Source organism: Burkholderia territorii, assembly GCF_902833055.1.
Lineage (GTDB): Bacteria > Pseudomonadota > Gammaproteobacteria > Burkholderiales > Burkholderiaceae > Burkholderia > Burkholderia territorii.
On record NZ_CADFEJ010000001.1, the window covers coordinates 283,872 to 340,314 of the forward strand.

Genomic DNA, 56,443 nt, shown 5'->3' on the forward strand with positions numbered 1-56,443 from the left:
TCCAGCGGAAGGTTCGCCATCTGAACGACCGCATTCGCGACATGCGCGACATCCATCCGCGCCTCGGGCGCCATGCGTCCGTCGGCCTGCGGCACGCCTTCCGACATGCGCTCCGTCAACGACGTCGCCGCATTGCCGATGTCGATCTGGCCGCACGCGATGTTGTACGCGCGGCCGTCGAGCGCGAGCGACTTGGTGATGCCGGCCACCGCGTGCTTGGTGGCCGTGTACGCGATCGTGTTCGGGCGCGGCGTGTAGGCGGAGATCGAGCCGTTGTTGATGATCCGGCCGCCCTGCGGCGTTTGCGCCTTCATCATGCGCCACGCGGCGCGCGCGCACAGAAAGACGCCCGTCAGGTTCGTCGCGACGACGTCGTTCCATACGTCGATCTCGTATTCGTCGAGCGGAACGGCCGGTGCATTGCGGCCGGCATTGTTGAAGAGGACGTCGAGCCGCCCGAACGCCCGCGCGATCCGCGCGAATGCGTGTTCGACCGATGCTTCGTCGGTGACGTCGGCCGGGAACACGTGCGCGTCGCCGCGGGCGGCGACGATCGCCGCCTTCGTGTCACCCAGCGATGCTGCGTTGCGTCCGATCAGCGCGACGGTATATCCGGCGTGCGCGAGTGCGATGGCCGCGGCACGGCCGATGCCGGATCCGGCGCCCGTGACGGCCGCGAACTTCTTCGAGACGGACATGGCTTGATCCCCTGCGGGTTGGATGAGGAAAGCGGCGGCGGCGCGCGATGCATTCGCCGTGTACAGGTCGACGCGTCGTCCGGCCTCGTTACTTCACGCACTCCAGCGCGTACTTCAGCCCTTGTCCGAGCAGCCCGCGCCACACGTCCCACGTGTGTCCGCCGTCGACGATGCGCAATTCCGCCGGATTCTGCGCGCGACGCAGCTGCGTGTACAGCACGCTCGATTCGGCCTGGATCGTCAGGTCGTCGTCGCCCGCCGCGATGAACATCGGCACGCGCCAGTTGCGCGCGAAATAGCCGCGCATCAGCGCCGGGTAGTTCAGCTCGTGCCACACGCGCGGATCGAACTGCCGCTCGCCGAACACGCCGACATAACGCGCGGCGGAATTGAGCGGCGGCTCGTTCGCGTAGATCGCGGGGCTCAGCAGCATCGCGCCGCAGAACAGGCCCGGCTCGAGCAGCGAGAAGCGCAGCGCGCCGAAGCCGCCCATCGACACGCCGCCGATCGCGCGGCCCGCGCGCTGGTTCGACACCGCGAAGTGCGCTTCGACCTCGGGCAGCAGATCGTTGAGGAACGCGCTCTGCATCTTCTCCTTGCGATCGACGTACCAGTCGGTGCCGCCTTGCGGCATCACGATCACGACGGGCGGGATCTCGCGGCGCTCGATCAGCGTGTCGGCGGTGGCCTGCAGCCGGCCCTGGGTGATCCAGTCGTTCGCATTGCCGGCGTTGCCGTGCAGCAGATACAGCACCGGATAGCGCGCGCCTTCCGCGTTGTAGCCGGGCGGCAGGTAGACCGTGTAAGACCAGTCGCGCTTCAGCGACGCCGAACGGAACGCGCGCAGCACGATGCTGCTGCCCGGATTGACGGCGGGCTCCTGGGCGGCCGGCGCGATCGTTGCGGGCGGGACGGTCGCGGCCGCGGGCGCGGACGACGCCGGCGAAACCGCCGGCCCGCCCGGCGTGGCGTGGGCGGTGGCGATGGCGCCGGCAATCAGCGCGGCGGCGAACGGAAGGGCGAGTCGGCGCATGGCGAATCGTTTCAGGAGAGGCGCCCGCTATCGTAGCAGCGGCGCGTGACGGCGCGGCGCATCATCGCCGCGAACGGAACGGGAACGGCAGCCGCGACACCAGCGGCGCATAGAGCTTCGCGACGAGATACAGCAGGCCAATCGCGACGACGTCGGCGGTCAGGCCGAGCGGCACGTCCAGATAGCCTTCGGTCGCCTGGTAAAGCAGCGAGTCGACCGCGAGCGAGATGCCGGTGCCGGCGACGAAACACAGCAGCCCCTGGCGCCCGATCGTGCCGATCCACGGCATCGCGTGCGCGACCTTCTTCATCCATCCGAGGTGCACGAGCTTGGCCGCGAGCCACGCGATCGCGAGGAAGTTCGCGAGCCGCAGCGCGCCGAGATTCTGCTTGATCGACGGATCGGTCGGGAACGGCTCGATGCGAAGGCGGTAGTACGCGCCGGCCGCGACGATCGCGAGCGACACGGCCGTCAGCAGCCAGCCCTGCGGTTTCGGCGCGAGCGTCTGGTAGACGGGCTGGCAGCGCGCGATCACGCCGAGCACGAACAGAAACTGCCACGCGAACGGATTGAAGTCCCACGGTGCGCCTTCGACGGTCGGCAGGAAGCGCGCGATGTGCGGCGCCGCGTACCAGAGCGAGCCGCTGAACGCGAGCATCAGCCACGGCTGCGTGCGCGCGAGCGGCAGCGCGAGCGGCACGAGCAGCGCGAAGAACGCATACATCGGCAGCACCGACGCGAGGTACGGCTGGCGCCGGAACAGCAGGATGTCGCGCAGCGCGGCGAGCGGCTTGTGGAGCAGGCCGTCGAGATCGTTGGTCGGCATGTTGGGGCCGTCGATCGAGAATGCGTTCAGCACGGCGGTGATGAGTAGCATCAGTCCGGCCGTCACGAGGAACGCACGGTAGATCTCGAAGGCGCGGCGGATGAAACGCTGGCGCGCGGCGGCCTCGTCGTGGCGCTCGGCGAGCGAGTTGTACGCGATGGCGGTCGCGAAACCGCCGAGGAACACGAACACCTCGGCCGCATCGCACAGCGCGTACGCATGCAGCGTCACGCGCGACAGGATGCTGCCGCCGATATGGTCGACGACGATCACCAGCAGCACGAGACCGCGGAAGAAATCGAGCTCGGCGTAGCGGCCGGCCCGGGCGGGGGCGGTCATCGGGCCGCCTCCCGGCGCGCGCCGCGTGCGCGGCCGGCACCCGCCGCGCATGAATCGGGGTGAAGCATGACTTCGTGAAGAAATGACGAACGGATGCGCATTGTGCCACCGATGTGACGACGTCCGGGTTTACGCGGATGGAACGCCGGCCAGCCGCTGCCGACAAGCCTGATCGGGACGTGGTGAGAACCGGCAAGTTGGACGAGCGCAACGCTTTGCGTGCCGGGCCCACGCCCCGATGGACGGGCGGTTTCCGACGTGACACCATTTTGTCCTCGCGGCCGCACACCGCGAAGTCCGCCCTGCGGGCCACCTTTATAAAACAGACCAACAATCGCCGGGCGCATGGCCTGCCCGGCACCCCGGCTCCGGAGATTCGTCATGAAGAAGCACGTCATTTTTGCCGCCGCGCTGGCCGCTTTGGCCGCGCCGGCCTTCGCGCAGGACAGCGTGACGCTGTACGGCCTGATCGACGAGGGCTTCAACTACACGAACAACGTCAACGTAAACGGGGTCGGAAAAACGAATTACCAGCTCGCGAGCGGCTATGCGCAAGGCAGCCGCTGGGGCCTGAAGGGTAGCGAGGACCTGGGCGGCGGGCTGAAGGCGATCTTCACGCTGGAAAACGGCTTCGACGTGAACAACGGCCGGTTCAACCAGGGCGGCCGGATGTTCGGTCGCCAGGCGTTCGTCGGGCTGAGCGCGTCGCGCTTCGGCACGCTGACTTTCGGCCGCCAGTACGATTCCGTCGTCGACTATCTCGCGCCGCTGACCGCGAACGGCAACTGGGGCGGCACGCTGTTCTCGCACCCGTTCGACAACGACAACACGGACAACTCGTTCCGCGTGAACAACACGGTCAAGTACGCGAGCCCGGACTGGAACGGGCTGTCGGTCGGCGGCACCTACAGCTTCAGCAACAGCACGGGCTTCTCGACCAATCGCCAGTACAGCATCGGTGCGCAGTATTCGCTGGCCGGGCTGCAGGTCGCGGCCGCTTATCTGCAGGCGAACAGCCCGGGTGTCGGCAGCGCGGGCGCGATCGCGGCCGACGATGCGAATTTCGTCGCCGATCGCCTGCGCATCTTCGGCGGCGGCATCAACTATTCGTTCGGCCCGGCGACGGTCGGCTTCGTCTATACGAAGACCGACGTGAAGAATCCGGTGTCGACCGTCTACCTGCCGGCGTCGACGTTCTCCGGCCTCGGGCTGACCGCGACCAAGTTCCAGAACTTCGAGATCAACGGCAAGTACCAGCTCACGTCCGACTTCTATCTCGGCGCGCAGTACGTGTACACGGACGGCAAGTTCGACGCGGCGGCCGGTTCGTTCAAGCCGAAATACCACACCGTCGGGCTGATGGCCGACTACAGCCTGTCCAAGCGGACCGACGTCTACCTGCAGGGCGCATGGCAGAAAGTCGCCGGCGACAAGACCGGCACCGCGGCCGATGGCGGCTACGTGGTCGGGACCGATGGCCCGTCGTCGTCGGCGAACCAGTTCGCGGTGCGCGCCGCGATTCGCCACAAGTTCTGAGGTCGACCTGCCGGCGCGCGGGGCGGGTTGCCCCGGCGCCGGCTTTCGTCATGCTGCGCGATGCGCGTCGTCGAGCGTTTGCGCGAGCCAGTCGACGAAGATCCGCACGCGCGGCGCCAGATGCCGGCCACTCGGAAACACGACCGACACCGGCAGCGGCGCCGCATGCCACTCCGGCAGCACCTCGACGAGCGAGCCGTCCTCGAGCAGCGGCGCGAGTCCGTCGCGCGGCGCCTGGATCAGCCCGAGGCCCGCGATGCAGCACGCGAGATACGCCTGCGAGCTGTTTACCGCGACCACGCTGCGCATCTTCACGGTCTGCAGCGCGCCCGAATCCATGTCCGCATATTCCCAGTCCAGCTCGCGCCCCGTGCGGCTCGAGAAATAGCCGACCGCGACGTGGTCGGGCAGATCGTCCGGCGAGCGCGGCATGCCGTATCGCGCGAGATACGCGGGCGACGCGCAGTTGATCTGCGCCAGCTCGCCGACGCGGCGCGCGACCAGCGACGTGTCGGACAGCGCGCCGACCCGCACCGCGCAGTCGATGCCGTCGGCGACGAGGTCGACGAAGCGGTCCGTCGTGCTGAGTACGACGCGCAGGTCGGGATAGCGCGCGTGGAAATCCGGCAGCGCCGGAATCACCCTGTTCAACGCGAAGCGCTCGGGCAGGTCGACGCGGATCACGCCGCGCGGCGCGGCGCCGGCGTCGTCGAACAGTGTCTCGGCGTCGTCCAGGTCGGCCAGCAGCCGCGTGCAGCGCTCGTAGTAGGTGGCGCCCTCGGCGGTGAGCGCGACACGCCGGGTGGTTCGCTGCAACAGGCGCACCCTCAGGTGTTTTTCCAGATACTGGACGGCGTTGCTGACCGTCGGGCGCGGCAATTGCAACTGCTCGGCCGCTTTCGTGAAGCTGCCGAGGTGAGCGACGCGCACAAAGATGCGCATTGCATGCAGATGGTCCATGCGGAGCGAAAGCGTGGCGGGTTGGGACAGGCTCCATTGTTAATCAGCGTCGAATGATTTGGTTGGGCGTTTCGCGTTTATCGCGCGCCGCAATGCGTCCAGAATCCGTTGCATTCACTCACCAACCGCGAGGAAACGGACATGGACAAGCGTCAACTGGGCCGCACGGGCCCGCAGGTATCGGCGATCGGGCTCGGCTGCATGGGGATGTCGGATCTCTACGGGCCCGCCGATCGCGACGAAAGCATCGCCACGCTGCACGCGGCGCTCGACAGCGGGATCACGCTGCTCGACACGGGCGACTTCTACGGGATGGGCGACAACGAGATGCTGATCCGCGACGCACTTCGCGGCCGCACGCGCGACCAGGTGCTGATCAGCGTGAAATTCGGCGCGCTGCGCGATCCGGCCGGCGCATTCGTCGGCTACGACGCGCGGCCGCAGGCGATCCGCAATTTCGTCGCGTATTCGCTGAAGCGGCTCGGCACCGACCACATCGACATCTACCGGCCGGCGCGCGTCGATCCGGCGGTGCCGATCGAGGAGACGGTCGGCGCGATCGCCGATCTCGTGAAGGCCGGCCATGTGCGCCATATCGGCCTGTCGGAGGTGGGTGCCGACACGATCCGCCGCGCGGCGGCAGTTGCGCCGATCGCCGACCTGCAGATCGAATACTCGCTGCTGTCGCGCGGGATCGAGGCCGACATCCTGCCCGCGTGCCGCGAACTCGGGATCGGCGTGACGGCCTACGGCGTGCTGTCGCGCGGGCTTCTCAGCGGCGGCTGGAGCGCGGCGCGGCAGGGCGAACGCGACTTCCGGGCGGCCAGCCCGCGCTTCCAGGGCGAGAACCTCGCGCACAATCTCGCGCTCGTCGACGCGCTGCGCGCGATTGCCGACGAGAAGGGCAGCAACCCGGCGCAGATCGCGATCGCGTGGGCGCTGTCGCGCGGCGCCGACATCGTGCCGCTGATCGGCGCGCGCAAGCGCACGCAACTCCAGGACGCGTTGCAGGCGGTCAAGTTGCAACTAACGGTCGATGATCTCGCTCGCATCGAAGCGGCGATTCCCGCCGGGGCGGCTGCCGGCGAGCGTTATCCGGCGTCCCAGATGGCGCACCTCGACAGCGAGCAGGGCCGGGGGGCGGCGCACGAAGCCTGAACGGCGGGCATCGCGGATTGACGAGGCGACGAGGCCCGCCGGGCGGGCCCGAGCCAGCGTCAGGCAAAGCCAGATGGCCGGCGGTGTGACGGTGGTTCATCATCGGCGCCGTGTTCGACCGGACGGAATGCCTTCATGCAAATCCATACGCTGACGATCGTCGTGCTGGTCTTTCTGCTGGCCGGCGCGGTCAAGGGCATGATCGGCCTCGGGCTGCCGACGATCGCGATGGGCCTGTTGACGCTCGCGATGCCGCCGTCAGCCGCCGCGAGCCTGCTGCTCGTGCCGTCGTTCATCACCAATGTGTGGCAGCTGTGGCTCGGCCCGTCGTTCGGCCCGTTGCTGCGGCGGCTGTGGCCGCTGCTCGCCGGGCTGACGATCGGCACGTTGACGGGCACGCTGACGGGCGGGCTGCCCGCGCTCGCGGCCGGCAGCGCGTGGACCCACGCGGCACTCGGCGTCGTGCTGGTCGCATATGGGTGCTGGGGGCTCGCCGCCGCGCGACTGCCCGCGCCGGGCCGACACGAAAAGTGGCTGTCGGCCGTGGCCGGCTATCTGACGGGCGTCGTGACGGCGGCGACCGGCGTGTTCGTCGTGCCCGCGGTGCCGTACCTGCAAGCGTTGCGTCTGCCGAAGGACGACCTGATCCAGGCGCTCGGGTTGTCGTTTACCGCGTCGACGGTCGCGCTTGCGCTGCAGCTGCGCGTGACGGGTGCGCTGCAGACGGTCGATCTCGGCGTATCGGTGCTGGCGCTCGTGCCGGCAATCGCGGGGATGATGGGCGGGCAATATGCACGACGCGTGATGAGCGAGAACGCGTTCAAGCGCTGCTTCTTCGTCGGGATGATCGCGCTGGGCGCCTACATGGCGGCATCGGCGCGGCTGTGAGCGCGCGTCGCCGACACGCGCGCCGCGCGCCCGGCGTGCATGCGCCGAAGCCGGCTTCGACGGCCGGCTTCGGGTACGCTCACGGAGCGGCGGTCACGCCGCTCAGGCCGGATCGGCGTACTTCAACGTCCATCCGAACGTGCGGGTCGCGCCCGCACCGAGTGCGAACGGACCGGTCTTGCACACGAAGTTCGAATGCAACTGGCCGATCGGCGTCGTCGACAACGGGTTCGTCGCGCCGCTGACCGTGTCGAAGGCGGACAGCGCGCAGGTGTCGAACCCGGTCGTCGCATAGCCGGTCGCGGTGCTGTTCGCGTAGATCACCGACGTGCCGTCGCCGTTTGCCTGCGTGGATGCGAGGTCCGCGAACGACGCGAAGTCGGTCTCGACCGCCAGGTTGCCGGCGAGCGTACCCGAGGCAATCGTGTCGCTGCGCGAGATCGTGCCGTGCGCGAACGTCAGCACGGTATGCACCTGCAGGTCGAGATCCGTCGTGTACGCCGCGTTCTTCGACGCGAGACGGAACTTCGTCGTGTCGAACGACACGACCACCTGCCCGTTGGCCTGCTGCACGTCGAGGTTCTTATAGTACGTGACCGGGACGTAGGTTTTCCCGTTGTACGACACCTGCGGCACCAGCAGTGCATAGCCCAGATCGGTCGTGCCGTAGATCAGCTTGTCGGAGAACGGCACCGGGTAGTACGGCGTGAACGAGTTGTAGTCGGGCGCCTGGCTGAGATTCAGGTTGATCACGCGGCGGCCGTCGCGCACGGTGAGCAGCGCCGCGTTGTACGGATGCGCGGTATCGCCGGGCTGGTTGTACCAGGTGAGCGTGTAGCGCGGCAACGCGTCGAGCCACTGGTTGTAGCTCGCGTCGTCCATCGGCGCCTTGCCGCCGAAGCCGAGCTTGTTCCACCACGCGTTCACGTACAGATACTGATGCAGCAGGCTGAAGTTCTCGCCCATCACGCGCGGCTTGCCGCGATACGCATCCGTGCCGCGACCCTTGACCCACATGTTCACCGACGGCGTCGGCAGCGACGGATCGTACCAGTACGTGTCGAAGCGACGCGCGGCCCGGTAGATGAACGCGTACGCGACCTGCTTTTCCTGATCGGTCAGCACGCCCGCATTGGCCGCCGCCGTCAGGATTTCCATGAACGCGGAATCGCCGTACGGGCCGATCGAGCGGCCGTAGTTGAAGCCTTGGCCGTCGGCGTTCAGCTGCGGCAGAATCAGATCGACCGACTTGCGCAGATAACCCTTCAGTTCCGGCGTGAGGTTGGCCTCGTTGCCCATCTCGAACGTACGCTCGATCACTTCGCCGATCAGCAGCGTGCTGTAGCGGTCGTAGCGCGCCTGGTCGTAATAGGTCGTGTGCGTGTTCGACGCTTCGTCGGAGAACCCGCCCGACGAATCCTTGCGGATGTGGTTCGTCAACGTATAGAGCAGCGCATCGCGCGCGCCCATCGTCGCGACGGCCGGATCGGTCGCCGACGAGAACGACGGATTGCTCCAGCCGAGTTTCTGCCGCAGGCCGGCGATTCCATAGGACACCGCATAATAATTCTGAGCGGTGTTGAGCGACGCAATGTCGATCGGCGTGCCGGCGGCCGGGCAGGTGCTGGTCTTGCCGCTTGCATCGGGGCCGAACATGTCGCAGAAGGTGAGCCGTTGCTGCAGCGTCGCGAGCATCGCGTCGCTGAAGACCTCGTTGAGCATGCCGTGCGCCTTCAGGTTGTTCAGCGCGACGAGATAGTAGTACTCGCCCCAGGACGTGTTTGCATACGCATAGTTGCTGCCCGACTGCGCCATCATCGCGGTCGTGATCGTCTGATACGTCGCGAGGTAGCTCGCGTATTGCGGGTCGCCCTTCGACTTCATGTCGATCAGGATGTACGACAGGCCGAGCGCGAGCTTGCCGGGCAGGAATTTGTCGCCGGTGTTCGTATCGAGCACGTGAACCGGCGAACCGTCGCCGAGATCCATGACGACCTGCGTGAAGTCGGGCGACTTCCGGATCAGGTCGAACAATGCACGCATCTGGCCCATCATCGTGACCGGAATGTTCGCGCCCGCCGGCACGCTGGTGTCCGGTGCGCCGTAGACGAGTGCCTGCAGCGAATTCGGGGCGAGCGCCGGAGTCGACGGCGGCGGCGACGAGGGCGGCTGGGCGGTCACGTCGTTGCCGCCGCATGCGCTGACGAACAGCACGGAAAGGGCGCTGAACGCGGCGCCGAGCGCGAATCTGCTGCGCGTATGCATTGTGTCTCCAGTTTCGAATAGTGATGAAGGACGGGCGGGTGCAACCGTCGGTGCGCTCGACTCGGGCCTCCGCGTCGAACCCTGATCCCTGTGGGCGGACGGCTTGAGTCACATCTCGAGCAGGCACGCGTTCTCCTTGGCGCAGCCGATGGTGGTCGTTGCGTCGATGTGAAGGAAAACGTTTTCCAAATTTAAGCATCGATTGCTTCGGTGTCAATGTGCTTTCACGCCGGATGGGCCGGTGAAAACCCGGATGTTCGAAGCGAGGGAGGAGAGGGAGATAGAACGATGACGCGGAAATTTCCGGAATTTATTGCTGTTTTCGCTGCGATGCAGCGATGCCGTGTCGGCGACGGCTACGCCAGGTGAAAGGTGATCATGCCGCGCCTGACCGGTGGATTCAGCGAGAAAACGTTACCCTTAAGAAGCGAATTCACGCGCGGCGCATATCGGCTCTTGATTCCGTCTGCCGCCGTCCGCCGCGATGCTAAAGCTGCGCTTCGATCGCGGCCTTGTCGATCACCGACCAGACCTGCCGGATCTTGCCGTCGTGAAATTCGTAGAACACGTTTTCGGCGAACGTGATGCGCTTGCCGTCGACGGCGAGCCCCAAGAATCTTCCGCGCGGCGCACACGCGAAGCGAAGCCGGCACGCAATGCGCGGCGGTTCGCACACCAGCAGCCGGATCTCGAAATGGAGATCCGGAATGTCGCGGAAATCCTGCTCCAGCATCGCGCGGTAGCCGGCCAGGCCGAGCGGCCGGTCGTTGTGAATCACGTTGTCCGCGACGTATTGGCCGAGTGCCGGCCAGTCCTGGCGGTTCAGGCAGTCGATGTAGGCGCGGTAGTGCATGGCGAGATCGGGTTTCGTCATGGCGGCGGTACCTCCTCGTATGTCGCCGGCTGGGGCGGATGACGCGCGGCGTTCAGCGCGCTGGCGTGTCGCCCGACAGATACGACACGAACGCCTGCGTATATTTGGGCAGCGCATCGAACGATCGCGCGCAGAGCGTCAGCTTGCGGTGGCTCCATGCGTCGGACAGCTCGACGAGCCGCACGTCCATCGTCTGCATCGCGCGCTCGGCTGCATGGCGTGACACGATGCCGATCCCCACGCCGCTTTCGATCACGCGGCAGATCGCATCGAAACTCTTCAGCTGCACACGGTAGCGGATCCGCTTGCCGAGCGCACGCGCCTGGTCGCCGAGATGGACCTGGAGTGCGCTGCCGTCGGTCAGCCCGATGAAGTCGGCGTCGGCGATCTCGTCGAACGCGACCTTGCCGCGCGCGGCGAGCGGATGCCCGGCCGGCACGACCGCGATCAGCCAGTCCTCGCGGAACGGCTTCTGTTCGAGCCCGGCGAGCCCGACCGAATCGGCGACGATGCCGACCTCGGCGGTCTTGTTGCGGATCGCGTGCACGATTTCCTGGCTCGAGCGCTCCTCGACGCTGATCGACAGTTTCGGATGATGCGGCAAATACGCGGCCAGTGCGTCGGGCAGGTATTCGCTCAGCGACGCCGTATTGCACAGCAGCCGGATATGCCCGCGCAATCCCTGGCCGTATTGCTGCAGCTCTCCGCGCATCTGGTCGATCTGCTGCAGCACCGTGCGCGCGTGGTGTTCGAGCGCGCGGCCGGCGTCGGTCACCTGCGCGCCCGACTTGGTCCGGTGCAGCAGCGGCACGCCGAGCTCGTCCTCCATCCCGCGAATGCGCTCGCTTGCGGCCTGCAGCGTGATGTGCGTGCGTTCGGCGCCGCCCGTGATCGTGCCGGCCTCGCAGATGTTCAGGAAGAGCCGCAGGTCGGTCAGGTCGAAGCGCATGGCGGGGTGGACGCGTGAGGATTGGGATGGCCGTTAAGTTAGCAGGAACCGCCGCGTCGGTCTCAGGCTGCGCCTGAGACGCCGTTCGCCGGTTCCGCATTTTCGGGGGCGGGATCGATGCCGGATCATGGCCGCATATCAACCGGGGGAGACTGTCATGCGGATCGATTCGTCGTGGGGCGTGTCGTTCAAGATTGCATTGCACGTGCTGTTCCTGTGCATCGGCATCGCGTGGGCCTGCGCGGAGCTGGTCGACTGGCTGCGTTGAGCGGGCGGCCGTCGCCGGCCGGATCGACGATCCGACGCGGCCATGTGCCATTGAAAGCCATTCGAAATATCGGTGTATTGCGAAATTTCTTCCGCATCGCACGCCGAAAACCATCAAGTTTTTCCGAAATCGACCGTACTACCGGTAACGCATGTCCGCCGGTGGACGGCTCGTGATCGTTTGTCATCATTGTTTGCATCCGGTTACACGTCGGCCGTTCCGTTTTTGAGATGCTTGAAAGATTGTCAAACCGGAGTCGATCGTCCATGAAACAGCGCGAGATTTGCCGCAACTCGGCGTGGTTGTCCAGCCTGGCCGCGGTGCTCGTCATGGCCGGTTGTGCCAGCACGCAGTCAGTCCCGCCGAGCGACACGCTCGCGGGTTCGCCGTCGGGCCAGCCCGCCGCCGCCCAGCCGGCCACGCCGGCGCCGCCGCCCGCGCCCATTCTCGTCGCGCAGAAGTACGTGGTGAAGCGCGGCGACACGTTGTCGGGCATTGCGTCCGCGAACGACTGCAGCGTCGCCGACCTGCGCACCTGGAACAAACTCGACGGACGCGGCAGGCTGCGCATGGGGCAGGTGCTGCGCATCGTCCGCCCGCAGCCGTTGCAGGCATCCGGCGCGAACGGCGGCGCACCGGCCGCGACGCCGGCCGCCGCGAGCAATGCGGCGGACGCCGCGCAGGCGAGCGTGTCGACGGCGAGCGACCGGCAGGTCGTGAAGGAAATCAGGCGGCATGCGGGCGCGGTGGCGCTCATGTGGCCGGCGCGCGGCAAGATCGTCGACACGTTCCGGCCCGGGCAGAACCGCGGCATCCAGATCGCCGGCCGGCCTGGCGACCCGGTGCGGGCGGCGGCCGACGGCCGTGTGATGTACGCGGGTAGCGGCCTGAACGATTACGGCACGCTGATCATCGTCCAGCACAACGCGGATTTCCTCACGGCCTATGCGCACAATCGCAAGGTGCTCGTGAAGACCGGCGACATCGTGCGCCGCGGCGACGAGATCGCCGAGATGGGCGACCTCGACAACTCGCGCGTCGCGCTGCTGTTCGAAGTGCGGCGCGACGGCAAGCCCGTCAATCCGATGCCCTATCTGCCTTCGTCGCAAGGCTGACGCCGGCCGCGCTCGCTGCTACGCTAGGTCACTGCGTCCCGCCGCATGCGGGGCCGACGGACGTCTTCGGGGATGCGCGGCGCAAGCCGTCGCGAGCCGGCCGTCGGCATGAGTGCGCGTGCATCGCCGATGCGCACGCGCGTTGCTCCGTGCCACCGTTTCCGATCGAATAACCTTCATCCATGGAACACTCTCCCGCCCGTCGCTCGCTGTTGCTCGCCGCCGTCGCCGCGCCGTTCGTCGCCGCGTGCTCGTCGGCACCCGTCGCCGACCAGGGGCGCGCCCATGCCGCCCAGGCCGAACTCGCCGCGCTCGAAAAAGCGTCGAACGGCCGGCTCGGTGTCGCCGCACTCGATACGTCGAACGGCACGCGCGTCGCGCATCACGCGCGCGAGCGCTTCCCGCTGTGCGGCACCTATGCGGTCGTCGCCGCCGCCGCGATACTCGCGCGCGGCTCGCTCGACGCGTCGCTGCTGCCGCGTCGCATCCTGTATCGACGCTATGAGGTCGTGGCCGGCTCGCCGGTGACGGAAAGCCACGTCGACACGGGGATGACGATCGCACAGCTCTGCACGGCGATGCTGCAGTCGGGCGACAAGGGCGCCGGTAACCTGCTGATGGGCGTTCTCGGCGGCCCGCAGGCCGTCACGGCGTTCGCGCACGAAAGCGGCGACACCGTGTTCCGGCTCGACCGCTGGGAACCCGAGCTGAACGAGGCAGCGCCCCGCGACGAGCGCGATACGTCCACGCCGGTCGCGATGGTCGACATGCTGCAGCGATTGCTGCTCGGCGATACGCTGCGCGAGCCGCAGCGTGCGCAGCTCACGGAATGGATGACCGGCGGCGCGCGGAATGCGAGCGGGATCGCGGCCGGCGTGCCGCCCGGCTGGCGCATCGCCGACAAGACCGGCACCGGCGGTTACGGCACGACGACCGACGTCGCGGTGCTGTGGCCGCCGTCGCGCGCGCCGATCGTGCTGGCCGTGTCGTTCACGCAGCCGCGTGCCGACGCGGCGGCACGCGCGGACGTCGTCGCATCGGCGGCGCGCATCGCGACGGGCGCGTTCGCCGCCACGGCCTGATTGCTCGACGCACCTCGCGTAAAGCCGGCGTTTGGCTTATCGTGTCGATCAGCGCGCGCCGGTGTCGGTGCGCGGCCTTGCCGCGCCGGCGACCGGCGCGGTCGATCCGTCTACCCGTTCGTCATGCGCCGACTTCCGCCCCTGCACGCGCTGCAGATCTTCTCGACGGTGGCCCGCCACCGCAGCTTCACGCGCGCGGCCGAGCAGCTGTGCCTCACGCAGGGCGCGGTCAGCCGGCAGATCCAGACGCTCGAGGCGCATTACGGTTTTCCATTGTTCAAGCGGCACGCGAAGGGCCTCACGCTGACGGCGGAGGGCGAGCAATTGCTGCCGGTGGTCAACGAGAGCTTCGCACGGATCGAGGACATCTCGATGAAGCTCACGCGGCAGCGCACCGATCTCGCGCTGAAGGTGCCGACTTGCGTGATGCGCTGGATGCTGCCGCGCATCATGCGCTTCCAGGGCGAGCATCCCGATCTCCACGTGCAGATCACGACGGCGTGGCAGCACGTCGTCGATTTCTCGACCGAGCCGTTCGACGCGGCGATCGTCTACGGGACGTCGCCCGGCGCCGGCGTGTTCGCGCTGCCGCTGTTCGACGAGCGGTTGACGCCCGTGTGCGCGCCCGAGCTGCGGCAGGCCGCGCCGCTCGATGCGGTCGGCGATCTCGCGCGCCACACGCTGCTGCATCCGACGCGCGACCATCGCGACTGGCGCGCGTGGCTCGATCACGCGGGCGAGCGCGCCGTCGACGCGGAGCGCGGGCCGACCTTCGACACGCTCGATCTCGCGACGAACGCGGCGATGCAGGGCTTCGGCGTCGCGATCGGCGACGTGACGCTCGTCGACGACGACGTCAGCGCGCGCCGGCTCGAACGGCCGTTCGACATCGTGCTGGAGACCGGCGCTCGCTACTTCTTCGTCTATCCGGAAAGCATCGGCAGCCAGCAGAAGATCCGCGCGTTCAGCGACTGGATCGCCGCCCATCGCGACTGACGCGCGACGTCTGCTGCAGCGGGCGCTACTGATACGTGACGATGGCGATCATCGGCGCGTGCGCGTTGCCCGCACGGTCAGGTAAAACGATTGCGCGCGAGGCTTGCGTAAAGGTCGTGGTCTTGATCGTGCGCAGGCTGGCCGCATCGACGAACGCGACTTGCCCGTTCGCCGGGCGCGGACAGTCGGGACGCACGCGCGCGTGCGCGGCGTCGGTCGTGTCGAGCGCGAACGAGCAAGGCGGCTCGACGATCATGCCGGTGAAGTGGATGACGCCGGACACGCCGGCGGCAAAAGACGAGGACGAGGCCAGAAGCGAGGCAGCCAGGGCGAACGAGGCGGCAAACAGGCGATGCTTCATGACAGGCTCCAGAGAGGAAGCGCGTCGCAGCGCGGCCGCTCGAATGGCAGTCCGTCAACGCTGCGATGCTGTATGCGTAAACGGCAATTCCATCGGACCTCTTGAATGAAAAACGAGAAATAACGGCAATAAGCAAATGACGCCGTATTCCTCCAATCAATCTATCTCAAATTTGTGCGCCCGCAAGTCAGGGTATTGCCGATGGCGTAGGCTCGCGGCTATCCCGCCAATGCACGCGGGCTTTGCAGGTGAATCGTTGAGGACTCAACGATTCGACGGGCGTGCGCATGGCGGCGCGCAGAAAGAAAAACGGCCGCTCGTGTGACGAGCGGCCATTCCGTATCGACGCGCAGATGCGGCGGTCAGCTCGCGCGCTTGCGTACCGCGCCGACGATCACGAGCAGCACGATCGCACCGATGATCGACGCGATCCAGCCGGCGCCCTGGCCCGGCGCATACCAGCCGGCAGCACGGCCGACGTAGCCGGCGATGAGCGAGCCGACGACGCCGAGCACGACGGTCATCAGGATGCCCATCTTGTCGTCGCCGGGCTTGAGCGCGCGGGCGAGGAGGCCGACGATGAGCCCGACCACCAGGGTTTCGATGAATTGCAGCATGAACGCCTCCCTATAGCTGTTGGCTGTTGACGAAAGGAAATGGACCCGCGCGGCGCGCGAGGGTTCCGTTCGACCGCGCGCCGGTGCTCTGGCATACCGACGCACGGGGTGCCGAGTATCGCACGCCCGCGCGTCGCACACATGTCAGGCGACCGGATCGAGGCGGCGGTAACCTTCGGTCGCGCGCAGCAGCGTGCGCGTGTAGTCGCGTGCGACCTGCCCGGCACGCACGTCCTCGATCCGCAGCTGTTCGACGATCTCGCCATGCTGCATCACCGCGACGCGCTGGCACAGGAAGCCGATCACCGCGAGGTTGTGGCTCACGAGGATCATCGTCAGGTTGCGTTCGCGATGCAGGCGACGCAGCAGGTTCAGGATCTCGGCCTGCACCGACACGTCGAGCGCGGAGGTCGGCTCGTCGAGCAGCAGCACGCGCGGCTCGACGATCAGCGCGCGCGCGATCGCGACACGCTGACGCTGGCCGCCCGACAACTGGTGCGGATAGCGGAAGCGGAACGCCGGGCCGAGCCCGACTTCGGACAGCGCACGGGCGATGCGCGCGTCGGCGTCGTCGATCCGATGGATCGACAGCGGCTCGCGCAGTGTCTGGTCGACCGTGAAGCGCGGATGCAGCGACGCGTACGGATCCTGGAACACCATCTGCACGTGGCGCCGGAATGCGCGGTCGTGCGTGTCGCCCACGGGCCGGCCATCGATCGACAGGGTGCCGCCGGCGAGCGGCACGAGGCCGGTCAGCGCACGCAGCAGCGTCGACTTGCCGGAGCCCGATTCGCCGACGAGCCCGAAGATTTCACCGTCGCGCACCGCGAAGCTCGCGTCGCGCACGGCGTCGACATGACCCGTTCGGGTCGGAAAACGGATCGAGACGTGATCGATGTCGATCATCGTGCGGTCTCCTGAGGTGCGATCGACGACGGCGCGGGCGACGCGGCGTCGAGCCACGCCGGATCGCGCCGCAGCACGGGAAGTTCGTCGGGCGGGTTCGCGAGCGGCGGATTCGCCGCGAGCAGCCCGCGCGTGTACGGATGCGTCGCGTTGCGCAGGTCGCGCGCGGCGCAGGTTTCGACCACGCGCCCCGCATACATCACCGCGACGCGATCGCAGAACGACATCACGAGCGGCAGGTCGTGGCTGATGAACATCAGGCCCGTGTCGTGCTTCGCGATCATCGTGTCGAGCACGGCGAGCACCTGCATCGATACCGCGACGTCGAGCGCGGACGTCGGTTCATCCGCGATCAGCAGGCGCGGGCCGGTCGACACCATCATCGCGATCATCACGCGCTGACCCATGCCGCCCGACAGCTCGTGCGGATACGCATCGGCGACGCGCGCCGGGTCGCGGATCTGCACGGCCGCGAGGGCATCGACGATCCGCTCGCGCAACGCACGGCCGCGCAAGCCCGGCTCGTGCCGCCGGAATGCCTCGCCCATCTGCTTCGCGACGGTCATCACCGGGTTCAGCGAATATTTCGGATCCTGAAGGATCATGCCCATCTGGCTGCCGCACAGCCGGCGGCGCTCGCTTGCGGACATCGCGAGCAGGTCGCGGCCTGCGAAGCGCATCGTGCGGGCCGAGCAGCGTGCCGCTTCGGGCAGCAGGCCGAGCAGCGCGCGGCCCGTCAGCGATTTGCCGGAACCGGATTCGCCGACGATGCCGAGCCGTTCGCCGGGCGCGAGTGTCAACGACAGGTCGCGCACGGCGTCGGACACGACGCCGTCGTGCCCGCGAAACCCGATCTTCAGGCCGTCGATTTCGCAGAGCGGCGCGGGCGTATTGACGGAATTCAAAGGCATGTCACGCTCCATGACGCGGATCGAAGACGTCTCGCAGCCCGTCGCCGAGCAGGTTGAACGCGAGGCTGACGAGCAGGATCGCCGCACCGGGCAGCGTCGCGACCCACCACGCGTCGAGCAGCACGTTGCGGCCGGACGCGACCATGAAGCCCCATTCCGGGCTCGGCGGCTGCGCGCCGAGGCCGAGGAAGCCGAGGCCGGCGACGGTCAGGATGATGCCGGCCATGTCGAGCGTCGCGCGCACGATCACCGACGACATGCACAGCGGCACAATGTAGCGCAGCAGGATCCGCGGGCCCGATGCGCCTTGCAGGCGCGCCGCGTGGATGTAATCGGCCTGCGCGATGCGGATCGTCTCCGCGCGTGCGAGCCGCGCGTACGCGGGCCACGCTGTGATCGAGATCGCGACGACCGCGTTGATCACGCCCGGCCCGAGCGCGGCCGCGAATGCGAGCGCGAGCACGATCTTCGGGAACGCGAGCGCGATGTCGGTGATGCGCATCAGCACGCTGTCGACGAAGCCGCCGCAATAGCCGGCCGTCGTGCCGATCAGCAGCCCGATCGGCACGACGATCACGACGACGAGCAGCGCGATGCCGAGCGTGAGGCGCGAGCCTTCGATCAGCCGCGAGAGGATGTCGCGGCCGAGCTGGTCGGTGCCGAGCCAGTGCGACGGCGAGCCGGGCGGCAGCAGTCGGTCGGACAGCACCTGGCGCAGCGGATCGTGCGGCATGATCAGCGGGCCGACGATGGCGACGACGATCAGCGCGACCAGGATCGCGAGCCCGAACAGGTTGAGCGGATTGGCGGCGAAGCGGCGCCACCGGCGATATGCGAGGCCGAACGCGGCCTGCGAGCGCGACGCGGGTGCATCGGAAAGCAGCCACGCGCGCAGCGTTAGACGCTCGGCATTCATGATCGGATGACCTTCGGCATGGACGGAGAAAGAAGCAGGGTGGAGGCGGTCATGTCGGAGCGGCCCTCAGCGCGCACGCGGATCGAACACGCGGTACAGCGCATCGGTCAGCAGGTTGACGGTGATGAACATCACGCCGATCACGAGCGTCGCGCCGAGCACCGCGTTCATGTCGGCGTTCAGCAGTGCGCCCGTCAGGTAAGAGCCGAGCCCCGGCCACGCGAACACGATCTCGGTCAGCACCGAGCCCTCGAGCAGGTTGCTGTACGTGAGCGCGATCACGGTCAAGAGCGGCACCGCGATGTTGCCGAACGCATGCCGCCAGATGACGCGCCGCTCGGACAATCCCTTCGCGCGCGCGGTGACGATGTATTCCTGGCTCAGCTGGTCGAGCATGAACGAGCGCGTCATCCGGCTCAGGTACGCGACCGAGTAGTAGCCGAGGATCGCAGCCGGCAGCGCGATGTGCGACACCGCGTTGCGGAACACGTCCCACTCGCCCGCGAGCGCCGAGTCGATCAGCAGGCTGCCCGTGCGCGGGTCGACCATGCCGTCGTACACCGGATCGAGCCGGCCGGGGCCGGCGACCCAGTGCAGCCGCGCGTAGAACAGCAGCAGGCCCATCAGCCCGAGCCAGAACACCGGCACCGAATTGCCGACCAGGCCGACGAAGCGCGCGATGTGGTCGATCGGCCGGTTGTGCTTCACCGCGGCCGCGACACCGAGCGGCACGCCGATCGCGATGCCGATCAGCGTCGCGATCGTCGCGAGTTCGAGCGTCGCGGGGAACACGCGCCTGATGTCGTCGAGCACCGGGTTCGACGTCAGCAGCGACATGCCGAGATTGCCGTGCAGCACGTCGCGCGCGTAGATCATGAATTGCGTGACCAGCGGCTTGTCGAGACCGAGTGCGATGCGTTCGGCCGCGTACGCCTCGGCTGACGCGCGATCGCCGAGGATCGCCAGCACGGGATCGATCGGCACCTTGCGGCCGATCACGAACGTCAGCGCGAGTAGCCCGGCGAACGTGACGGCGAGCGTGAGCGCCCAGCGCAGCACGCGAAGCGCCCAGCGTATGGCCGGGCGCCGCGCGGGCAGCGTGCGCAGCGCTTCGAGGGAGGAGGCGGAAGTCGACATGCGGCGGATCTTATTGCTTCTTCAGGTTACGGTACGACACGAGATCGTTGATCGGCCCGACTTCGAGCCCGCTCACGCCGGGACGCGTCGCGACCTGCGCCACTTTCTCGAACATGATGACGAACGGCGAACGGGCGAGCATGTCCTTCTGCATCGCCTGATACCGTTTCGCGCGTTGCGCGGCGGTCGGCTCGGCGAGCGCGGCGTCGGTCTCCTTCGTCAGTTGCGGAATGTCCCAGCTGTTGCGCCAGGCCAGCATTTTATAGCTCGACTTGTCGGAGTTGTCCGGGTTCCATGCAAAGCCCTGCGCGTTGCTGTGCGGGTCGATGTAGTCGGCCGACCATTCGCCGATGTAGATGTCGTGCTGGCGTGCGCGGTATTTCGCGAGCGTTTGCTTGTTGTCGCCGGGGATCAACTGCACCTTGACGCCGGCTTGCGCGAAGTTCGCCTGCACGGCCTGCGCGATTTCCGTGTACGGATAGTCGTTGCGCACGTCCATCGTCACCGTGAAGCCGTTCGGCACGCCGGCTTTCGCGAGCAGCGCCTTCGCCTTCGCGACGTCGAGCTTGTACGGATTCGAATTCAGCGTGCCGAGGAAGCCTTCGGGCAGGAAGGTCTGGTGCACCTTGTAGGTCGTTTTCACGACATTGGTCTGGATTCCGGAATAGTCGACCAGCCACTTCAGCGCTTCCTGCACGTCGGGTTTCGCGAGCGTCGGGTTCTTCGTGTTCAGGCCGAGATACAGCAGCGTCGCCTGCGGCGATGCGGCGACCTTCGCCTTGCCCGATTTCACGACCGACGCGAGATCGTCGGGGCTCAGGTCGCGCGCCGCGTCGACGTCGCCGTTTTCCAGCAGCAGGCGCTGGCTCGCCGCTTCGGGCACGTGGCGCAGCACGATGCGCTTCATCGCGAGCGGCAGCCGGTAGCCGTCGAAGCGCTGCAGCACGATGCTGTCGCTGGGCGACCACTTGACGAGCTTGTACGCGCCGGAGCCGGCTTCGTTGGTCTTCAGCCATGCGTTGCCGAAGTCGTTGCCCTGCTGATGCGACAGCAGCAATTTCTTGTCGACCACCGACGCGGGCCACGAGCCGAGCACGTTCAGCACGAAGGTCGGTGCGTATTTGTGGTCGGTCGTGATCGACACAGTCTGGTCGTCGAGCTTCTTCACGTTCGCGACGACGTTCGCCTTCGTGAGGCCGATGCCGGTCAGCACGGCGGCCGGGCCCTTGTCGAGCAGCACCGCGCGCTGGATCGACCACGCGACGTCGTCGGCCGTCAGCGGGTTGCCCGAGTGGAACTTGAGGCCCGGGCGCAGTTTGAACGTATAGGTCAGCCCGTCGGCGCTCACCGTCCACGACTGCGCAACGTCGCCGTTGAATTTCGACGGATCGCGCAGGTCGACGCGCACGAGGCGGTCGTACGTGTTCGCGACGTATTCTTCCGGCACCAGCTCATAGATCTCGCCCGGGTCGAGCGTCGTGAATTCGTCGAGCAGCGTGGCCATCACGAACATGTCCTTCGGCGTTTCCGCGCGGGCGGCGGAAAGCGGAACGGCGGTGAGCACGGATGCGGCGGCCAGCGCCGCGATGAGCCGGGAGGTCGGGAATTTCATGGGCGCTTCTCCATCTGTCGTTTGAGTCGTTGAACGTGAACGTGCATGAAAAAGGTTGGGCGACGTCGTTACATGAGGCGCCACGGGCCGCTCGCCGCATTGTCGATCGGCGGCAGCGCGCGCGAACCGGGAAGTTCGTAGTGCCACCACTCGCTGTCGATATGCGCGAAGCCGGCCGCATGCATCACGCCGAGCAGCAGCAGCCGGTTGCGTTGCACCTGCTCGGGCAAGCCCGCGTGAAAGTGGCCCGACGCCGCGATCATCTCGTCGAAGCCGGTGCCCATGTCGAGCGGCTCGCCGTTCGCGCCGACGAGCGTCAGGTCGAGCGCGGTGCCGCGGCTGTGGTTCGAGCCGCGGCCGAGATCGGCGACGAAGTTCGGATCGGGCAGGAAATCCCACAGCACCTGCTGCGCCTGCGGCGGCCGGTACGCGTCGTAGATGCGCAGCGTGAAGCCGGCCTGCGCGGCGACGTCGACCGCGCGGCGCAACGCGGCTTCGGCCGGCTCCAGCAGCAGACAGTGCGCGTTGCGGTAGATCGGCTTGCCGGTCAGGTTGCGCTCGGTCGCGTAGACGAGATCGATCTCGACGCGATGCGTGGCGGGCGTGATTTCGACGAGGCGGTGATGGGTCATCGGCGGTCCGGTTTGCTCAGGATTCGAATTGGTCGAACGTGCGTTGCAGTTCGCGGTTGCGTGCGACGCGCCGGTCGATCGCGGGACCGAGGCGGTCGACCACGGCGGTGATCAGCAGGTTGAACAGGCAGGTGAGCGGCGCGAGCGAATCCCAGAACTGGCCGACGTCGGTCTTCACCTGCAGCAGGTCGGCCGGCCATTCGCGCGCCCACGGGCAATACAGATCGGTGACGAGCGCGAACGGCTGGCCGCGTTCGGCAGCGGCCTGGCAATAGCGGCGTGCGCTGCGCGAGTAGGCGCGCGTGTCGGTGACGATGCAGTACGGTCGCTCGAACTCGGAATTCAGCGAATCGACGTACGAGCCCGACTGGCCGTCGGAATAGAACACGCGCGGGCGCAGGTATTCGAGATAGCTGCTGAATGCATTGCTGATGCCGCGGGTCGACTGGATGCCGAGGATGAAGACGGCGTCGGCATGCGCGATCCGGTCCGCGACTTGCGCGAACACGGGTTCTTCGGCGAGCCGGTACACGTGGCGGATCGCGTCGAGCTCGCGGTCGAGCGACGATGCGAGCGCGCTGTTGCCGCGATCGCTGTCGCGCTCGCCGGCGGTCGTTTGCGTGGCGGCGCGGCGGTATTCGTCGAGGCGGTCGGTGATCATCCACGGGCGATCGCTGCCGCCGCGCAACTCGCGTTTCAGGTCGTCGAGATTGCGGTAACCGACGCTTCGCAGAAATCGTCCGACCGAAATGCCGCTGGTGCCGGTCTGCTGCGCGATCTGGTCGGCGGTTTCGAGGCCGAGCCGATCGAGGTTCGCGAGCATGTAGCTTGCGATGCGCTTCGCGGTCGGCGTCAACTCGGCAAAGCGGGATTCGACGGTGTGGGCGAATGCGCAGGTCATTGCGGTGTTAGATCGTTGTCATTCGGTGGTTCATTGTCATCCATCTAACAAAGCCAAAATCTTGGGCGCCAGCGAATAAAAACTATTGCGTATCGAAGGGTGATAGATGTGGGGGGCGTTTCGACGACAGTCCGGGCGAACAGCGCGGGAATGTATTTCTGTCAGAGATATTCTGCATTTATGCCTGTCAGGGATAATTTGCGTTTATGCCTGACAGAAATAGGCTGCGCTCATTGCCCCACTGGATTCCCCGCCGCGAACTTCATTGTCAATACCCCTGCGTAACTCGGTCAGATCCTGCCGTCCGCCTGACGCCGGGCGCGCAAGCGTTCGACGCGCTGCCCACCGACTACTGCTGCATGTCCGACGTCTCGCGCAGCCGCCAGATCGCATTGCACTGCTGGCCGCCGAGGCTCGTCGAGCGCAGCGTGACGACGGTGCCGGCCGCGATCCGATACCAGAAGTGCGCCATCAGTTCGGTGCCCTTGCGCTGCGCCTGTCCGTCGATCATCACCTCGCATCGCAGCGGCGACGGCGAGCCGGACGGATGCGTGATGTACACGTTCAGTCGCGCGATGTCGCGGGTCGCGGTCAACACGATCTCGTGGTTGCCGCTGCCGACGACCATCGTGCCGCCCGGTTCGTCGATCGCCTGCAGATACGCGCCCGCGCTGCGCTCGACCGCGGCGGAAGTCACGGTCAGCCCGGATGAACGCATGAACGCGGTCGCGGCGATGCGCGCGGCGGCCGTGTCGCACGGCGACGGCGTGCCGTCCGACAGCGCGAACGGCACGCCGTCGCGCAACGCGGCGTCGACGTGGTTCGCGTAGTAGCGCCAGCGGTCGAGGAAGCGGATGTCACCGGTCATGTGCAGCGCGCGGATCGGTTCACCCTGGTAACGCAGTGTCGTGGTGCCGTTGCCCGAGTCGAACGATTCGTGAATGCCGTACTTGCTGACGAAGTTCTGAACCGGGTCGAGCAATGCGGTTTCGCCGCGTGCGCTCCACAGATGCAGGAACGTCGTGTCGATGCCGAAGCATTCCTGGAAGTCGGTGCCGATGCGGGCGACGCAGTCGCGCAGATGCGTCGCGAAGCGCGCCCATGCGCTGGCCGTGCCGGCGACGAGGCCCGCCTGCAGCGCACCGCCGTGACGTGCCTGCACCTCGTCGACGACGAGGCGCCAATGCTCGTCGCGCCGCTCGCCGATCAGCGGCGTGACCACGAACGTGCAGAACAGCGGGTCGGGGCAGGCATACAGGCGATCGTCGGCGATCCGGGAGAACAGGTCGAACGACGGCGCGCAGAACCAGATGTCCGCGTCGTACAGCGCGAGTTTCGTGATGTGCGGATTGCGCGCGCAATAGTCGGCGGCCTCGATGAAGCGGCCGACCGGCAGCGCATGCGCGCTCGATGCTTCGATGACCTCGACCGACTGGCTTTCCAGGATGCGCCGCTTGTGCCCGGACAGCCCGTAACCGATGACGGCCACCTGCCCGTCGTAACCCGTGTGCCGCAGCGACAGCAGGAACGGCACGAGCATCTCGTACCACGCGCGATTGTTGTCGTTGATCGCCACGCAGACCGCGTGCCCGTTCGAATGCATGGTGCCTCCCGTAGCGCGTGCGCGGCTCAATAACCGACGTGACGCTCGCAGACGACCGCGCCGCAGCCGCGACTGTCGTGATACGTGATGTGAAACTGCTTGTTGTCCCACAGCCATTGGAATACGGCCTGGTAGACGCCCGACGTGTTCATGTCGTGCAGCACGATCTTCTTGCGCGCGAGCGGGCCGAACCGGTTCAGTTCGGCGAGCGTTTGCTCGTACGTGTGCGTGGTGTCGATGAACAGCAGGTCGGACGCAAGCGGCTCCATCGCGAGATCGTCGGCGATCCTGAATTCGAAGTCGACCGCCAGTGCCTTCGCCGCGTGCTTCAGCTCGTCCTGGATGTGGAAATACTGATCGGTGATGTCGACCGATACGAGCCGTTTCGGCTGCGCGAGCATGAAGGCCGTGGTAGTCAGGCCGGTGAATACGCCCAGCTCGACGATGCTGTCGCAACCTTGCGCGGTGCGGGTGTAGAAGTCGAAGCGCGACGGGCTGTCGCCGAGCCAGCCGATCGGTTCGATCTTGTACTGGAGAAATTCCAGGCGCAGTTCCTGTAATGAGCGCATTGCGTAGTCCCCGAGCGAAGCGTGTTGGATGATGACCGCGCCCGCGCGCCGGCATCGCCGGCCGCGCGGGCAGCGTCGCGACTTACTTTTTCAGCGTACGGTACGACACGAGATCGTTGATCGGCCCGATTTCCGGCCCGGTCGTGCCGGGGCGCGTCGCGACCTGCACGACCTTCTCGAACATGATGACGAACGGCGAGTTCGCGAGCACGGCCTTCTGCAGTGCCTCGTAACGCTGCGCGCGCTTCGCGGGCGACGGCTCGACGAGCGCGGCCTCGGTGTCCTTCGTCAGTTGCGGGATGTCCCAGCTGTTGCGCCACGCGAGCATCTTCGTCTTCGACTGGTCGGAATTGTCGGGATTCCACGCGAAGCCGCGCGCGTTGCTGTTCGGGTCCATGTAGTCGGGCGACCATTCGCCGATGAAGATGTCGTGCTGGCGCGCGCGGTATTTGCCGATCGCCTGCTTCGCATCGCCGGGAATCAGCTTCACGCGAATGCCGCCCTGCGCGAAGTTCGCCTGCAGTGCCTGCGCGATCTCGAGGTACGGGTAATCGTTCGGCATGTCCATCGTCACGTCGAAGCCGTTCGGCAAGCCGGCCTTCGCGAGCAGCGCCTTCGCCTTCGCGACGTCGAGCTTGTACGGGTTCGCGTTCAGCGTGCCGAGGAAGCCTTCGGGCAGGAAGGTCTCGTGCACTTTGTACGTCGTGCTGACGATGTTGCGCTGGATGCCGTCGTAGTCGACCAGCCACTTCATCGCCTGTTGTACCTCGGGCTTCGCGAGATTCGGATTCTTCGTGTTCAGGCTCAGGTACAGCAGCGCGGACACCGGCCACGACGCGACCTTGATCTTGCCCGCCTTGGTCAGCGCGGCCAGGCTGTCGGGGCTCAGGTTGCGCGCCGCGTCGACGTCGCCGTTCTCGAGCAGCAGCCGCTGCGCGGAGGCCTCGGGCACGTGGCGCAGCACGACGCGCTTCATCGGGTACGGCGCGCGGTACTGGTCGAAACGCTGCAGCACGATGCTTTCGTTCGGCGTCCACTTGACGAGCTGGTACGGGCCCGAGCCCGCATCGTTGGTCCTCAGCCACGCGCTGCCGAAATCGTTGCCTTGCTGGTGCGACATCAGCAGCTTCTTGTCGAGCACCGACGCCGGACACGCGCTCAGCACGTTGAGCACGAAGCTCGGCGCGTACTTGCGGTCGGTTTCGAGCACGAAGGTTTGCGCGTCGATCGCACGCACCTTCTGCATCACGTTCGCCTTCGTGAGGCCGAGATCGGCGAGCACGCCGGCCGGGCCCTTGTCGAGCAGGATGGTGCGCTGCAGCGACCACGCGACGTCGTCGGCGGTGACCGGGTTGCCCGAGTGGAACGTGACGCCGGGGCGCAGCTTGAACGTGTAGGTGACGCCGTCGGCGCCGACCGACCATGATTGTGCGATCTGCCCGTCGAAGCGCGTCGGATCCTTCAGGTCGACCCGCACGAGCCGTTCGTAGGTGTTCGCGACGTACTCGGACGGCACGAGCTCGTAGATTTCACTCGGATCGAGGGTCGTGAATTCGCCGAGCTGGGTGGCGACGACGAAGATGCCGGGCGGCGTCGCGGCCTGCGCCGGCAGCGCCGGAACGAGTGCGACGAGCGCGGCGCTGACGAACAGCCGGGACAGCAGATGCTTCATGCGGGCTCCGTTGAAAGGGAATCGTGGTGCGATTCTCTCATCGACGGCAGCCCGGATGAAAAAATTCGACGAGCGCGCAGGTCGGCGCCCGGATGATGCGGGGTGCGGGCCGGGCGGGGCGCCCGGCACCGGCGGCGGTCAGATCACGCAGCGCGCGATCGCGAAGCGCATCGCTTCCTCGGCCGGCTCGTTGCCCGAGCCGCGCACGACCTTGACGACCGAACCGTTGCCCGACGGCGTGAGCGTGACGAAATACGAGCGCGACCCGACGGTGATGTCGGTCACGCCGTTGTGCTGCGACTGCTCGGTGCCGGACAGGCGGCTGTAGAGGCAGTTTGCGATCGCGTAGGCCGGGCGCGCGGACGACACGTAGATCATCGGTGCCGAACCGGACGCGGCCGAATCGGACGAGGGCGCCGAGCCGCAGGCGGCGAGCAGGGCGGCGGGAAGGAGCAGCAGGAATCGTTTCATCATCGGGATCGTCGTGTGTCTCGTGTCGAGGCTGGGGCGCGGGGTACGCGAAACGCGGAGCTTCGCGACGAAACCGCCGGAATCGTGCCGTTCCTGACGGTCGATTCGGGTGGCGGCTGACGTCGGAGTATACCCGCGGCATTCCACGCGATCTGCCTGCTGAAACGATTCGATACAACAAGCACCCGCTGCCGCATGGCGGCAGCGGGCGTTTCAAGCGATGGCGAATCGACGCTTGCCGGCGTTACTGGCCGATCTTGTGGCTGACCGCATTTTCCTGCTGGTTCAGCACGTGCTTTTCGCTCTGCGTAATGTGGCCGTGATCCTGCGCGGCCATGTCCCGCTCTTCCTGGCGGATCCTGCGGTCGTCACGATGCAGGCGCGCGGCCCGGGCGTGCGACATCTCGCCTTCCTTCACTTCGTGACGGATCCGGCGATTCTGGTTGGCGAGGCGCTGGTTGACCTCTTCGCGGCGCGGATGCGCTTGCTGCCACGGCGTTTCGGCGAACGCGGTGCCGGTCAGTACCGACATCAGGGTGGCGGCGATCGCGAGATGGCGGGTAAGGGCTCGCATGACGTTTTCTCCTGTCGTTGCGCGTCACGAAACGTGCGCGCTTGTCGAAAAAACGCTGCGAGGGCCGCGACTGTTGACGTTTCCGGCTGTATCGATTGCAAGTCTTCATTACAGCGGCCTGGCGGGCGGAGCGTGGGTGGCGCGTCGGCCGTCGAGCCCGTCAGGTGAGCCGATACGCGGGGCCCGGTGTCAGTTCCGCCGGCAACGGTTCGCGGTTCAGTTCGAGCAGCGTGCGCTCGATCGTCCGCGTCATCGCGTCGAGGGCGAGGTGGTTGGGTCCGTCCCCGAACGGCTCGGCGATCGCATGCGCGATCGCATCGAGCGCGATCAGCGTATAGGCCACGAACACGGTCACGAACGGCGTCGCGGCGCCGATCGAGTCGACGAGGCCGAACGGCAGCAGCACGCAGTACGCGTAGATGGTCCGGTGCAGCAGCACGTCGTACGAGAACGGGATCGGCGTCGACGCGATGCGCTCGCAGCCGCTCACCATCGACACGAGATCGTCGAGGCGCGCGTCGAGCATCCACAGCCGGGTATCGGCGAGATGGCCGGCGTCGGCGCGCGCGGCGAACGCTTCGCGCAGCTCATGGACGATCGTGACCGGTGCGAACCGGGCGGCCGCGATGCGTGCACAGGTCGCGTCGTCGAGCAGCGTGCGCAGGTCCGCCGCGGGATCGGTGCCGCGCAGCTGATGCTTCAACGCATGCACGAACGCGACGACCTTGCGGACGAACGCCTGACGTGCGTGGGCGTCGCCGTCGATCGCGCCGTAGCAGAGCGCCTGCGACACCAGCGTGCGCGTGGCGGTTAGCACGCCGCCCCACAGCTGCCGTCCTTCGCGATAGCGTTCGTAGCTCGCGTTGTTGCGAAACCCCGCGAAGATCGCGAGCGTGAGGCCGATCAGCGTGAACGGCGTCGGGTTCAACGGCACCTTCTCGCCGAGCACGCGGCCGCCGCCCCAAACCGCGACCAGGCTGATCGCGAGCGTCAGCACGAGTTGCGGCAGGATGGTCGGCAGCACCGATCCGTTCCAGACAAGCAGCATGCGAAGCCAGTGCTCGCGCGGCCGAACGATCATCGCGGCGCTCCGTCAGGCGGCGGCCGATGCCGGCGCGGCCGCGCGATGCAGCAGCACGGGCACCGATTTCGACGTCGGCGTGTTGCATACGTCGCCGACGCTGTCGAGCGGAACCAGCGGGTTCGTTTCCGGGTAGTACGCGCCGATGCAGCCGCGCGGAATGTCGTATTCGACGAGCAGGAAACCGTCCGCGCGCCGCTCGATGCCGTCGTGCCACACCGTTTCCATGTCCACCCATTCGCCGGCCTTCAGGCCGAGCATCGCGAGATCGTCGCGATTGATGAAGACCACGCGGCGTTGGCCGTACACGCCGCGATAGCGATCGTCGAGCCCGTAGACGGTCGTGTTGTACTGGTCGTGCGAGCGCGTCGTCATCAGCGTCATCAGGCGCTCGCCGTGCAGCGCGCGGGCGCGCTGGATCGGCGTGTCGGTCGGCAGCGCATGCGCGATGAAGTTCGCCTTGCCCGTCGGCGTCAGCCATTCGCGCTCGCGCGACGCGACGCGCAGGTGGAAGCCGCCCGGCCGCGCAATACGCGTGTTGTAGTCGTGGAAGCCGTCGACGGTCGCCTCGATCGCGTCGCGGATTTTCGCGTAGTCGTCCTTGTATGCGAGCCAGTCGATCTTGCCGCTGCCGAACAGCGCGTGGCCGATGTGCGCGACGATCGCGGGCTCCGACATCAGGTTCGGCGACGCCGGCTTGTTCATCCCGTACGACACGTGGACCATGCTCATCGAATCCTCGACCGTCACGCCCTGCGCGACGTTGTCCTGCAGGTCGATCTCGGTGCGGCCGAGCGTCGGCAGGATCAGCGCATCGCGGCCGTGGATCAGGTGACTGCGGTTCAGCTTCGTCGTGATGTGCACGGACAGATCGCAGCGGCGCATGCCTTCCCATGTGCGCGGCGTGTCGGGCGTCGCCATCGCGAAGTTGCCGCCGAGACCGATCAGCACCTTCACGCGGCCTTCGAGCATGCCTTCGATGGTTTCGACGACGTCGTAGCCGTGGTGGCGCGGCGGCGTGAAGTCGAACACGTTGCCGAGCCGGTCGAGGAACGCCTGCGACGGCTTTTCCTCGATGCCGACCGTGCGGTTGCCCTGCACGTTCGAGTGGCCGCGCACCGGGCACAGGCCCGCGCCGGGGCGGCCGATGTTGCCGCGCATCAGCATCAGGTTCGTCAGCATCTGCACGGTTGCGACCGAATGCTTGTGCTGCGTGATGCCCATCCCCCAGGTCGCGATCACGCGCTGGCTGCGCGCATAGAGCTGCGCGAGGCCGTCGATCTGCTCGTACGGCACGCCGCTTTCGGCCGTCAGCGCGGACCAGCTTTCGTTGCGCAGATCGTCGGCGAACGCATCGAAGCCGGCCGTGTGCGCGTCGATGAACGCGGTGTCGACGACACGCGGCGCACTGGCGGCGCGCGCGGCATCGTCGAGTTCGAGCACGCGCTTCGCCATGCCCTTGATCAGCGCGAAATCGCCGCCGATCGTCGGCTGGATGAAGGTCGACGCGATGTTGGTACCCGACATCGTCAGCATCTCGAGCGGGCTTTGCGGATCGGCGAAGCGCTCGAGTCCGCGTTCCTTCAACGGATTGATCGACACGATCGTCGCGCCGCGCTTCGCGCATTCGCGCAGCTCGCCCATCATCCGCGGATGGTTGGTTGCCGGGTTCTGGCCGAAGATCAGCAGCGTGTCCGCGTGCTCGAAATCGTCGAGCGTGACGGTGCCCTTGCCGACGCCGACCGACGCCGGCAGCCCGCGGCTCGTCGCCTCGTGGCACATGTTCGAGCAGTCGGGGAAGTTGTTCGTGCCGTACATCCGCACGAGCAGCTGGTACAGGAACGCCGCCTCGTTGCTCGCGCGGCCGGACGTGTAGAACGCCGCCTGGTTCGGGTCGGGCAGCGCGCGCAGGTGGCGCGCGATCAGCTTGAATGCGTCGTCCCACGCGATCGGCACGTAGCGGTCGGTCCGCGCGTCGTACACCATCGGGTCGGTCAGGCGGCCGTGCTGTTCGAGTTCGAAATCCGTCTGTTCGAGCAGCTCGGTGACGGTGTGCGCGGCGAAGAATTCAGGCGTCACGCGCTTGCTCGTCGCCTCGGCGGCCACGGCCTTCACGCCGTTTTCGCAGAATTCGAACGTCGATGCATGCTGGCGGTCGGGCCACGCGCAGCCCGGGCAGTCGAAGCCGTCCGGCTGGTTCTGGCGCAGCAGCGTGCGGTAGTTGCCGCCCGCGACCTTTTCCTTGATCAGGTTGATCGTGACGGCTTTCAGCGCGCCCCAGCCGGCGGCCGGGTGGGTGTAGGGTTCGATGCGCGCGGCGGCGGATTTCTTTTTCATGATGCGTGTGTCGGGATCGATGCACGGAGCGTACGCGCGGTGCGCGCGCCGCTGTGTGTACACCTTTCATCTTCAAAAAAGAGTACAGTTGCGGCCAGTCAGGCAATGCGGGCCGCAACTGTGTTGTTGAAGGGAAGTTGAAAGGGAGGCGCGTGAAGCGTTACGAACAACTGGCCGACGATCTGCAGGCGCAGATCGAGCGCGGCGTGTACCGGCCCGGCGAGCGGATTCCGTCGGTGCGTCAGGCGAGCCGGCAGCAGCAGCTCAGCGTGACGACCGTGCTGCGCGCGTATCTCGTGCTCGAGAGCCGCGGACTGATCGAGAGCCGGCCGCAGTCGGGTTACTTCGTGCGGGCGCGGGCCGCGGTGCCCGCGGCGGCCGAGCTGCACGTGTCGGCACCGGCCGCCGAGCCGTCGGCGGTGGACGTGAGCCGGCTCGTGCTGTCGACGCTGCGCTCGATCGCGCGCGACGACGCGGTGCCGCTCGGTTCGCCGTATCCCGATGCGTCGCAGTTCCCGGTGCAGCGCCTTGCGCGCTACGCGCAGGCAATCGGCCGGCGCCGCACGCGCTGGGGCGTGATCGACGATCTGCCGCCCGGCAACCAGGAACTGATCCGCCAGATCGCGCGGCGCTACGCGGAGCGAGGCATCCAGGTCGAACCGGGCGAGATCGTGATGACGATCGGCGCGACGGAAGCGATCAACCTGTGCCTGCAGGCCGTCGCCAAGCCCGGCGACACGATCGCGGTGGAGTCGCCGACGTTCTACGCGATGCTGCACGCGATCGAGCGGATGGGCATGCGTGCGCTCGAAGTGGCGACGCATCCGGGCGACGGCATCGATCTCGACGCGCTCGAACGGATCCTCGCGCGTGAGCGCATCGCCGCCTGCATGGTGATGCCGAACTTCCACAACCCGCTCGGCTTCCAGATGCCCGATGCGCGCAAGCGTGCGCTCGTGGAGCTGCTCGCGAAGCACGACGTACCGGCGATCGAGAGCGACGTCTATCACGAGCTGCATTACGGCGACACGACGCCGAGTGCGCTGAAGTCGTACGACCGCCACGGCCTCGTGCTGCACTGCGCGTCGTTCACGAAGAGCCTGTCGCCGCGCTACCGGATCGGCTGGGCGATGCCCGGCCGCTACCGCGACCAGGTCGAGAAGCTGAAATTCCTGAACACGCTCGCGACGCCCGCGATCGAGCAGCTCGCGATCGCCGAATACCTGAAGTACGACGGCTACGATTTCCACCTGCGGCGCATGCGCAAGCAGTATGCGCAGCAGGCGAGCCTGATGAGCGCGCTGGTGCGGCGCTTCTTCCCGGAAGGCACGCGATTGTCGCAGCCGCAAGGCGGGTATGTGCTGTGGGTCGAGTTGCCGCCGCCGGTCGATGCGATGAAGCTGTATGCGCTCGCGCTCGCACAGGGCATCACGATCGGGCCTGGCCACATGTTCTCGGCGAGCGCCGATTACCGGCACTTCATCCGTCTCAACTACAGTTATCCGTGGTCGCGGCAGATCGAGGATGCGCTGAAGGTGGTGGGACGGCTCGCGTCCGAATGCGCCGCGCGGTGAGCGGCGCCATGCGCGCCGCGATGCCGCGCTGCCGGCGGCGACCCGTTGCGGGCCGCCGCAGCGAGCATTACAGTGCGTGCGGCGCGGGCTGGTCGGCTTGCACCGCGCCGGCCATCCGGCGCATGTCGAAGCCGGATGGATGCTGGTACACGCGCAGCCCGAACTCCGGCAGCACCGCGATCAGATGATCGAACAGGTCGGACTGGATCGCCTCGTAGTCGACCCAGGTCGTCGTGTCGGTGAAGCAGTACAGTTCGAGCGGAATGCCCTCGGCCGTCAGCGGCAACTGGCGTGCCATGCATGTCATGTCGCGGCGGATTCGCGGATGGCCCTTCAGGTAGTTCGCGACGTACGCGCGGAACGTGCCGAGGTTCGTCAGCTGACGGCGGTTCGCCGGGCATTCGCCGGCCGCGCCGAGCGTGCCGTTCCATTGCGAGATCGCATCGATCTTGTCTTCGAGGTAGTCCTTCAGAAGCGTCAGGCGTTCGAGCCGTTCGATCTCGTCGTTGCCGAGAAAGCGCACGCTGGTCGCGTCGATGAACAGCGCGCGCTTGATGCGGCGTCCGCCGGCCTCCGTCATCCCGCGCCAGTTCTGGTAGCTCTCGGTGATCAGCTTCCATGTAGGCACCGTGATGATCGTGTGATCGAAGTTCGCGACCTTGACCGTGTTCAGCGTGATGTCGATCACCGTGCCGTCCGCGCCGGCCGACGGCATCGTGATCCAGTCGCCGATCCGCAGCATGTCGTTCGACGACAGCTGCACGCCGGCAACGAGACCAAGCAGCGTGTCCTTGAAGATCAGCATCAGCACCGCCGACATCGCGCCGATGCCCGACAGCAGCAGGCCGATCTGCTTGCCGGTCGCGTCGCCGATCACGACGAGCGCGGCCGTGATGAACATCACGAGCTTGACGAGCTGCATCGCGCCTTTCAGCGACAGGCGCGGCTGGTCGCGCCGGCTCGTGCGATGCGTGTGCTCGAGCGCGGACAGCGTCGTGCTGATCGTCATCGACACCAGGAACACGATCAGCGCGAACAGCACCTTGTCGGCGGCCTGCGCGGCCACGGCAGGGATGCCGGGCACCGCGCCGAGCCCGAGCTTGATCACGACGAACGGCACGATGCGGTTCAGCCATTTGAACGCGCCGAACTCGAACAGCGCGTCGTCGATGCGGGTGGCCGACAGCCGCGCAAGACGCGCGACGACGCGGAACAGCAGGAAATGGACGGCGGCCGCGATCGCGCCGGCGGCCGCGAGCAGGATGAGGACGCCGACGAGCGGCGCAAACCAGGATTCGTTCAGGGTCATGGGGGCAGGAAGGGTATTGCTCGTGGGTTGAATCTGCGCCGCGATGCGGCGCGCACCCGGTGAAGGGTGTATGAAAGGGACCGTGATTGTGCCATCGGGTTCCGGCCGCATGTCGCGAATGCATGACGCAGGGCGCCGGAACAATGCCGAGGTTGCGTGGCACCGCCCGATTTTCATGCTTCGCAACACACTGCGCGCGTTGCGGCAATGCCCGCTCGGAGCCCGTGTCGCATAGCGGCAAGCGGGGAAGAAGGTGCCCGGCTCGCTGCATCTGTCGTGGCTCTCCACGCGCATTGCGCGCGGCGGCAAGCGCGGCATCGACAAGGCCTGGCATTGGCCGCAAGGGTTCGTCAGCAGTGTCTGGCTGCTGCGGCACAACCCGAACGGTTTGGCGATGACGTTCGACGCGGCGCCGGCATTCAGCGCGAACCGGAACGCGCGTCCGTCGCTGGCCTCCCGCCCGCGCCGCTCGACCATCGCGGCAGCCGCAGCGTCGTCGCGAAACTCGCCGCATGCAGTGCGCAAAGCAGCCCGAACGCCCACGCATACGCGGCCCCGTGCGTGCCGCCCGTCGCCGATTCGGCTTCGGCATGCAGCCGCCATGCGAGAAACAGCGTGCACATCGTCGTGAACGTCGGGCCGCCGAGGCGCTGGACGATATTGAGCGACGTCGTCGCCATCGGCAGGTTGCGCCGTTCGACCGACGCATACGCGGCGGAAATCGACGGTGCGCCGATCGCGCTCTGGCCCATGCCGCGCAAAAACAGCGCAGGCACCAGCACGTATGGATCGTAGCCGGCGAGCGCGAGATACACGAACGGCAGCGTCGCGGCCAGCGCGAGCAGCGCACCGGCGGCGGCGAGCCGGCGCACGCCGAAGCGGCCGGTCAACGCGCCCATCGACGGATAGGTGACGAGCATGCCGAGCCCGAGCGGCGCCAGCAGCCAGCCCATCTCGCCGGGCGAGCGGCCGCACGCCTGGATCAGGAATACCGGAATCAGCATCTGGCCCGCGTAGATCGCGCCGTTCGACAGGAATTGCGTGGCAGCGGCCGCGCCGAACACGCGCGAGCGAAACAGCGCGAGGTCGATCAGCGCATGCGCGCCCTTGCGCCGCTCGATGCGCAGGAACGCGGCGAGCAGCAGCACCGACGCCGTGACCGCGGTGAGACCGGACACCGCGCCGATGCGCTCGGCGCCATACAGGAACAGCACGAGCGCCGGCGACAGCAGCGCGAGGCCGATCCAGTCGAGCTCGCGCCGCTGCGCTTCCACGCGGTCGCCCGGCAGGAACCATACGGCCAGCGCAAGTGCCAGTGCACCGACCGGCAGATTCACGAGAAACAGCCAGCGCCACGATGCGTGCTGCAGGATCGCGCCGGCAACGACCGGCCCGAGGATCGGCGCGATCAGCACGGGCACCGCGGCATAACCGATCACGCGCGCCATCTGCTGGCCGGCCACGCGCGCGATCATCATCTGCGCCATCGGCGCGAGCAGCCCGCCGCTCACGCCCTGCAACACGCGGAATGCGATCAGCGACGGCGCGGACCACGCGAGCCCGCACAGCGCCGACGTCAGCGTGAACGCGGAGAAACACCACAGGTAGAGCGCCTTCGCGCCGATGCGGTCGACCAGCCAGCCGTTCAGCGGCAACACCAGCGTGAGCGCGAGCAGGTAGCCGCTCGTCACCCACTGGATCGTCGACAGGCTCGCGTGCAGGTCGGTCGCGAGGCTCGCCAGCGAGACGTTGACGATCGTCGCGTCGAGTTGCGACAGCAGCGAGCCGAGCGTCGCCACCGCGCTGACTTTCCAGATCGACGGATCGAGCCGGCCGGCCGCATGGTCCGGCGCCGGCCGGGCGCGTTGGTCGTTCACGCGCCGCGCCGGTCGAGCAGCGCGATGATTTCCTGCGTCGAACCCGTCTCGCCCAGGCGCGGAAACAGCCGCTCGACGCTGTTCGCATGCGCGTCGGCGTTGAGGTCGGTCATTGCGTCGATCGCGAGCGTCACGTTGTAGCCGAGCTCGTGCGCCTGCCGGGCCGTCGATTCGACGCCGATGCTCGTCGCGATGCCGGCCAGCACGATCTGCGTGACGCCGGCCGCTTTCAGGTGCGCGTCGAGACCGGTGCCGGTAAATGCGCCCCAGGTCTTCTTCGTCACGACATGGTCGCTTGGCTGGCGGTTCAGTTCGGGCAGGAGATCCGTCCAGTCGGCGGGAAGGGCATCCAGACGCACCTGCTGCTGCGTGCGGCCCGGCGCACCGCCGGCGACGTTCACGAGCACGACCGGCAGGCCGCGGCTACGGAAGGCGTCAAGCAGCTCGCGCGTATGCTCGATCACCGGTGCGACCGGATGGGCGGCGGGCAGCGCGACGATGCCCTTCTGCAGGTCGATGACGACGAGTGCCGTTTGCGTGTCGAGACGGGTTGTGCTCATGGCGTGAAGGCTCCGTGAATGGGCGAGGGAAAGCGCGCGCGCGATGCCGCGCGGCGCGCATGCGGGGTCATTGCTCGCCGATGCGCCGGATCAGCGGAATAGCGGCGGCGAGCGCGCGGATGTCCTCGGGGCCGAGCTTGTCGATCGCGGCGCCGAGCCACTTGTGCTTCGCGGTATCGCGCTTGCGTCGTGCCGCGAGGCCGGCCTCGGTCAGCAGGAACAGGATCTGGCGGCCGTCGGTCGGATGAGGCTCGCGTTCGACGAGCCCGTCTTCCTCGAGGCTCGCGAGAATGGCCTTCATCGACTGCGGCTTCATCGCCTCGGCGCGGGCGAGCTCGGCGGTCGTCATCGGGCCCTGTCGTTCGAGCCGCGCGAGTGCGCTCGTCTGCGACATGCCGAGCCCTTCGGACTCGATCTCGGAGCGCAGCCGGCGGATCAACTGGCCGACCGCGAGGATCAGTTCGGCGGCGACGGTATCGGCGGAAACGCCGGGTGTACGTGGCGGTGTCATGCGACGGATCATAGAACACGACAGTTTGACTTGCAAGTTTAACTGTCGAATTTGGGGCGTTCGAGATGCGCGGTGCGGTCGGAGTGGAGGGAGTGGCCGAAGTGGACGGAGTGGACGGAGCGGTGGAAGTGGTCGAAGTGGTTGAAGTGGCGAGAGCGCCGAGAGCGCCGAGTGGCGGCGCGGCAACCGCCGATGGGCGGAATGCCGGCGACGCGCGGCGGCGCTTTATGTTTGGCGCGACGACGGAACCGGCACGACGTCGTTGTACTTCGGCGACGCATGCTCGTGCAGCAGGTCGCCGAGATATTGCGCGAGTTCGTCAGCGGCGAGTGCGGACGGAATCTGCAGGTTGGCCGGCCGTCGCTTGCCTTCGGCGCCGAGATCGAACACGTGCCAGCGGCCGTTCGAACGCACGACGGCGAGCAGGCGGCCAAACGCGTTGAAACGGTATTCGTCCTGCATCGCATCGCTCCTTCGTGGGCGAACTTGCCGGCCGCGCGCGTCTTGCTTACTGGATCGAGCAGGCCAGCCAGCGATGGATCTTCATCGCATCGCTCGACACGCCCGCGCGCGTCGGCGCGCCCAGCAGCACGACCGTTTCGCGGCGACCCTTCACGTGCATGCGCATCACGACACCATGCCCCGATTCGTTGATGAAGCCGGTCTTCTGCAGCCGGATCGGCAGGCGGCCGTACCGGACGAGCGGATCGGAGTTCACGTACAGCAGCTCGCCGTCGCCAGCCTGCACGGTGGCCGACGTGTCCGTCGAGAAATAGCGGATCAGCGGATCCTGCGCGGCCGCGCCGACGAGCCGCGCGAGATCCTCGGCGGTCGACACGTTGTGCGGCGACAGGCCGGTCGGTTCGCGGAAATGCGTATGGCGCATCCCGAGCCGGCGCGCCTTGCGGTTCATCGCCTTCACGAACGCGGCGCGGCCGCCCGGATAGTCGCGGCTCAGCGCGGCGGCCGCGCGGTTTTCCGACGACATCAGCGCGATATGGAACATCTGGCGGCGTGACAGTTCGGTGCCGATCGGCAGCCGCGAACCGGTGAACTTGATCGTGTCGCGATCGCGCGCGGTGACGCGCAGCACGCCGTTCAGCGGCCGGTCCGCGTCGCGTGCGACGACGGCAGTCATCAGCTTCGAGATCGACGCGATCGGTCGCACCGTACGTGCGTTGCGGGCCAGCAGCGGCGTGCCGGAGTCGACGTCGAGCACATAGGCCGCGCGCGAATGCAGCGAGCGAACCGCGCGCGGGCTGTAGCCGCAGCTTGCGAGCAGGCGCGGTTTCGCGGCGGGGCTTGAGCGGGCCGCATTCGTGCGTTTCGCGCGCCGTTGCGGCGCGGGCGCCGCGTGACGCTTGACCGCATGATGCTTCACGCGCGGGCGGCGGTGCTTGACGGCCTTGTGTTTGCGGGACGCGGGCTTCTTCTTGACGACTTTCGCATGCACATGCGGCGCCGCGGTGCGATGCGGCTGCGCGGACGCGTTCGTCGCGAACGCGAGTGTCAGGAACGACAGGGCGATGATCAGGGTGGTCCGGGCGCGAGGCAGGCGCGCGATGAGGCCGGTCAAGCGAAAGTCTCCTTTTCACGCGCGTTGCGGCGGCGCGAAATGCGTGGGCGGTCAGCGGGTGCGGGAAATTATAAGGTCGATTGCGTCACGATGACGATGGATGCGTGCAAATTGATGCGTGATGCGCGCGAATTCCTGCCGTTTTTTGCGGAAGATCGAACGCGTGCGTTCATTGGCGGGGGGCAGGCGTGCCGATTCAACGCGGCCAGTTCCGCCGCGACACGACCGCGAAGCTGATCGCGATCGAACCGGTGCCGCCCCGCGACGGCACGTCGTCCAGCGCATCGCCGAAGCGGAAGCGGCGGCTGCGGCTGTCGGCGCGTGCGGCGCGACGCCCGGGCGCCGGCGCGTCGTGCGCGACATCGCCTGTGTCGGCGACGACCGTGTCGCACGATACGTCGGTCGGGCACTCGGCCGCATGATCGAAAGGCATGATGGTCAATTCCAGGAAGGGTGCGTGCCCATATTGAACGCCACGACGATCGATCAGTAAAATGAATGTTTCAATCGATACGATTCCTTTCAAGAATGGAATTGAAACTGCTGCGCACTTTCCTGACGGTCACCGAGCTCAGCCATTTCAGCCGCGCGGCCGACACGCTGCACATGAGCCAGCCGGCGCTGAGCAAGCAGATCGGCGCACTCGAGGCGAGCCTTGGCGGCAAGCTGTTCGAGCGCGGGCGGCACGGCGCGGAACTGACGCCGTTCGGTGAACGCTTCCTGCCCGACGCGCAGGCGCTTGTGCGCGATGCCGACGAGGTTCTCGCGCGTGCGCGGGAGGCGACCAGCGGGCAACGCGGGCATTTGCGGCTCGGCATCTGCCTGTCCGTGCTGACGCTCGTCCCGAAACTCGTCGCGGAATTCCGGCGCCGCAATCCGGGCATCGCGGTCACGCTGAGCGACCTGTCGTCGTCCGAGCAAACGCGGCGGCTGCGCGCGGGCAAACTCGACGCGGGGTTCCTGCGATTGCCGTCGGACGAAGGCTTGTCGTCGTTCAAGGTGATCGACGAGGGGCTCGCGCTCGCGGTGCCGCCGCACCTCGGCTTCAAGCGCGTACCGGCGGATCTCGACGTGCTCAACGAGATCGGCTTCATCGCGCTGCAGCGCGCACGCGGCCCCGGGCTCGCCGCGCAGATCGACCGGTGGTGCGTCGAGCGGCGCTTCGTGCCGCAGGTGATGCAACAGGCGGAGGACGTGCAATCGGTGCTCACGTCGGTCGCGGCCGGCGTCGGCGTCGCGTTCATTCCGTCGCGGGCGCAGTACCTGCTGCGCGATGCGACGGTATTGCCGCTCGCCGGCAGGGACGCGAAATGGCGCGTCGGGCTGGCGTGGCTGTCCGGCCACGACGATCCCGTGACCACGCGTTTCGTGTCGTTCATGCGCGCGGCGATCAAGGGTGCGTGACCGGGCGTATAGTGTCCGCGATTGCCGCTTTCCTGAATGCCGGCCCCGTGCCGGCGCATGAACCCGAACCGATGACTTCCGAATCCGACGCCGCCCCGCTCGATCCCGCACTCGTTGCGACGCTCGCGACGCTGCACGAAGCTGCAAGCGATCCGTCCGGCAAGACGTGGTCGCTGCCGAAGATCGCGAAGCGCGCGCAATTGCCGATGAGCACGCTGCGCCGTGCGTTGACGCAGCTCGACGCGGCCGGCCTGAGCGCGACGACGTCGAACGACGATGGCACCGGCAGCGCCGCCTTGACCGATGAGGGACGCACCGTGTGCGCGCAACTGTTCGGCGCGAACGACGGCAACTGACGAAACGGGCCGCCCGAGGGCGGCCCGTCGTCGTGCGGTTGAATATGCGGCATCGGCCGCATCACCACGGCATCACCACCGCACCGTTACCCCGCCCATGACGGAATGTCGGTAGGTCTGGTCGTTCAGCCCGTGCCGGTAGCCGATGTCGAGGTCGAGCCAGCGCTTCGGCGAGTAGATCGCGCCCGCGATCACGAAGGCCGGATTCGCGCCGGCCGTGCTTTCGGTGTTGCGCGACAGGCCGATGTCCGCGACGAACTGCAGCGCGTCGGTCGCCTTGTAGAGCGCCGCGGCGGACACGGCCCAGACCGAGCGCAGATCGCCGTGGCGATTCGGCTGGTACGCGAGGCCCGCATTCGCGAGCAACGAGAAGCGCGCGATGTCGGCTTGCGCGAGCAGCGTCGCGCCGGTGCCGACGCGGCCTGTGCCGAGCCCGCGAGCGTCGTTGCCGGTTGGCATCGTCACCTTCGGTTTCAGCGCAAGCGACAGCGGCCCGTGTTCGACGAAGCGCCATTTCATGCCGATCTCGAGATCGCCGATGCCCGCGCCGTTGTCGTCGGTCCGCGTTTGCAGATGCGTGTAAGGCGCGTTCACGTAGAAATCGACGTGCTCGCCGAACCCGCGCGTGAGCGTCGCGTTCCACAACTGATGACGGCCGTTCTCGTCCTGTTTCGAGGTTTCCTCGCCGTTGAACTCGAACTGCCAGTTCGCATTGCCCTGCGTGCCCGTGTCGTCGCTGACGAGCGGATGTGCCGCGTAGACGTCCAGCGGGGCGAGCAGGGCGCTCGCGGCCGCGAGCGGAAGCATTTTTCTTTTCATCACGTCACCTGTCGTGCGTCGTAAGCGGCCGACCCATGCGGGCCGGCACGCCATCATTCGGAGGAGAAAATCAGAACCACTGCTTGTAGCGACGCACATAGATCGTCTTGACGATCTGCGCGAGCAGGATGTAGCCGGCCATCGTTGCGGCGAGCCACAGCCAGTAAGTGCCGGGCAGGTGCGTGAAGCCGAGCGAATCGGCGAACGGCGAGAACGGCAGCCAGCAGCCGATCGCGATCGCGATGAAGGTCGACAGCAGCACCGGCAGCGCGGCCGTGCTCTGCAGGAACGGAATCTTCTGCGTGCGCAGCAGGTGCACGACGAGCGTCTGCGACACGAGGCTCTCGATGAACCAGCCCGAGTTCATCACGATCTGGCCGCCCGAGCCGCCGTGCAGGTGATACATCGCACCCGCGCCGAACACGGTCCACATCAGCACGTAGGTCGTGATGTCGAACACCGACGACGTCGGCCCGACCCACAGCATGAAGCGGCCGATGTTGCCGGCTTCCCACTTGCGCGGCTTCTTCAGGAACTCCGGATCCATCTTGTCCCACGGCAGCAGCATCTGCGACGTGTCGTAGATCAGGTTCAGCACGAGCAGCTGGGTCGCGAGCATCGGCTCCCACGGCAGGAACGCGCTGGCGACGAGCACCGAGAACACGTTGCCGAAGTTCGAGCTGGCCGTCATGTTCAGGTACTTGAGGATGTTGCCGAACGTCTCGCGGCCCTTGATCACGCCTTCCTCGAGCACCATCAGGCTCTTTTCGAGCAGGATGATGTCGGCGGTTTCCTTCGCGATGTCGGCGCCGCTGTCGACCGAGATGCCGACGTCGGCGTCGCGCAGCGCGGGTGCGTCGTTGATGCCGTCGCCGAGGAAGCCGACCGTGTGCCCGTTCGCCTGCAGCGCCTTCACGATGCGCGCCTTCTGGAGCGGCGTGAGTTTCGCGAACACCGTCGTGCGTTCGACGACCTTCGCGAGTGTCGCGTCGTCGAGCGTTTCGATTTCGGCGCCGAGCATCGGCCGGCCCGGTTCGAGGCCGACCTGGCGGCACACCTTCATCGTGACGGTCGGATTGTCGCCCGTCAGCACCTTCACCGATACGCCGTTCTCGCGCAGCGCCGCGAGTGCCGGCGCGGCCGATTCCTTCGGCGGATCGAGGAAGGTCAGGAAGCCGCGCACGACGAGGTCGCGCTCGTCGGCGGTGCGGTATTGCTCGCGTTCGTCGCCGCGCGGGATCGCGCGCGTGGCGAGCACCAGCACGCGGAAGCCGTCCTCGTTGTAAGCGTTCGCCTGTTCGAGCAGCCGCTTGCGCGCGACGAAGTCGAGCGCATGCACGCCGTGTTCGTCCTGCACGTGAGTCGATACCGCCAGCATTTCCTCGACCGCGCCCTTGCAGATCAGCAAATGCGCGCCGTGCTTGTCCTCGACGACCACCGACAGGCGGCGGCGCACGAAGTCGAACGGCAGCTCGTCGATCTTCCTGTAGCCCTGCGGTTTCGCGCGCTCGCCGATCTCGTCGGCGCGCGCGACCACCGCGATATCGATCAGGTTCTTCTGGCCGCTCTGGTGGAAGCTGTTCAGCCAGCCGAGCCGCAGGATGTCCTCGTTTTTGTGGCCGGACAAGTCGAGATGATGTTCGAGGATGATCTTGTCCTGCGTGAGCGTGCCGGTCTTGTCGGTGCACAGCACGTCCATCGCGCCGAAGTTCTGCACGGAATTCAGCCGCTTCACGACGACCTTGCGGCGTGCCATCGCGATCGCGCCGCGAGCGAGGTTCGCACTGACGATCATCGGCAGCATCTCGGGCGTGAGACCGACGGCGACCGCGAGCGCGAACGTAAGGGCGCTCAGCCAGTCGCCCTTGGTCAGGCCGTTGATCATGAACACGATCGGCACCATCACGAACATGAACCGGATCAGCAGCCAGCTCACGCTCGCGACGCCGCGGTCGAAGCTCGTCTCGATGCGCTTGTGGCTCACCACGTTACGCGCGAGCGATCCGAAATAGGTGTCCTCGCCGGTCGCGACGACCACCGCCGTCGCGGTGCCGCTGACCACGTTGGTGCCCATGAAGCACACGTTCTCGAGATCGAGCAGCGACGTCGACGCGTCGTTCGCCGCGCCGGGCGTGCCCGCGACGCCCGCGTGCGCCGACTTGCCGGCGACCGCGCCGAGCGTGTCGTACTTCTCGACCGGCAGCGCTTCGCCGGTCAGCACGGCCTGGCTGATGAACAGGTCGCGCGATGCGAGCAGACGCACGTCGGCGGGAATCATGTCACCGGCGGACAGGTGAACGATGTCGCCGACGACCACTTCGCGCATCGGCACCTCGCGCCGCGCAGGCTCCGACGTGTCGGTCACCGCGCGCTGCACGGTCGCCGTCGTGCGAACCATCGCCTTGAGCTTTTCGGCCGCGCGTAGCGACCGGAATTCCTGCACGAAGCGCAGCAGCGCGCTGATCGTGACCATCGCCAGCAGGATCGTCATGCCGACGTAGTCGCGATCGTCGGGGGCCGCGAAATAGACGTCGGTGAAGAAGCTGATCGCGGCCAGCACCAGCAATACGTAGACGAACGGATTGTGGAATGCATGCAGCAGCTGGCGCATCCAGTGCGGCGGCTTGTCGTGCGCGATTTCGTTCGGGCCGTGGTGCTGCAGGCGGTCGGCGGCCTGCGCGTAGGTGAGGCCGCGCATGCTGGTGTGCAGCGACTTGAAGGTTTCTTCGAGCGGGCGGGCCGCTTCCTGTGCGGCGCGCATGATGCGCGGTTTGTTCTGCTGACCGGGGCCGGCGTTGACGAAGCCGCGCTGTTTCTTTTGCGGGTTGTTTCGTTGAGTCATGAATCGCTCCTTGCGCACGAGGCGGCGGGCGGGGAGCGAGCGTGACGTTATCGATGCACGAACGCGCCCCGCCGCGTCGCGTCAGGCGCGATCGGCTGTGGATCGGTGAAGGGAGGAACGCTCGCCGGCGCGCGGAGCGCGGCCGGATGGACGATGCGCAGCGTCGCACCGGCGAGCGGTAATCGACTACTGTCGTCTGAGTTCATCTGCACTCCTGTCGGTTGCGGGTAGATGGCGCGAGCGATCGACAGCCGCGCACGCACATGGGCGCGCGGCCGGACGGCACGCGAACGGAACACGCACGCAGCGTGTGCTGCGCGCGGCGCGAACGTATGCGCGCGGCAACGCACGGTTGCGCAGCGCGGACATTCGGCGATATCGAAAAAATCGGCGGGGGATTCCGGCCGGTCAGGCCGGAAGGGCGCCGCATCCTGCTTCCCGGGATGCGGCAGAAGACGAGGCTCTGCGCGGTTTCCTCAGGCAGCAGTCAAGTTGGTCGACGACCAACTACAACTCGCATCGGTGTTCACAGAACACTCCATGTAATCAGACGGGGGCGATGGTAATGGGTCGTCGTGCGAAGCGTCAACCCTTTTACGGCCTTTTTTCAGGCAGTTCAGTGCAATATGTCATCGCGACGACGCCGGCTCGCAGATAAAAAAACGCGCGCACGCCAGGCAGGCGTGCGCGCGGTTGCGTCGAGGCGACGTGCCGGTTACTGCGTGGCGGCCGTGACGGCGGCACCTGCGTCGGCGATACCGGAACCTGCCGGCATCGCGGTGCACGACGTGCTGGCCGGCAGCATCGCCGCACGCGCGCCGCCTTGCAGCTTCTGCTGGATCTGCGCCGGCGTGAGGTTGCCGTTCACCGACAGCATCAATCCGACGATACCCGTCACCTGCGGTGTCGCGAGGCTCGTGCCGCTTGCGGTGCCGTAGGTGTCCGTGCCCGGCGTCGTCGCGCCGCTGTTGGCCGTCGACAGGATGTTGACGCCCGGAGCGCTCAGCGCGACGTCGGAGCCGAAGTTGCTGAACGATGCGCGGCGCCCGGTCGCATCCGTCGCGCCGACGCTGATCACGCCGCGGCAGTTCGCCGGCTGGTCGAGGCCGGTCGACAGGCCGTCGTTGCCCGCGGCGACGACGACCGTCACGCCTTTCGCGTTCACGTCGTCGATCGCCTGCTGGAACGTCGCGCTGCATGCGCCCACGCCGCCCAGGCTCAGGTTGATGACCTTCGCGGGATTCGGGTTCGTCGGCACGCCGGCGACCGGAATGCCGGCTGCCCAGCGCATCGCGTCGGCGATGTCGCTCGTCGTGCCGCCGCACTTGCCGAGCACGCGCACCGGCAGGATGCGGCCGAGCCACGACACGCCGGCGACGCCGATGCCGTTGTTGGCCGCAGCGCCGATCACGCCCATCACGCGCGTGCCGTGCCAGCTGCTGCTGCCCGGTTCGCTCGCGCAGTGATAGTACGGGCCGCTGGCGTCGTCCAGTTCCTGCTGCGTGACCCAGTCGCCCGGATCCGTCGCATCGGTGCCGCGCGTCTGGCCGTTGTTGCTGGTGTGGGCGTTCGAGATGAAGTTGTAGCCGGGCAGCAGGTTGCCGACGAGGTCGGGATGCGGCCGGTAGCCCGTATCGAGCACCGCGGTGACGACGGTCGGCGAACCTTTGGTCCGCGTCCATGCGGGCGGCGCATTGATGCCGACGCTCGCGTCGGACAGATACCACTGCTGGCTGTATGCGGGATCGCTCGGCGTGTCGCGGATCTGCATCGGGTGATCCGGTTCCGCGTAGTCGACGTCGCCGTCGGCTGCGAATGCCTGCGCGAGTGCCGCCGCGTCGCCGGACGCGATGCGCTGGCCGATCGACAGCACGGCCGCACCGTCCGACAGGGTTCGCTCGACCTGCACGTTCAGCGGTGCCTGCGACGTCGTCGCGGCTGCATACGTGCGTGCGGCGCCGGTCGCGGTCGGCGCCGTCCAGCGCGTCATCGAGCGCTGGATCACCGCGTCGAGCCGCGTGCCGGTGTCGAGGGCCGCCATCGCGCGCGTGGCCGTCAATGTCTTGAGCTTGACGATCAGGTGATCGACCGGCGGCTCGGCCGGCGCGGTCGTCTGGGCGGCCATCTGCACGGCGGCCTGCTGCGTCGCGCATGCATTGCTGCCGCTGGTGGTGGGCGGAGTCGTCGGGGCAGGGGCCGGCGCCGGGGCGGGCGAAGGCGAAGGGGCCGGCGCGGCATTGGAAGACGACGGATTGCTGCCGTCGCCGCCACCGCCACCGCAGCCTGCAAGCGGAAGCAGGGCGGCGGCAGACAGCATGCCGGCAAGCATGCGCGCATGAGCGGAGCGGGCCAGCGCGAAATTGAAACGTTTGGCTCTCATGGTGAGACTCGATCCTCGTAGATAACCGTCGTGCTGGCGGTCGTGCCTGGCCGGAGGAACACCGGCCCTTGTCGTTTTTTGTCTGACGAGCGCGGCAGGGTTGCTGCGACGCGTCATGCACTGGGTAACGGCTGTTGCGGACGCTTCTTGAGCGTGTTTAGCGAGAAAAAATCGGGGAGCCGCAAACGATTACGTTGTTGCAATGCGGCGCGATGGCGGGTGTGGAGCGAGCGATATCGCGTGCGGGACGCGTCGGAGCGCGCCCGGCCGGGCGCGACGCGTGTCGCACGCATGTTTGCGCGCCACGGAAAACGGCTGTGCCCGCCCGGCCGAGATCGACGGTGGCTTGCGCTTTCCCTGATGCGACGCGAATTTTGTCGGGCGTACGATCGCGATTCGATCAACGATTCATCAGGAGAAAAGCATGGATCGCCGCTTCCGTTGGCTGGCCGTCGCGCTGACCTGCGCGCTGGCGGGCACCGCGCACGCGCAGGCGCTCACCGGCACGCTGAAGAAGATCAAGGACACGGGCATCGTGTCGCTGGGTATCCGCGAATCGTCGGTGCCGTTCTCCTATTCGGACAACCAGCAGAAGAACATCGGTTATTCGCGCGACATCGCGGCGCGCATCATCGACGCGCTCAAGGTCGAGCTGAAGGCGCCGAACCTGACGGTGAAGGAAATTCCAATCACGTCGCAGAACCGGATTCCGCTGCTGCAGAACGGCACCATCGACTTCGAGTGCGGATCGACGACCAACACGCTGGAGCGGCAGAAGCAGGCCGCGTTCTCGAACAGCATCTTTCTCTATGGAATTCGCTTCAGCACGCGCAAGGATTCGGGCGTGAAGGACTTTGCGGATCTCGCCGGCAAGACGGTGGCGACGACGGCCGGCACGTCGGACGAGCGCCTGCTGCGCAAGATGAACGAGGAGAAGGGGATGAACATGACGATCATCAGCGCGAAGGACCACGCGGAAGCGTTCATGAACGTCACGACGGGGCGCGCTGTGGCATTCGTGATGGACGAGCCGCTGCTGTACGGCGAGATCGCGAAGGACCGCAATCCGGCTGCGTATACGGTGACGGGCACGCCGCTCGTCCACGAGAACTACGCATGCATGATGCGCAAGGACGATCCGGCGTTCAAGCACGTGGTCGACGGCGTGATCGCGAAGATGCAGACGTCGGGCGCTGCCGAGAAGCTCTACGACCAGTGGTTCATGCAGCCGATTCCGCCGAAGGGCGTGAGCCTCAACTATCCGCTGTCGCCGGAAATGAAGCAGCTGTTCAGGAATCCGACGGATCAGGCGCAGTACTGATCACGGCACCGTGGTCGTATCGCGTCGACAATGAAAAACCGCCGGCACATGCCGGCGGTTTTGCTTTGCGGCCCGGTCGCTCGCGCGCCGGAATCGCGTGTCAGGCCTTGATTTCTGGGCCGCGCGCGGCCGGCCGGGCCGGCACCGACGGTGCCGGCGCCACCGCCCGCGTCGACGGCTGGGCCGGCACGAGCACGACGACCGGTTCGGGCATCGCCCACAGCGGCATCGTGAATGCGACCGGCTGCGGCATCGGCATCGCGAACGCGTTGGCGAGCGCGACGTGCTGCAGCGCCATCATCTGCTGCTGCAGCGCGACCATCTGCGCCTGGGCGGCCTGCATCCGGTACTGCGCGGCCTGCAGCTGCCGCAGCGCGGCTGCGGGCGGGGTGCCGTCCGACGACGACGTCTGCATCTCGAAGCTCGCACCGCCTTGCGGGCTGTGCCAGCTCCACGTGCTGACCTTCATCGGGCCGAGGGCCGTCTGGACGACACGCGTTTCGGCTTTGACGGGCACGGCGTGACCGTTGACGTTGACGAACATCGGTTGTGCGGCCGGGGCCGCGTCGGCCTGCCCGGCCATCGCGAGCACGGGCATCAACGCCAGCGCGCCCGCCGCCATGGATGAACGGAATCGCATATTCGTATCTCCAACAAACGAAGACTGATCGAATCGACAATGGATGAAGCATGTGGCTCACGGATGGAGCCACACGCGACTATGCGGGCGCTGGCTTAAAGCAGGATTAAAACGGCGACGGGCGCTGCGGCAGCGCGACTGCGGCGGGATGTCGAAACCGGCCGGCGGGCGGCGGCGCTTGTCTCGGCGCGTTTCGGAAGGCCAGGCGACAGCCATTCAACCTCGTCCGCGCCAGGGAATTCCTGTGAGAGGGCGCAACAAGAGGCACAATACGGCTTCGCTGCGCACCGCTGTTCGTCATTCGAACACGCTGGCGCGTGCTGCCGCCGTCCGAATCCTTCCCGGTTGTCATGAACGCCTCGCTCACACCCGCGCGCGAATCGAACTCGCCGCGCTTCCTGTTGTTCCTGATCTGCCTGTTCGCGTCCGCCGGCCAACTCGCGATCGACATCTACGTGCCCGCGCTGCCCGACATGGCGCGCTCGTTCGCCACCACGCCGCAGGCGATCCAGTCGAGCGTGTCCGGCTACATGGCCGCCTATGCGCTCGGCCAGCTGATCTTCGGTCCGGTCGCCGATGCGTACGGGCGCAAGCGCGTGCTCGCGTTCGGGCTCGTCATCTATACGATCGGCTGCCTGCTGTCGCTCGGCGCGCCGAACCTGGAGACGTTCGTGCTCGCGCGCTGCCTGCAGGGCTTCGGGATCGCGACCACGAACCTGCTTGCGAAGGCGATCATCACCGACTCGTTCTCGGGCCAGGCGCTGATGCATGCGTTCACGTACATGTCGATCGCGTGGGGGCTCGCACCGATCATCGCGCCGGTGATCGGCGCGCACCTGCAGGAATGGTTCGGCTGGCGCGCGTGCCTCGTGTTCCTGCTGGTGTATTCGCTGGTGATGTGGGCGCTGCTGTGGCGTTATCGCGAGACCTTGCCGAAGCCGGTCCACCTCGAGCCGCGCACGCTGATGGCAAATGCGGGCAAGGTGCTCGCGAGCCCGGTGTTCCAGAGCTGCTTCCTCGCGCAGGGGCTTTGCTACAGCATCCTGCTGGTGTTCAACATCGTCGGGCCGTTCATGGTGCAGACCACGCTGCACAAGCCGCCGACCTACTTCGGCTATCTCGCGCTCGGGATCGGACTGATGTATTTCCTGGGCGGGCTGTCGAACCGGATCCACGGGCGCGGGCTGCCGAGTGCCGAGCAGCGGCTGCGCATCGGCGCGCGCGTGATGGCGGGCGCGGCGATTGCAATGCTGGTGCTGGCGCTGACCGTCGGCCTGCGCGTGTGGACGCTCGCGACGCCGGTGCTCGTGATGGGCTTTTGCGCGGGCGCGATGTATCCGACGCTGATGGCCAAGGGCAATTCGCTGTTTCCGCATATCGCGGGGCTGACGAGCGCGATCCTCGGGTGCGCGCTGCTGCTGGTTTCGTCAGCGATGATGGGCCTCGCCGGCTTCGTGTCGGTGCAGGTGCTGACGCCGCTCGCGGTGTTCTTCGTCGCGCTGTCGTTCATCGTCGTGTGGATGGTGACCAAGCTGCTGCGCTACCTGACGCAGCAGCAGGCCGCGCGCGTTGCTTGCGGGAGCGGGGAGGCCGCGTAAGCGTGTCGGCCGCGTGAGTGCCCGCCGCAACGGCACGCCGGCCAATTTACAGCGGGTGTCCCGCGCCCGCCTGTGCCAGCAGCGAAATCGCGGCCGGATCCGGCATGCCATTCGAATCGATCGCGCCGGCCTTGGCCAGCGCATCGAGATCGCCGTCGATGCCCGGTTGGCCGACCACGAACGGCGTCGTCAGGAAAGCCGGTGTCGACAGCGTGACCGAATAGCGCTGCTGCAGATTCGTCACGACCGCCGATTGCGCGGCCTGCACCGCGTTCGGGCTGCCCATCGCCTGCTGGAAGCGCGCATTCCCCTGAAAATTGCCGATCAGCCCGGCCGTGTTCGTGCCGAGTTGCGCGGCGAGATAGACGAGCATCAGCTCGGTCTCGGGTGTCGTGTTGAAGGTACCGCCCGCGTACGCGAGCGAATGCAGGCTCGTGCCGCCCGATGCAACGGTGATCGCGCATGGCAGCACGGCGTTGACCGTCACGCGGTAGTTGCCGCCGCCGTCGGTCAGCGTCGTCGCCGAGCCTTGCGCGCAACTCACCGTCACCGACGCGCTCGCGAGCGCGGCGCCGGTGGCGGCCGTGCCGGATAGCGCGACGGTCTGCGTGTTGTTGCTGTTGAAGCAGACATCGACGCCGAAGCAGGCGTCGCCGTTGCAGCCTGCCAGCGCCGCGACGGCGGCGACGCAGGCGGTGCCCAGCGCGGGGCGGAGAAAGCGCGGATGGCAAATGTTCATGGTCGCGGGCGATCGGGAGAGGGGGCAACCGTTGTACGGCGCGGGCGCCGGGACGCTCATATTCTAGGTCTCGAATCCGGGCAGTGCTTGCCCGTTTTCCTGATCGAATGCGCGGTGCGTGCCGGCCGACGCGCTTTGTCACATCCGTCTGCAAACGCGGCGCATTTCCCGGACGCAATCGGCAACCACGGCGGGCCGGAACCTTTCGATTCCCTTCGCAATTGGTTATGCTTCGAGTCGATTAAAAAAACGACGAGAGAACGCGCCGTTCCCGACGGAGCCGGCGCGCCGTTTCCGACATGAACCTGAAACGACTGACGGGGCGTTCACGCCTCCCGGATTGCGAGGGCGATCCGGTATCGACGGGAGGCACGACCCGCCTCGCAGGGGCAGCCGCGCTGCTGGCCGGCGCGATGTTTCTTTGCGGCCCGGCGTTCGCCGTGCCGGCCGCTGGCGATGGCGCGATTCCGCTGGCGGCCGGTGCGCCGTCGACCTGCACGAACGTGGCTGCCGCAGCCGCTTATCCCGTCGCCGACGACCCCGAAGCCCCTCCGCCGCTGAAAGGCCGCGTGACCGACATGACGGGCGTGCTGAGTGCCGCATGTGCGTCCGAGCTGACCGACCGCCTCGCCGATCTCGAGCGCCGGCTCGGCGTGCAGATGGCGATCCTGCTGGTCGGGTCGACCGGTCACGCGACCATCGAGCAGTTCGCGACCGCGGTGTTCGAGAAATGGCGTCTCGGCCAGAGCAAGATCGACAACGGTCTGCTGCTGGTCGCCGCACTGAACGATCGCACGGTGCGGATCGAGGTCGGATACGGCCTCGAAGGTGCGATTCCGGACGTCGTCGCGGGGCGAATCATCCGCGAGCGCATCGTGCCGGCGTTTCGCGAGAAGCGTATCGAAGCCGGCGTGAGTGACGCGGTCGATGCGCTGGTGCGCGAGATGACGCCGCCGCAAATGGCGGAGTCGGAGAGCGCACTGCCCGACGAGGACGCGCAGCGCGCGACGTCCCACGATGTGAAGAGGCTATCCAACGGCTTGCGGGAGAAAACTCCGGTCGACCTCGGAAGCTTCTCGTTCTGGTTGCTGCTCGGGCTGACCGGTGTCGCGCTGGGTGTCGTCACCGAATGGCGCAAGCTGCGCTGGCGGGTGATGCTGCCGGCCAGCTTTCTCGTCGCGACGATCGTGCCGGTTGCGATGTTGCCGGTCGGCGCGATTTTCGACGGCGATCTGGTCGCGATGCTGGGTGGGCTGGGAATCGCGACGAGCATGGGTTTCTGTGCGTGGCTCCTCGGCATCGGTCTCGTTCGCTCCGCACGCGTGCGCAAGAATACGGCGATCATCGGCGTGACATTGCTGGCGCTGATCTGGATCGGGCATCGGATGGGATATGCGCCCGGTCAGGTTCTGCTGACGGTCTTCTGCGTGGTGATGGGGATCCTGGTGATCGTCGAAAAACTGACGGGCAGCGACTGGTCGTCATCCAGCTCCACGTCCTCGTCTTCGTCCTTCAAGTGGCCATCGTCCGGCTCGGACTCGTCCAGCTCCAGCTCGTCCGACTCGTTCACCGGCGGTGGCGGCTCGAGCGGCGGCGGCGGGGCATCGGGCCGCTGGTAGCCGCTGATGGCCGCCGTGCGCGGCGCATGCGCGAACGCTTCTTTTCAACTTACCGCTCCAGCCGGAGCGTTCAACGGGAAGTCACACACAATGAAATGGTTTCGAATCCTGCTCGTATGCTGCGTGCTCGCGCCGCTCGCCGGTTGCGGCTACAACGCGATCCAGTCGTCGGATGAAGACGTCAACGCAGCGTGGTCGGAGGTGCTGAACCAGTATCAGCGTCGTGCCGACCTCGTGCCGAACCTTGCCGCATCGGTGAAGGGCTACGCGGCGCACGAGGAGCGCGTGCTGACCGAGGTTGCGACGGCCCGCGCGCGCGTGGGCAGCGTGCATATGACGCCGGAGATGGCAAAGGATCCGGCCGCGCTGGCGGCGTTCGATCAGCGACAGGGCGAACTGGCCGGCGCGCTGAGCCGGCTGATGGTGGTGTCCGAGCGTTATCCGGAACTGAAGGCGAACGTGGCGTTTCGCGATCTGCAGACGCAGCTCGAAGGCACCGAAAACCGCATCGCGGTCGCACGCGGCCGATACATCAAGACGGTGCAGCAGTACAACGTGCAGATCCGCCAGTTTCCGGGCGTCGTGATCGCGCGGATCTTCGGTTACCAGCCGCGCCCGAACTTCAGCGTCGCGAACGAATCCGCGATTTCGACCGCACCCGTCATCGACTTTTCCAACCAGCCGCCGAAGGCGAACGCGGCCGGCCAGTAAGCAGCCGGCCCGGGCACTCAGGGCTTGCGCGCAGCCGGCTTCGCGAACGCGCCGCGCACTTCGAAGCCGATCGCATCGGCGACGTTGCCGCGCGCGTCGACGAGTTCCAGCCGGTGCCTGCCCGGCCACGGCATCCACGCGATGCGGTCGGCGTGGCCGATCACCTTGTCGTCGAGCCGCCACGCGAAGCGCGCGGCATGCCCGGACGAGCGCTCGAACCAGATCCGCTGGTTCATCGGCGGAATGTCCGGATCGATCGCGAAGATCGTGCCGTCGGTCGGCGCGCCGATCGTCAGCGGCGCGCGCGCGCCGTCCTTGCCCGGCGTGACGGGCGCCGCGAGCCGGATCGTATCGAGCGCGGTGCCCGCGACGAACCACTCGTCGCGCGACGGCTCGACGTTGCGCTCGAACGTGATGCGGCGCGTTTCGACACCGGCCGGCGGACGCGGCGCGCGGCTCGGCAGGTCGCGGTGCAGGTAGCCGACGACGGCCGACCACACCGGCGACGCGCCCGTCACCCCCGACACGTCCCACATCGGCGAGCCGTCCGCATTGCCGACCCACACGCCCACCGTGTAGCGCGACGTGAAGCCGACCGTCCAGTTGTCGCGCATGTCCTTGCTCGTCCCCGTCTTGACCGCCGAGAAAAACCGCGTGGCGAGCGGATTGTCGAAGCCGAACGTGCGCACGCGCGCGTTGTTGTCCGAGAGGATGTCGGTGACGACGAAGCTGGCCGCTTCGCTGAACACGCGCGTGCCGCTGTCCGCGCGGCCCGATGCCGATACGCCGGAAGCGGGCGACGGCGCGGGCAGGTCGACGACCTTGCGCGCGACACCGCCGTTCGCGAGCGCGCGATACGCATTGGTCAGCGACAGCAGCGTGACGTCGGCGCTGCCGAGTGCCAGGCTGAAGCCGTAGTAATCGCCTTCCTGCGCGAGCGGCAGGCCGAGCGCGCTCAGCGTGCGCGCGAAGCGGTGCGGCGTGACGAGCACGAGCGTGCGCACGGCGGGCACGTTCAGCGAGCCGCCGAGCGCGCTTCGCACGCTCACCCAGCCCTTGAAGTCCTTGTCGTAGTTCTGCGGAATGTAGAGTCCGCCACCGGCGGCGAGGTTGATCGGCGCGTCGTCGAGCAGCGACGCGGCGGTGAGCCGCTTCTCGTCGATCGCCTGCGCATAGAGGAACGGCTTGAGCGTCGAGCCGGCCTGGCGCGGCGCGAGCACGGCGTCCACGTCGCGCGCGCTCGACAACGCCCCCGACGAACCGACCCACGCGCGAATCTCGCCGGTCGCGTTGTCGATCACGACGACCGCGCCGTCCTGCACGTTGCGCCGGTGCGCGGGCGCGTTGAGCTCGGTCAGCGCGCGCGTGAGCGCGTCGCGCGCGAAGCGCTGCAGCGGCGCATCGAGTGTCGTGCGCACCTGCGCGCCGGCCGTCGGTCTGACCTCCGCCGCGATGCGGCGCGCGAAGTGCGGGGCGAGGGCGGCGCCGTCGTCGCGCACGGCGCTGGCCGGGCGGGCGATCACGAGCTGCACGTAGCCATCCAGCGACGCGCAGCCCTGTTCCGCCCGCATGTCGCGCAGGATCCGGCAAGCACGCTCGGCGATCTTTGCAGGGGCCGCGTTCGGTGCGCGCACCAGTGCCGCCGCGATTGCGGCCTCGCGTGCATCGAGGCCGGACGGCGCCTTGCCGAACAGCACCTGCGACAGCGCGGCGAGGCCGACCGTCTCGCCGCGCAACGGCACGAGATTCAGGTAGGCCTCGAGGATCTGGTCCTTGCGCCAGCCGCGCTCGAGCAGCAGCGCGTTCATCGCCTGCGTGGCCTTCTGCGGCAGCGAGCGTTGGCCGGAGCGGCGCGGCGAATCGCTGAGCAGCCCGGCGAGCTGCATCGTCACCGTCGACGCGCCACGCGTGCGCTCGTTCCACAGATTGCCCCACGCCGCACCGGCGATCCCGCGCCAGTCGACGCCGCTGTGTTCATAGAAACGCTTGTCCTCGGACAGGACGATCGCCTCGCGGAACGCGGGCGACACGTCGGCGAGCGATACCCAGTCGCCGCGCCGTTCGGTGAGGTCGACACGCGTGCGCTGCAGCGGCGTGCCGTCGCGCGCGAGCAGCACCCAGTCGGAGCTGCGCCAGTTGCGGCGCACGTCGTCGTAGCCGGGCAGCGCGTGCGCGACCAGCGGCGCGGCAAGCACGACGGCGACGAATACGCGGCCGGCGAAACGCACCGGCCGCGGCAATACACGATCGATCATCACGTACTCGTTACTTGCCGGCGTCGGCCGGCTTCACGGTCATCGGCGGATTCGGCCACAGGCCGTACACGGACGGCGCGTACAGTGCCTCGACGCGCGTCGGCGGCAGCCCGAAGGTGCCGACGTTGTTCAGCCGCACCGTGTATTCGACCGAGAGTTTGCCCTTCGGCAGATAGTCGTAATACGCGCGGTAGCCGTCGAAGTCGCGTTCGATGAACGCCGGCCATGCGCCGTCCGGCGATTTCTCGCCTTGCGTCGCGGCTTCGGAATCGCGGCCGAGGCCGGAGCCGAGGATCGTCGCGCCGGACGGGATCGGATCGTTGACGACGACCCACGTCATGTCGCTCTGCGCATCGATGTCGAGATGCACGCGCACGACGTCGCCGCGCGTCAGCACGCCCTTGACCGCGGGCGACACGGGCGTGACGGTCTTCGTGATCCGGTAGCCGGCCGCGAACGGCGCACGCAGCGGCACGGCCGCGAGGCTTTCGACGGTTGCCCACGGGCGGCCCGTGCCGTCCTGCGTGACGGACAACGTGGCCGGCGCCTGCGCCGCACGCGGCCACGGCATCAGCACGCTGCGCGCGGCTGCCGCACGCGTCGCGGCGGTGGCCGACGCAGGGGCGTCTGACGGCACCGGCGCCTGCGACCACGAGATCGCGCGCTCGTTGCCGCCGAGCGCGACCTTCGTCGTGCCTGCCACGGGCGTGCTCTCGTAGGTGCGCGAGAAGCGTTCGATCGCGAGCTGACCGAGCGCGTTCGACGTCGTCGTCTGCCATGCGCCCTGGCGTTGCAGAGCGAGCAGGCCGGTCGCGACGCGCGGCATCTCGTCCTTCCACGCGGGGTCGCCCGCGAATTCCAGCGCGAGACGCGCGGCGTTGGTTTCGTTGCTCGTCATCAGCCACCACAGATCGTCGTCGCGCGCGGTCGAGAACACGAGCTGCGTGCCCTGGTACGTGAGGCGCGCACGCAGGATCTGCTCGACCTGCGCACGTTTCTCGTCGCGCTGCGGGATGTCCTTCACGCGCGTGAGGATCGCGTGATAGTCGATCACCGCCGATGTCG

The 56,443-nt window shown here is 67.3% G+C and carries 51 protein-coding genes (2 of these 51 only partly in view); 13 read left to right on the plus strand and 38 right to left on the minus strand.

The window, feature by feature from the left end; all coding sequences use genetic code 11:
- The 3 genes from HW466_RS01275 to HW466_RS01285 all read right to left on the minus strand — a co-directional run.
- Nucleotides 1–698: the 5' portion of an SDR family oxidoreductase gene (locus tag HW466_RS01275; protein ID WP_151006107.1), read on the minus strand. The gene continues 61 nt to the left of window position 1, outside the view; the window shows 698 of its 759 coding nt (coding positions 1–698); its start codon is at nucleotides 696–698; its stop codon lies beyond the left edge, outside the window.
- Between the two features lie 88 nt (nucleotides 699–786).
- Nucleotides 787–1,731: an alpha/beta hydrolase gene (locus tag HW466_RS01280; RefSeq protein WP_174905481.1), complete on the minus strand. Its 945-nt coding sequence runs from the start codon at nucleotides 1,729–1,731 to the stop codon at nucleotides 787–789.
- A 61-nt stretch (nucleotides 1,732–1,792) separates the two neighbouring features.
- Nucleotides 1,793–2,896: an OpgC domain-containing protein gene (locus HW466_RS01285; RefSeq protein WP_059451297.1), complete on the minus strand. Its 1,104-nt coding sequence runs from the start codon at nucleotides 2,894–2,896 to the stop codon at nucleotides 1,793–1,795.
- A gap of 381 nt (nucleotides 2,897–3,277) precedes the next feature.
- Between HW466_RS01285 and HW466_RS01290 the strand changes: the two genes are divergently transcribed.
- Entirely contained in the window at nucleotides 3,278–4,432 is a 1,155-nt protein-coding gene (locus tag HW466_RS01290) for a porin (protein WP_059451126.1), read from the plus strand.
- Nucleotides 4,433–4,480: 48 nt separating this feature from the next.
- Here HW466_RS01290 and HW466_RS01295 read toward each other — a convergent pair whose 3' ends face one another.
- Entirely contained in the window at nucleotides 4,481–5,392 is a 912-nt protein-coding gene (locus HW466_RS01295) for a LysR family transcriptional regulator (protein WP_059798599.1), read from the minus strand.
- Between the two features lie 141 nt (nucleotides 5,393–5,533).
- Between HW466_RS01295 and HW466_RS01300 the strand changes: the two genes are divergently transcribed.
- Together HW466_RS01300 and HW466_RS01305 are read left to right on the plus strand one after the other, a co-directional pair.
- Complete coding sequence (locus HW466_RS01300; RefSeq protein ID WP_059545613.1) at nucleotides 5,534–6,550, plus strand: aldo/keto reductase; 1,017 nt, start codon at nucleotides 5,534–5,536, stop codon at nucleotides 6,548–6,550.
- A 135-nt stretch (nucleotides 6,551–6,685) separates the two neighbouring features.
- The gene (locus tag HW466_RS01305) at nucleotides 6,686–7,438 is read left to right on the plus strand and encodes a sulfite exporter TauE/SafE family protein (RefSeq protein WP_174905482.1); all 753 of its coding nucleotides are present in this window, start codon (nucleotides 6,686–6,688) and stop codon (nucleotides 7,436–7,438) included.
- 102 nt (nucleotides 7,439–7,540) lie between these two features.
- Here the strand turns inward: HW466_RS01305 and HW466_RS01310 are convergent, their stop codons facing one another.
- From HW466_RS01310 to HW466_RS01320, 3 genes are all read right to left on the minus strand, one after another.
- Nucleotides 7,541–9,703 (minus strand): hypothetical protein, encoded by a 2,163-nt coding sequence (locus tag HW466_RS01310; RefSeq protein ID WP_151006220.1) that lies wholly within the window; start codon nucleotides 9,701–9,703, stop codon nucleotides 7,541–7,543.
- Between the two features lie 487 nt (nucleotides 9,704–10,190).
- The gene (locus HW466_RS01315; RefSeq protein ID WP_059798603.1) at nucleotides 10,191–10,577 is read right to left on the minus strand and encodes an ester cyclase; all 387 of its coding nucleotides are present in this window, start codon (nucleotides 10,575–10,577) and stop codon (nucleotides 10,191–10,193) included.
- 52 nt (nucleotides 10,578–10,629) lie between these two features.
- Nucleotides 10,630–11,526, minus strand: a complete 897-nt coding sequence (locus HW466_RS01320) for a LysR substrate-binding domain-containing protein (RefSeq protein ID WP_059507608.1) — start codon at nucleotides 11,524–11,526, stop codon at nucleotides 10,630–10,632.
- 534 nt (nucleotides 11,527–12,060) lie between these two features.
- Here HW466_RS01320 and HW466_RS01325 point away from each other — a divergent pair.
- The 3 genes from HW466_RS01325 (at nucleotide 12,061) to HW466_RS01335 (ending at nucleotide 14,987) form a co-directional block, all read left to right on the plus strand.
- Nucleotides 12,061–12,909, plus strand: coding sequence for a peptidoglycan DD-metalloendopeptidase family protein (locus HW466_RS01325; protein ID WP_174905483.1), 849 nt, complete (start codon nucleotides 12,061–12,063; stop codon nucleotides 12,907–12,909).
- 182 nt (nucleotides 12,910–13,091) lie between these two features.
- Nucleotides 13,092–13,991 carry a class A beta-lactamase gene (gene bla / locus HW466_RS01330; RefSeq protein WP_059507606.1) on the plus strand — a complete coding sequence of 300 codons (900 nt, stop codon included), beginning with the start codon at nucleotides 13,092–13,094 and terminating at the stop codon, nucleotides 13,989–13,991.
- Between the two features lie 123 nt (nucleotides 13,992–14,114).
- A complete protein-coding gene (locus tag HW466_RS01335; RefSeq protein ID WP_059792757.1) occupies nucleotides 14,115–14,987 on the plus strand; it encodes a LysR substrate-binding domain-containing protein in 873 nt (290 codons plus the stop codon).
- A gap of 25 nt (nucleotides 14,988–15,012) precedes the next feature.
- Here HW466_RS01335 and HW466_RS01340 read toward each other — a convergent pair whose 3' ends face one another.
- The 16 genes from HW466_RS01340 to HW466_RS01415 all read right to left on the minus strand — a co-directional run bounded on the left by HW466_RS01340 (nucleotide 15,013) and on the right by HW466_RS01415 (nucleotide 31,287).
- Complete coding sequence (locus HW466_RS01340; protein WP_059507604.1) at nucleotides 15,013–15,348, minus strand: hypothetical protein; 336 nt, start codon at nucleotides 15,346–15,348, stop codon at nucleotides 15,013–15,015.
- A gap of 362 nt (nucleotides 15,349–15,710) precedes the next feature.
- Nucleotides 15,711–15,965, minus strand: a complete 255-nt coding sequence (locus HW466_RS01345; protein ID WP_059507603.1) for a GlsB/YeaQ/YmgE family stress response membrane protein — start codon at nucleotides 15,963–15,965, stop codon at nucleotides 15,711–15,713.
- Between the two features lie 144 nt (nucleotides 15,966–16,109).
- Nucleotides 16,110–16,871 carry an ABC transporter ATP-binding protein gene (locus tag HW466_RS01350; protein WP_151004363.1) on the minus strand — a complete coding sequence of 254 codons (762 nt, stop codon included), beginning with the start codon at nucleotides 16,869–16,871 and terminating at the stop codon, nucleotides 16,110–16,112.
- Entirely contained in the window at nucleotides 16,868–17,782 is a 915-nt protein-coding gene (locus HW466_RS01355; RefSeq protein ID WP_059978065.1) for an ABC transporter ATP-binding protein, read from the minus strand. The genes HW466_RS01350 and HW466_RS01355 overlap by 4 nt, the downstream gene beginning before the upstream one ends.
- Nucleotide 17,783: 1 nt before the next feature.
- Entirely contained in the window at nucleotides 17,784–18,698 is a 915-nt protein-coding gene (gene nikC, locus HW466_RS01360) for a nickel transporter permease (protein ID WP_059507750.1), read from the minus strand.
- Between the two features lie 66 nt (nucleotides 18,699–18,764).
- A complete protein-coding gene (locus HW466_RS01365; protein ID WP_151004361.1) occupies nucleotides 18,765–19,835 on the minus strand; it encodes an ABC transporter permease in 1,071 nt (356 codons plus the stop codon).
- 10 nt (nucleotides 19,836–19,845) lie between these two features.
- On the minus strand, nucleotides 19,846–21,447 hold the full coding sequence (locus HW466_RS01370; RefSeq protein WP_059792753.1) for an ABC transporter substrate-binding protein: 1,602 nt from the start codon (nucleotides 21,445–21,447) through the stop codon (nucleotides 19,846–19,848).
- A 68-nt stretch (nucleotides 21,448–21,515) separates the two neighbouring features.
- Nucleotides 21,516–22,079: a D-alanyl-D-alanine dipeptidase gene (gene ddpX / locus HW466_RS01375; RefSeq protein ID WP_059451143.1), complete on the minus strand. Its 564-nt coding sequence runs from the start codon at nucleotides 22,077–22,079 to the stop codon at nucleotides 21,516–21,518.
- 16 nt (nucleotides 22,080–22,095) lie between these two features.
- Nucleotides 22,096–22,980: a sap1 transcriptional regulator SapR gene (gene sapR, locus HW466_RS01380; protein WP_059545593.1), complete on the minus strand. Its 885-nt coding sequence runs from the start codon at nucleotides 22,978–22,980 to the stop codon at nucleotides 22,096–22,098.
- Nucleotides 22,981–23,329: 349 nt separating this feature from the next.
- Nucleotides 23,330–24,583 (minus strand): hypothetical protein, encoded by a 1,254-nt coding sequence (locus HW466_RS01385; protein ID WP_151004359.1) that lies wholly within the window; start codon nucleotides 24,581–24,583, stop codon nucleotides 23,330–23,332.
- 26 nt (nucleotides 24,584–24,609) lie between these two features.
- The gene (locus tag HW466_RS01390; protein WP_151004357.1) at nucleotides 24,610–25,152 is read right to left on the minus strand and encodes a class I SAM-dependent methyltransferase; all 543 of its coding nucleotides are present in this window, start codon (nucleotides 25,150–25,152) and stop codon (nucleotides 24,610–24,612) included.
- Nucleotides 25,153–25,234: 82 nt separating this feature from the next.
- Nucleotides 25,235–26,824, minus strand: coding sequence for an ABC transporter substrate-binding protein (locus HW466_RS01395; protein WP_151004355.1), 1,590 nt, complete (start codon nucleotides 26,822–26,824; stop codon nucleotides 25,235–25,237).
- A 138-nt stretch (nucleotides 26,825–26,962) separates the two neighbouring features.
- Entirely contained in the window at nucleotides 26,963–27,295 is a 333-nt protein-coding gene (locus HW466_RS01400; protein ID WP_151004365.1) for a sugar ABC transporter ATPase, read from the minus strand.
- Between the two features lie 244 nt (nucleotides 27,296–27,539).
- Nucleotides 27,540–27,869, minus strand: a complete 330-nt coding sequence (locus tag HW466_RS01405; RefSeq protein WP_059545588.1) for a hypothetical protein — start codon at nucleotides 27,867–27,869, stop codon at nucleotides 27,540–27,542.
- Between the two features lie 160 nt (nucleotides 27,870–28,029).
- On the minus strand, nucleotides 28,030–28,950 hold the full coding sequence (locus HW466_RS01410; protein WP_151004352.1) for a bestrophin family protein: 921 nt from the start codon (nucleotides 28,948–28,950) through the stop codon (nucleotides 28,030–28,032).
- A gap of 12 nt (nucleotides 28,951–28,962) precedes the next feature.
- Nucleotides 28,963–31,287, minus strand: coding sequence for an FdhF/YdeP family oxidoreductase (locus tag HW466_RS01415; protein WP_151004350.1), 2,325 nt, complete (start codon nucleotides 31,285–31,287; stop codon nucleotides 28,963–28,965).
- A gap of 152 nt (nucleotides 31,288–31,439) precedes the next feature.
- On the opposite strand from HW466_RS01415, the gene HW466_RS01420 reads away from it, so the two are divergent.
- Nucleotides 31,440–32,861, plus strand: coding sequence for an aminotransferase-like domain-containing protein (locus HW466_RS01420; protein ID WP_059845654.1), 1,422 nt, complete (start codon nucleotides 31,440–31,442; stop codon nucleotides 32,859–32,861).
- Between the two features lie 67 nt (nucleotides 32,862–32,928).
- Here the strand turns inward: HW466_RS01420 and HW466_RS01425 are convergent, their stop codons facing one another.
- The 7 genes from HW466_RS01425 to HW466_RS01455 form a co-directional block, all read right to left on the minus strand.
- Nucleotides 32,929–34,170, minus strand: a complete 1,242-nt coding sequence (locus HW466_RS01425; protein WP_059774092.1) for a mechanosensitive ion channel family protein — start codon at nucleotides 34,168–34,170, stop codon at nucleotides 32,929–32,931.
- 419 nt (nucleotides 34,171–34,589) lie between these two features.
- The gene (locus tag HW466_RS01430) at nucleotides 34,590–36,047 is read right to left on the minus strand and encodes a DHA2 family efflux MFS transporter permease subunit (protein WP_060347280.1); all 1,458 of its coding nucleotides are present in this window, start codon (nucleotides 36,045–36,047) and stop codon (nucleotides 34,590–34,592) included.
- Nucleotides 36,044–36,607: an isochorismatase family protein gene (locus HW466_RS01435; RefSeq protein ID WP_059451155.1), complete on the minus strand. Its 564-nt coding sequence runs from the start codon at nucleotides 36,605–36,607 to the stop codon at nucleotides 36,044–36,046. The genes HW466_RS01430 and HW466_RS01435 overlap by 4 nt, the downstream gene beginning before the upstream one ends.
- Nucleotides 36,608–36,674: 67 nt before the next feature.
- Nucleotides 36,675–37,130 carry a MarR family winged helix-turn-helix transcriptional regulator gene (locus tag HW466_RS01440; protein ID WP_060118330.1) on the minus strand — a complete coding sequence of 152 codons (456 nt, stop codon included), beginning with the start codon at nucleotides 37,128–37,130 and terminating at the stop codon, nucleotides 36,675–36,677.
- A gap of 213 nt (nucleotides 37,131–37,343) precedes the next feature.
- Nucleotides 37,344–37,580 (minus strand): DUF7661 family protein, encoded by a 237-nt coding sequence (locus HW466_RS01445; protein WP_059507588.1) that lies wholly within the window; start codon nucleotides 37,578–37,580, stop codon nucleotides 37,344–37,346.
- A 46-nt stretch (nucleotides 37,581–37,626) separates the two neighbouring features.
- Nucleotides 37,627–38,694 carry a serine hydrolase gene (locus tag HW466_RS01450; protein ID WP_151004519.1) on the minus strand — a complete coding sequence of 356 codons (1,068 nt, stop codon included), beginning with the start codon at nucleotides 38,692–38,694 and terminating at the stop codon, nucleotides 37,627–37,629.
- A gap of 196 nt (nucleotides 38,695–38,890) precedes the next feature.
- On the minus strand, nucleotides 38,891–39,127 hold the full coding sequence (locus HW466_RS01455) for a hypothetical protein (protein WP_059507586.1): 237 nt from the start codon (nucleotides 39,125–39,127) through the stop codon (nucleotides 38,891–38,893).
- 95 nt (nucleotides 39,128–39,222) lie between these two features.
- On the opposite strand from HW466_RS01455, the gene HW466_RS01460 reads away from it, so the two are divergent.
- The gene (locus HW466_RS01460; protein WP_151004517.1) at nucleotides 39,223–40,098 is read left to right on the plus strand and encodes a LysR family transcriptional regulator; all 876 of its coding nucleotides are present in this window, start codon (nucleotides 39,223–39,225) and stop codon (nucleotides 40,096–40,098) included.
- Nucleotides 40,099–40,169: 71 nt separating this feature from the next.
- Complete coding sequence (locus tag HW466_RS01465; protein WP_151004515.1) at nucleotides 40,170–40,454, plus strand: transcriptional regulator; 285 nt, start codon at nucleotides 40,170–40,172, stop codon at nucleotides 40,452–40,454.
- A 72-nt stretch (nucleotides 40,455–40,526) separates the two neighbouring features.
- Here the strand turns inward: HW466_RS01465 and HW466_RS01470 are convergent, their stop codons facing one another.
- The 4 genes from HW466_RS01470 to HW466_RS01485 all read right to left on the minus strand — a co-directional run bounded on the left by HW466_RS01470 (nucleotide 40,527) and on the right by HW466_RS01485 (nucleotide 46,495).
- A complete protein-coding gene (locus HW466_RS01470; RefSeq protein WP_151004513.1) occupies nucleotides 40,527–41,273 on the minus strand; it encodes a transporter in 747 nt (248 codons plus the stop codon).
- A 70-nt stretch (nucleotides 41,274–41,343) separates the two neighbouring features.
- On the minus strand, nucleotides 41,344–44,115 hold the full coding sequence (mgtA, locus tag HW466_RS01475; protein ID WP_151004511.1) for a magnesium-translocating P-type ATPase: 2,772 nt from the start codon (nucleotides 44,113–44,115) through the stop codon (nucleotides 41,344–41,346).
- 47 nt (nucleotides 44,116–44,162) lie between these two features.
- Nucleotides 44,163–44,321, minus strand: a complete 159-nt coding sequence (locus tag HW466_RS01480; RefSeq protein WP_174905484.1) for a hypothetical protein — start codon at nucleotides 44,319–44,321, stop codon at nucleotides 44,163–44,165.
- Nucleotides 44,322–44,830: 509 nt separating this feature from the next.
- Entirely contained in the window at nucleotides 44,831–46,495 is a 1,665-nt protein-coding gene (locus HW466_RS01485) for a S8 family peptidase (RefSeq protein WP_151004509.1), read from the minus strand.
- Between the two features lie 424 nt (nucleotides 46,496–46,919).
- Between HW466_RS01485 and HW466_RS01490 the strand changes: the two genes are divergently transcribed.
- Nucleotides 46,920–47,816 (plus strand): glutamate/aspartate ABC transporter substrate-binding protein, encoded by an 897-nt coding sequence (locus HW466_RS01490; protein ID WP_059792732.1) that lies wholly within the window; start codon nucleotides 46,920–46,922, stop codon nucleotides 47,814–47,816.
- A 100-nt stretch (nucleotides 47,817–47,916) separates the two neighbouring features.
- Here HW466_RS01490 and HW466_RS01495 read toward each other — a convergent pair whose 3' ends face one another.
- On the minus strand, nucleotides 47,917–48,456 hold the full coding sequence (locus HW466_RS01495; protein WP_059507580.1) for a hypothetical protein: 540 nt from the start codon (nucleotides 48,454–48,456) through the stop codon (nucleotides 47,917–47,919).
- 350 nt (nucleotides 48,457–48,806) lie between these two features.
- On the opposite strand from HW466_RS01495, the gene HW466_RS01500 reads away from it, so the two are divergent.
- Nucleotides 48,807–50,054 carry a multidrug effflux MFS transporter gene (locus tag HW466_RS01500; protein ID WP_059507579.1) on the plus strand — a complete coding sequence of 416 codons (1,248 nt, stop codon included), beginning with the start codon at nucleotides 48,807–48,809 and terminating at the stop codon, nucleotides 50,052–50,054.
- 46 nt (nucleotides 50,055–50,100) lie between these two features.
- Here HW466_RS01500 and HW466_RS01505 read toward each other — a convergent pair whose 3' ends face one another.
- Nucleotides 50,101–50,793: a hypothetical protein gene (locus HW466_RS01505; protein ID WP_059451164.1), complete on the minus strand. Its 693-nt coding sequence runs from the start codon at nucleotides 50,791–50,793 to the stop codon at nucleotides 50,101–50,103.
- A 299-nt stretch (nucleotides 50,794–51,092) separates the two neighbouring features.
- On the opposite strand from HW466_RS01505, the gene HW466_RS01510 reads away from it, so the two are divergent.
- Nucleotides 51,093–52,412: a TPM domain-containing protein gene (locus HW466_RS01510; protein WP_151006135.1), complete on the plus strand. Its 1,320-nt coding sequence runs from the start codon at nucleotides 51,093–51,095 to the stop codon at nucleotides 52,410–52,412.
- A 90-nt stretch (nucleotides 52,413–52,502) separates the two neighbouring features.
- Nucleotides 52,503–53,123, plus strand: a complete 621-nt coding sequence (locus HW466_RS01515; RefSeq protein ID WP_151006136.1) for a LemA family protein — start codon at nucleotides 52,503–52,505, stop codon at nucleotides 53,121–53,123.
- 17 nt (nucleotides 53,124–53,140) lie between these two features.
- Here HW466_RS01515 and pbpC read toward each other — a convergent pair whose 3' ends face one another.
- Both pbpC and HW466_RS01525 read right to left on the minus strand, forming a co-directional pair.
- Nucleotides 53,141–55,378, minus strand: coding sequence for a penicillin-binding protein 1C (pbpC, locus tag HW466_RS01520; protein ID WP_174905485.1), 2,238 nt, complete (start codon nucleotides 55,376–55,378; stop codon nucleotides 53,141–53,143).
- Between the two features lie 10 nt (nucleotides 55,379–55,388).
- Nucleotides 55,389–56,443 carry the end of an alpha-2-macroglobulin family protein gene (locus HW466_RS01525; RefSeq protein ID WP_174905486.1) on the minus strand. 4,978 nt of this gene lie beyond the right edge of the window, so the window shows 1,055 of its 6,033 coding nt (coding positions 4,979–6,033); its start codon lies off the right edge, out of view; its stop codon occupies nucleotides 55,389–55,391.

What these genes read in the sequence shown, in the direction of transcription:
- HW466_RS01495 (WP_059507580.1), bottom strand. Translation starts at nt 48,456, where the DNA reads ATGCGATTCCGTTCATCCATGGCGGCGGGCGCGCTGGCGTTGATGCCC.
- HW466_RS01390 (WP_151004357.1), bottom strand. Translation starts at nt 25,152, where the DNA reads ATGCGCTCATTACAGGAACTGCGCCTGGAATTTCTCCAGTACAAGATC.
- HW466_RS01445 (WP_059507588.1), bottom strand. Translation starts at nt 37,580, where the DNA reads ATGCAGGACGAATACCGTTTCAACGCGTTTGGCCGCCTGCTCGCCGTC.
- HW466_RS01400 (WP_151004365.1), bottom strand. Translation starts at nt 27,295, where the DNA reads ATGAAACGATTCCTGCTGCTCCTTCCCGCCGCCCTGCTCGCCGCCTGC.
- HW466_RS01295 (WP_059798599.1), bottom strand. Translation starts at nt 5,392, where the DNA reads ATGGACCATCTGCATGCAATGCGCATCTTTGTGCGCGTCGCTCACCTC.
- HW466_RS01365 (WP_151004361.1), bottom strand. Translation starts at nt 19,835, where the DNA reads ATGTCGACTTCCGCCTCCTCCCTCGAAGCGCTGCGCACGCTGCCCGCG.
- HW466_RS01285 (WP_059451297.1), bottom strand. Translation starts at nt 2,896, where the DNA reads ATGACCGCCCCCGCCCGGGCCGGCCGCTACGCCGAGCTCGATTTCTTC.
- HW466_RS01405 (WP_059545588.1), bottom strand. Translation starts at nt 27,869, where the DNA reads ATGCGAGCCCTTACCCGCCATCTCGCGATCGCCGCCACCCTGATGTCG.
- HW466_RS01335 (WP_059792757.1), top strand. Translation starts at nt 14,115, where the DNA reads ATGCGCCGACTTCCGCCCCTGCACGCGCTGCAGATCTTCTCGACGGTG.
- HW466_RS01325 (WP_174905483.1), top strand. Translation starts at nt 12,061, where the DNA reads ATGAAACAGCGCGAGATTTGCCGCAACTCGGCGTGGTTGTCCAGCCTG.
- HW466_RS01340 (WP_059507604.1), bottom strand. Translation starts at nt 15,348, where the DNA reads ATGAAGCATCGCCTGTTTGCCGCCTCGTTCGCCCTGGCTGCCTCGCTT.
- HW466_RS01305 (WP_174905482.1), top strand. Translation starts at nt 6,686, where the DNA reads ATGCAAATCCATACGCTGACGATCGTCGTGCTGGTCTTTCTGCTGGCC.
- HW466_RS01460 (WP_151004517.1), top strand. Translation starts at nt 39,223, where the DNA reads ATGGAATTGAAACTGCTGCGCACTTTCCTGACGGTCACCGAGCTCAGC.
- HW466_RS01300 (WP_059545613.1), top strand. Translation starts at nt 5,534, where the DNA reads ATGGACAAGCGTCAACTGGGCCGCACGGGCCCGCAGGTATCGGCGATC.
- HW466_RS01290 (WP_059451126.1), top strand. Translation starts at nt 3,278, where the DNA reads ATGAAGAAGCACGTCATTTTTGCCGCCGCGCTGGCCGCTTTGGCCGCG.
- sapR (WP_059545593.1), bottom strand. Translation starts at nt 22,980, where the DNA reads ATGACCTGCGCATTCGCCCACACCGTCGAATCCCGCTTTGCCGAGTTG.
- HW466_RS01345 (WP_059507603.1), bottom strand. Translation starts at nt 15,965, where the DNA reads ATGCTGCAATTCATCGAAACCCTGGTGGTCGGGCTCATCGTCGGCCTC.
- HW466_RS01410 (WP_151004352.1), bottom strand. Translation starts at nt 28,950, where the DNA reads ATGATCGTTCGGCCGCGCGAGCACTGGCTTCGCATGCTGCTTGTCTGG.
- HW466_RS01320 (WP_059507608.1), bottom strand. Translation starts at nt 11,526, where the DNA reads ATGCGCTTCGACCTGACCGACCTGCGGCTCTTCCTGAACATCTGCGAG.
- HW466_RS01500 (WP_059507579.1), top strand. Translation starts at nt 48,807, where the DNA reads ATGAACGCCTCGCTCACACCCGCGCGCGAATCGAACTCGCCGCGCTTC.
- HW466_RS01415 (WP_151004350.1), bottom strand. Translation starts at nt 31,287, where the DNA reads ATGAAAAAGAAATCCGCCGCCGCGCGCATCGAACCCTACACCCACCCG.
- HW466_RS01465 (WP_151004515.1), top strand. Translation starts at nt 40,170, where the DNA reads ATGACTTCCGAATCCGACGCCGCCCCGCTCGATCCCGCACTCGTTGCG.
- HW466_RS01435 (WP_059451155.1), bottom strand. Translation starts at nt 36,607, where the DNA reads ATGAGCACAACCCGTCTCGACACGCAAACGGCACTCGTCGTCATCGAC.
- bla (WP_059507606.1), top strand. Translation starts at nt 13,092, where the DNA reads ATGGAACACTCTCCCGCCCGTCGCTCGCTGTTGCTCGCCGCCGTCGCC.
- HW466_RS01505 (WP_059451164.1), bottom strand. Translation starts at nt 50,793, where the DNA reads ATGAACATTTGCCATCCGCGCTTTCTCCGCCCCGCGCTGGGCACCGCC.
- pbpC (WP_174905485.1), bottom strand. Translation starts at nt 55,378, where the DNA reads ATGATCGATCGTGTATTGCCGCGGCCGGTGCGTTTCGCCGGCCGCGTA.
- HW466_RS01455 (WP_059507586.1), bottom strand. Translation starts at nt 39,127, where the DNA reads ATGCCTTTCGATCATGCGGCCGAGTGCCCGACCGACGTATCGTGCGAC.
- HW466_RS01485 (WP_151004509.1), bottom strand. Translation starts at nt 46,495, where the DNA reads ATGAGAGCCAAACGTTTCAATTTCGCGCTGGCCCGCTCCGCTCATGCG.
- HW466_RS01385 (WP_151004359.1), bottom strand. Translation starts at nt 24,583, where the DNA reads ATGCATTCGAACGGGCACGCGGTCTGCGTGGCGATCAACGACAACAAT.
- HW466_RS01350 (WP_151004363.1), bottom strand. Translation starts at nt 16,871, where the DNA reads ATGATCGACATCGATCACGTCTCGATCCGTTTTCCGACCCGAACGGGT.
- HW466_RS01315 (WP_059798603.1), bottom strand. Translation starts at nt 10,577, where the DNA reads ATGACGAAACCCGATCTCGCCATGCACTACCGCGCCTACATCGACTGC.
- HW466_RS01395 (WP_151004355.1), bottom strand. Translation starts at nt 26,824, where the DNA reads ATGAAGCATCTGCTGTCCCGGCTGTTCGTCAGCGCCGCGCTCGTCGCA.
- HW466_RS01355 (WP_059978065.1), bottom strand. Translation starts at nt 17,782, where the DNA reads ATGCCTTTGAATTCCGTCAATACGCCCGCGCCGCTCTGCGAAATCGAC.
- ddpX (WP_059451143.1), bottom strand. Translation starts at nt 22,079, where the DNA reads ATGACCCATCACCGCCTCGTCGAAATCACGCCCGCCACGCATCGCGTC.
- HW466_RS01480 (WP_174905484.1), bottom strand. Translation starts at nt 44,321, where the DNA reads ATGAACTCAGACGACAGTAGTCGATTACCGCTCGCCGGTGCGACGCTG.
- HW466_RS01440 (WP_060118330.1), bottom strand. Translation starts at nt 37,130, where the DNA reads ATGATCCGTCGCATGACACCGCCACGTACACCCGGCGTTTCCGCCGAT.
- HW466_RS01425 (WP_059774092.1), bottom strand. Translation starts at nt 34,170, where the DNA reads ATGACCCTGAACGAATCCTGGTTTGCGCCGCTCGTCGGCGTCCTCATC.
- HW466_RS01470 (WP_151004513.1), bottom strand. Translation starts at nt 41,273, where the DNA reads ATGAAAAGAAAAATGCTTCCGCTCGCGGCCGCGAGCGCCCTGCTCGCC.
- HW466_RS01510 (WP_151006135.1), top strand. Translation starts at nt 51,093, where the DNA reads ATGAACCTGAAACGACTGACGGGGCGTTCACGCCTCCCGGATTGCGAG.
- nikC (WP_059507750.1), bottom strand. Translation starts at nt 18,698, where the DNA reads ATGAATGCCGAGCGTCTAACGCTGCGCGCGTGGCTGCTTTCCGATGCA.
- HW466_RS01370 (WP_059792753.1), bottom strand. Translation starts at nt 21,447, where the DNA reads ATGAAATTCCCGACCTCCCGGCTCATCGCGGCGCTGGCCGCCGCATCC.
- HW466_RS01310 (WP_151006220.1), bottom strand. Translation starts at nt 9,703, where the DNA reads ATGCATACGCGCAGCAGATTCGCGCTCGGCGCCGCGTTCAGCGCCCTT.
- HW466_RS01490 (WP_059792732.1), top strand. Translation starts at nt 46,920, where the DNA reads ATGGATCGCCGCTTCCGTTGGCTGGCCGTCGCGCTGACCTGCGCGCTG.
- HW466_RS01515 (WP_151006136.1), top strand. Translation starts at nt 52,503, where the DNA reads ATGAAATGGTTTCGAATCCTGCTCGTATGCTGCGTGCTCGCGCCGCTC.
- HW466_RS01280 (WP_174905481.1), bottom strand. Translation starts at nt 1,731, where the DNA reads ATGCGCCGACTCGCCCTTCCGTTCGCCGCCGCGCTGATTGCCGGCGCC.
- mgtA (WP_151004511.1), bottom strand. Translation starts at nt 44,115, where the DNA reads ATGACTCAACGAAACAACCCGCAAAAGAAACAGCGCGGCTTCGTCAAC.